At 42.7% G+C, this 57671-nt stretch carries 30 protein-coding genes (1 of these 30 running past the window's edge); 12 read left to right on the plus strand and 18 right to left on the minus strand.

Annotated features, from left to right (window positions below; translation table 11 throughout):
- Positions 1-58: 58 nt before the first annotated feature.
- Positions 59-3184: a putative Ig domain-containing protein gene (locus tag NG798_RS22085; RefSeq protein ID WP_261225872.1), complete on the minus strand. Its 3126-nt coding sequence runs from the start codon at positions 3182-3184 to the stop codon at positions 59-61.
- A gap of 712 nt (positions 3185-3896) precedes the next feature.
- On the opposite strand from NG798_RS22085, the gene cruG reads away from it, so the two are divergent.
- Positions 3897-5102 (plus strand): 2'-O-glycosyltransferase CruG, encoded by a 1206-nt coding sequence (gene cruG / locus NG798_RS22090; protein ID WP_261225873.1) that lies wholly within the window; start codon positions 3897-3899, stop codon positions 5100-5102.
- A 799-nt stretch (positions 5103-5901) separates the two neighbouring features.
- A complete protein-coding gene (locus tag NG798_RS22095; protein ID WP_261225874.1) occupies positions 5902-7794 on the plus strand; it encodes an ATP-binding protein in 1893 nt (630 codons plus the stop codon).
- Here the strand turns inward: NG798_RS22095 and NG798_RS22100 are convergent.
- Positions 7733-11110 carry a PAS domain S-box protein gene (locus tag NG798_RS22100; RefSeq protein WP_261225875.1) on the minus strand — a complete coding sequence of 1126 codons (3378 nt, stop codon included), beginning with the start codon at positions 11108-11110 and terminating at the stop codon, positions 7733-7735. The genes NG798_RS22095 and NG798_RS22100 overlap by 62 nt on opposite strands.
- A 471-nt stretch (positions 11111-11581) precedes the next feature.
- Here NG798_RS22100 and NG798_RS22105 point away from each other — a divergent pair, with 471 nt between their 5' ends.
- From NG798_RS22105 to NG798_RS22120, 4 genes are all read left to right on the plus strand, one after another.
- The gene (locus NG798_RS22105; RefSeq protein ID WP_317619623.1) at positions 11582-12868 is read left to right on the plus strand and encodes an FAD-binding oxidoreductase; all 1287 of its coding nucleotides are present in this window, start codon (positions 11582-11584) and stop codon (positions 12866-12868) included.
- Between the two features lie 44 nt (positions 12869-12912).
- Positions 12913-14286 carry a (Fe-S)-binding protein gene (locus tag NG798_RS22110; RefSeq protein WP_261225876.1) on the plus strand — a complete coding sequence of 458 codons (1374 nt, stop codon included), beginning with the start codon at positions 12913-12915 and terminating at the stop codon, positions 14284-14286.
- A gap of 278 nt (positions 14287-14564) precedes the next feature.
- Entirely contained in the window at positions 14565-15935 is a 1371-nt protein-coding gene (locus NG798_RS22115; RefSeq protein ID WP_261225877.1) for an NAD(P)/FAD-dependent oxidoreductase, read from the plus strand.
- Between the two features lie 139 nt (positions 15936-16074).
- Positions 16075-17310, plus strand: coding sequence for a sodium:proton antiporter (locus tag NG798_RS22120; protein ID WP_261225878.1), 1236 nt, complete (start codon positions 16075-16077; stop codon positions 17308-17310).
- Positions 17311-17456: 146 nt separating this feature from the next.
- Here NG798_RS22120 and NG798_RS22125 read toward each other — a convergent pair whose 3' ends face one another.
- The 6 genes from NG798_RS22125 to NG798_RS22150 all read right to left on the minus strand — a co-directional run bounded on the left by NG798_RS22125 (position 17457) and on the right by NG798_RS22150 (position 26088).
- Positions 17457-17795: a hypothetical protein gene (locus NG798_RS22125; RefSeq protein WP_261225879.1), complete on the minus strand. Its 339-nt coding sequence runs from the start codon at positions 17793-17795 to the stop codon at positions 17457-17459.
- Between the two features lie 205 nt (positions 17796-18000).
- Positions 18001-19101 (minus strand): saccharopine dehydrogenase family protein, encoded by a 1101-nt coding sequence (locus tag NG798_RS22130; protein ID WP_261225880.1) that lies wholly within the window; start codon positions 19099-19101, stop codon positions 18001-18003.
- A 441-nt stretch (positions 19102-19542) separates the two neighbouring features.
- Positions 19543-21234, minus strand: a complete 1692-nt coding sequence (crtO, locus tag NG798_RS22135; protein WP_261225881.1) for a beta-carotene ketolase CrtO — start codon at positions 21232-21234, stop codon at positions 19543-19545.
- A gap of 169 nt (positions 21235-21403) precedes the next feature.
- The gene (locus NG798_RS22140; protein WP_261225882.1) at positions 21404-22783 is read right to left on the minus strand and encodes a cytochrome P450; all 1380 of its coding nucleotides are present in this window, start codon (positions 22781-22783) and stop codon (positions 21404-21406) included.
- Between the two features lie 212 nt (positions 22784-22995).
- Positions 22996-24912, minus strand: coding sequence for a serine/threonine-protein kinase (locus NG798_RS22145; RefSeq protein ID WP_261225883.1), 1917 nt, complete (start codon positions 24910-24912; stop codon positions 22996-22998).
- 246 nt (positions 24913-25158) lie between these two features.
- Positions 25159-26088 carry a hypothetical protein gene (locus tag NG798_RS22150; protein ID WP_261225884.1) on the minus strand — a complete coding sequence of 310 codons (930 nt, stop codon included), beginning with the start codon at positions 26086-26088 and terminating at the stop codon, positions 25159-25161.
- A 724-nt stretch (positions 26089-26812) separates the two neighbouring features.
- On the opposite strand from NG798_RS22150, the gene NG798_RS22155 reads away from it, so the two are divergent.
- Positions 26813-33910: a PAS domain S-box protein gene (locus tag NG798_RS22155; protein WP_261225885.1), complete on the plus strand. Its 7098-nt coding sequence runs from the start codon at positions 26813-26815 to the stop codon at positions 33908-33910.
- Positions 33911-34161: 251 nt separating this feature from the next.
- Here the strand turns inward: NG798_RS22155 and NG798_RS22160 are convergent, their stop codons facing one another.
- From NG798_RS22160 to NG798_RS22180, 5 genes are all read right to left on the minus strand, one after another.
- A complete protein-coding gene (locus NG798_RS22160; RefSeq protein WP_261225886.1) occupies positions 34162-36009 on the minus strand; it encodes an S-layer homology domain-containing protein in 1848 nt (615 codons plus the stop codon).
- Positions 36010-36091: 82 nt separating this feature from the next.
- Positions 36092-37921 carry a CHASE2 domain-containing protein gene (locus tag NG798_RS22165; protein WP_261225887.1) on the minus strand — a complete coding sequence of 610 codons (1830 nt, stop codon included), beginning with the start codon at positions 37919-37921 and terminating at the stop codon, positions 36092-36094.
- A gap of 270 nt (positions 37922-38191) precedes the next feature.
- Positions 38192-39190, minus strand: a complete 999-nt coding sequence (locus NG798_RS22170; protein ID WP_261225888.1) for a hypothetical protein — start codon at positions 39188-39190, stop codon at positions 38192-38194.
- A gap of 66 nt (positions 39191-39256) precedes the next feature.
- On the minus strand, positions 39257-40060 hold the full coding sequence (locus NG798_RS22175; RefSeq protein WP_261225889.1) for a hypothetical protein: 804 nt from the start codon (positions 40058-40060) through the stop codon (positions 39257-39259).
- Between the two features lie 143 nt (positions 40061-40203).
- Complete coding sequence (locus tag NG798_RS22180) at positions 40204-40782, minus strand: hypothetical protein (RefSeq protein ID WP_261225890.1); 579 nt, start codon at positions 40780-40782, stop codon at positions 40204-40206.
- 495 nt (positions 40783-41277) lie between these two features.
- On the opposite strand from NG798_RS22180, the gene NG798_RS22185 reads away from it, so the two are divergent.
- Positions 41278-42159 carry an alpha/beta fold hydrolase gene (locus tag NG798_RS22185; protein WP_261225891.1) on the plus strand — a complete coding sequence of 294 codons (882 nt, stop codon included), beginning with the start codon at positions 41278-41280 and terminating at the stop codon, positions 42157-42159.
- Between the two features lie 168 nt (positions 42160-42327).
- Positions 42328-43197: a M48 family metalloprotease gene (locus NG798_RS22190; protein WP_261225892.1), complete on the plus strand. Its 870-nt coding sequence runs from the start codon at positions 42328-42330 to the stop codon at positions 43195-43197.
- A gap of 142 nt (positions 43198-43339) precedes the next feature.
- Here the strand turns inward: NG798_RS22190 and NG798_RS22195 are convergent, their stop codons facing one another.
- The 3 genes from NG798_RS22195 to NG798_RS22205 are packed head-to-tail and all read right to left on the minus strand — an operon-like array spanning position 43340 to position 52136.
- Complete coding sequence (locus NG798_RS22195) at positions 43340-49003, minus strand: DEAD/DEAH box helicase (protein ID WP_261225893.1); 5664 nt, start codon at positions 49001-49003, stop codon at positions 43340-43342.
- A 3-nt stretch (positions 49004-49006) separates the two neighbouring features.
- Complete coding sequence (locus NG798_RS22200) at positions 49007-49921, minus strand: hypothetical protein (protein ID WP_261225894.1); 915 nt, start codon at positions 49919-49921, stop codon at positions 49007-49009.
- The gene (locus NG798_RS22205) at positions 49914-52136 is read right to left on the minus strand and encodes a hypothetical protein (protein WP_261225895.1); all 2223 of its coding nucleotides are present in this window, start codon (positions 52134-52136) and stop codon (positions 49914-49916) included. Before NG798_RS22205 ends, NG798_RS22200 begins: the two co-directional genes overlap by 8 nt.
- A gap of 199 nt (positions 52137-52335) precedes the next feature.
- Between NG798_RS22205 and coaBC the strand changes: the two genes are divergently transcribed.
- From coaBC to aspS, 3 genes are all read left to right on the plus strand, one after another.
- Complete coding sequence (gene coaBC, locus NG798_RS22210) at positions 52336-53577, plus strand: bifunctional phosphopantothenoylcysteine decarboxylase/phosphopantothenate--cysteine ligase CoaBC (protein WP_261225896.1); 1242 nt, start codon at positions 52336-52338, stop codon at positions 53575-53577.
- Positions 53578-53713: 136 nt separating this feature from the next.
- Positions 53714-54550 (plus strand): pentapeptide repeat-containing protein, encoded by an 837-nt coding sequence (locus NG798_RS22215; RefSeq protein WP_261225897.1) that lies wholly within the window; start codon positions 53714-53716, stop codon positions 54548-54550.
- A gap of 142 nt (positions 54551-54692) precedes the next feature.
- Entirely contained in the window at positions 54693-56480 is a 1788-nt protein-coding gene (aspS, locus tag NG798_RS22220; protein WP_261225898.1) for an aspartate--tRNA ligase, read from the plus strand.
- A 115-nt stretch (positions 56481-56595) separates the two neighbouring features.
- Here aspS and NG798_RS22225 read toward each other — a convergent pair whose 3' ends face one another.
- Together NG798_RS22225 and NG798_RS22230 are read right to left on the minus strand one after the other, a co-directional pair.
- Positions 56596-56808: a hypothetical protein gene (locus NG798_RS22225; protein ID WP_261225899.1), complete on the minus strand. Its 213-nt coding sequence runs from the start codon at positions 56806-56808 to the stop codon at positions 56596-56598.
- Between the two features lie 348 nt (positions 56809-57156).
- Positions 57157-57671, minus strand: partial view of an Rpn family recombination-promoting nuclease/putative transposase gene (locus NG798_RS22230; RefSeq protein WP_261225900.1) — the 3' portion only. Its footprint extends 292 nt past the window's final position; the window shows 515 of its 807 coding nt (coding positions 293-807); its start codon lies beyond the right edge, outside the window — the gene reads right to left on this strand; it ends in the stop codon at positions 57157-57159.

A 57671-nucleotide genomic window follows, 5' to 3' on the forward strand; every position in this document is an offset into this window, starting at 1 on the left:
AACTGGTTATTCAATGGGAACGGAAAATTAAAAACAAAGGTAATGCTGTTTGTCTGGTTTAGCTGCGTAGCAGCTTATCAGCATTGCGAGCACCAACAATTAAATCAGCCAAACCATCACCGTTGACATCGCCTGCACTGCTGACAGAATAGCCGCTATTGTCCAAAGCCGCCTCGCCATTGATGATAAAACCACCACTACCGAGAGAACTTAAATTAATTGCCGTATTGTCTGTTTTGCCAAACACCAGATAAGACTTGCCGGCATCATTATTAGGAGCAGGATCAGCAAGGCGAGCACCAACAATTAAATCAGCCAAACCATCACCGTTGACATCGCCTGCACTGCTGACTGATATGCCGCTCAAGTCCGCCGCCGCCTCACCATTGATCACAAAACCCTTCGCCCCAACTGGCAAATTCGTCCCTGATACAATATTACTTAAATTGACGGCATTAACCGAAGTAATATTTAGACTTGCCGTTGCCGAAGCACTCCCCCCATTTCCATCTGATATGGTGTAAGTAAATGAGGCTGCACCTGTGGCAGTGGGATTAAATTTTATTACCCCATTTGTCAGAGATACAGTGCCGTTTGTGGGGTTTGAAACTCCTGTTACTGTCAAAATATCATTATCGGCATCGGTATCATTTTTCAGTAAACTTGAAGCTTGGATTAAAATTCCTGTGCTCAACAAAACTGTTGCATCTGGCATAGGGTCATCCACAGCCACCGGCGCATCATTAACATGAGCTACAGTAAGATCAAAATTGCTTGATACTGAAGCATTACTGCTATCTGTTGCTGTCACTTTTACACTGATATTGCCGATATTTCCGTTGAGTGGGGTTCCAGAAAATGTCTGTGTAGTGGCATCAAATGTCAACCACGAAGGTAATGCTGTTCCATCGGCAAGTGTGGCAGTGTAAGTTAAAGTATCTCCTGCATCAATATCGCTAAAAGTGCCGGCTGGTATGGCAAAGTTAAATGCTGCATCTTGACTGGCATTTTGATTGCTTATTGATGTGACTGTTGGGGCATCATTAACATTAGCTACAGTAAGATCAAAATTGCTTGATACTGAAGCATTACTGCTATCTGTTGCTGTCACTTTTACAGAAATATTGCCGATATTTCCATTAGCCGGTGTTCCAGAAAATGTCTGTGTAGTGGCATCAAATGTCAACCACGAAGGTAATGCTGTTCCATCGGCAAGTGTGGCAGTGTAAGTTAAAGTATCTCCTGCATCAATATCGCTAAAAGTGCCGGCGGGTATGGCAAAACTAAATGCTGCATCTTGACTGGCATTTTGATTGCTAATATTCCCCGCACCAGGAGAATTATTAACAGCATTAACAGTCAAAATAAAGTCATCAATGATGGCATTTCCAGTCGGATCTGTAGCGGTAATTTTAATTTCTAAAACCCCTGCATTTGCATTAGTTGGTGTGCCACTAAATGTCAGACTCGTAGCATTAAATGTCAACCACGAGGGTAGGGGTGTTCCATCTGCTAAGGTGACTGTATAAGTTAAATTGTCATTTTGCGGATCTTGAAATGTTGTAGCGGGAATGGTGTAATTAAATAAAGTACCGGCTAAAACATCGTTTTTATCGGAGATAGGAGTTGCTACAAATGGCGTTTCTGGTGATGCTGCTGCTATGACTAAATCAAAGTTTTGATTTGCGGTTCCACCTTTACCATCGCTGACACTAACTGTCACAGAAAGTGTGCCGATATCGGTGGCTGCTGGTGTCCCTAAAAATGTCTTAGTTGCTGGATCAAAGGTTAACCAAGATGGCAGGTTATTTCCATTAGTTAGTTTAACGCTATAGCTGAGTGTATCTCCATCACTATCGCTAAAACTGTTCGCTGGAATTTGAAAATTAAAGGCACTTTTTTCTGTTGCTATTTGTGATGTTATTGTTGTCCCAATTGTGGGTGCATTATTTGTTGGTGTGGGTGTGGGTGTGGGATCTGGTGTGGGTGCCGGTGTGGGATCTGGTGTGGGTGCCGGCGTGGGATCTGGTGTCGGCGTGGGATCTGGTGTCGGCGTGGGATCTGGGGTGGGTGCCGGTGTGGGATCTGATGTGGGTGAGGGATCTGGTGTCGGCGCGGGATCTGGGGTGGGTGCCGGTATTGGTGTCGGCCTGGGATCTGGTGTCGGCGTGGGATCTGGGGTGGGTGCCGGTATTGGTGTCGGTGTGGGTGCCGGTATTGGTGTGGGTGCCGGTGTTGGTGCGGGTGTGGGATCTGGTGTGGGTGCCGGTATTGGTGTTGGTGTCGGTGTTGGTGTTGGGTTAGGTGCCGGTGTGGGTGTCGGTGCCGGGGGTAGAGACGTTCCTTCGGAACTTCTGTACGGTGTTAAACCTACAAAATCACTTCGCTCAATTGTAGCCGCTTCTATGCCCCATAAAATTGCTAAATATTGCCCGGAAATCGTTTCTTGAATAATGCTCGATCCAGCATACTCTCCAGTGCCGGCAAAAATCCTTAATTGCTCAAAACTTAATCCACCAATAACTTCTATTTTGTCAGAACCTTTAACAAAATCTGTAATCCAATCGGCATCTTTAATTTGGGCAGCGGCGGTGGATAATATTCCAGAGATATCTTTGACTAAACCAATTACAAAAGTATCATTACCAGTAGCTCCGGTTAGGGTATCTGCCCCTAAGCCGCCAATGAGCCGGTCATCTCCCATATCTCCTGATAAGATATCGTTGTCTGCTCCTCCGTTAAGGGTGTCATTTCCTTTTCCACCAGCTAGGGTATCACTGCCGGTGTTTCCGAAAAGTTGATCCTCCCCTCCATTGCCAAAAATCAAATCATCACCGCTACCACCGATGAGAACGTCTTGCCCGTTACTATCATTATTGCTGCCGTCGGAACATCCACCAAATAAAGTATCGTTGCCAAGCTCACCATTCACTGTATCATTGCCAAGATCACCAGAGGCTTGATCATTTCCAGCGCCTCCCTGCAAGAGGTCGTTGCCCCGTCCCCCCCGTAGAGTATCATTGCCTTGATTGCCAAATACTAGGTCATCGTCTGCATTTCCAAACAGCAGATCGTCATTGCTATAGCCAAGTAAGATATCATTCCCGGCTTCTCCAGTAAGGATGTCTGCTTCTATTGTTCCGATTAAAATATCACTGTTGCGGTTGTCTTGTTGTTGCGACATAAATTTTGGAATCTTAAAATTTAAGATTCTGAGCATTTAAAATGCAGAGCTAAAGCAGCACTAAGCCAAAGTCAAACCTCAACAGATATTAAATTTACCGTTTAATCTTTTAGGTTTACTAAATACTGCCGACTTTTTCTGCCTTTATATATAAAACCAGTCTTTAGGAAGATGACACCAAAAAAACTACGGAATATTCGGCTTTTTGGGGGAGGGGAAGCCTAAAATAAGGTGAAAATACTCTTGACAAAAGCCCTGGAGTAGCCTATAGGATAAAAAATTTCCATCAGAAATAAGCAAACAAAAAGACAAAACAATAATAAACAAACAATTTAATTTTTGAAGAACCGGCAGCGAATAAAGAAGAGAAAAGCAGTTGACATCTATACCCCACCCATGCTATGCTAAAATTGATAAGGAAGAACTATCTTGCATAGAAAAGAAGAGTGCGGTTGCCTCAAGACGACTAGAGAGAGAAAATAAAGAATCAGAACCATACCTCAAAAAACCAAAAAACCTCTCTTGTACCTAGCTGTGATACCTCTGTTGACTTCGGCGTGACAAAAAAGCCCAGCCACCAAAGAAAAAACCATATTGTCAAAATTAAACGAAAACAGCTATCAGTTGGTTTGAAATGATTGTTAGTGTGTCCTCTGTGGCTGACAATTAAATATGAATTAAAGATTTAGTGTGTGTTGTGTTGAGTTATTTTTTGAGTTTTATTTACCACATTCCTTTGAATTTGTCAAGTAATTTTTTCCTAATCGGACTGTTGGTGGTACAGGTGCCGGCAGTTGTGATTTTGCTGTCCCGCTTGGCAAAAGGCCCAAGCCGTAAACCTCCGATAGAACCGCAACCGGCCAGCCCTGAGTTGCTGGGTAAGGTGAGTGTAGTCGTACCCACCCTCAATGAAGCAGAACGCATTGGCCCTTGTTTGGAAGGTTTAACTCGGCAAAGTTATGAAGTGCGGGAAATTTTGGTGGTGGATAGCCGGTCAGAGGATGGAACAAGGGAACTGGTAAAGGCGGCGGCAGAAAATGACCCGCGTTTTCGTTTAATTACGGATGACCCCCTACCGACCGGCTGGGTAGGCCGGCCTTGGGCTCTGCACACCGGCTTTTTGCAAAGTTCTGAGGGTAGCGAGTGGCTTTTAGGCATTGATGCGGATACTCAACCGAGTCCGGGGTTAGTTGCCGGTTTGGTGAAGGCGGCGGAGGCGGAGGGCTATGATTTAGTTTCGCTTTCGCCGAAATTTATCTTGAAATATCCGGGTGAATTGTGGTTACAACCGGCCCTTTTGTTGACCTTAGTTTATCGGTTTGGCCCCACCGGCGCGGGTAATGCCAAAGCCGAAAGGGTAATGGCAAACGGTCAATGTTTTTTATGTCGGCGTTCGGTTTTAAAAACAGTTGAAGGCTACACCAGTGCTCGCAGTTCGTTTTGCGATGATGTTACTTTAGCCCGAAATATTGCCGCTGCTGGCTATAAAGTTGCTTTTTGGGATGGGGCAAAACTGCTAAAAGTGCGGATGTATGATGGTGCTCTGGAAACTTGGCGCGAATGGGGTAGAAGTCTTGATCTTAAAGATGCCTCTCGTGTAAGTCAAATGTGGGGGGATATTTGGTTACTTTTGGCAACTCAGGGTTTACCTTTGCCGGTGGTTTTAGCAACTTTATTGATTACTCATTCGCTGGCGGTGTCTTTCACAGCAGCCGGTGTTTTGTTGGGGCTAAATTTATTTTTGTTGCTGGTTCGGTTTGGGTTAAATTTTGCTGTTAGTCAGTCTTATGATTTTTCTCAGGCTCAGGCCGGTTGGGTTTTTTGGCTTTCTCCTTTTGCTGATCCTTTAGCTGCGATCCGAATTTTGCTTTCTTCGCTAACCAAACCGAAACAATGGCGGGGACGTAGTTATCAATAAACGGGCCGGTGGAGGGGATTTTTTTTTGCTGGCAGGCAAATTGCCTGTCGGTTCGCTTTTTTTGAGAAATAAAACAAGGCTTTTAAAATGTACTTTTGTGGTGGGAAATTAATTTAATTTGATTTAAAGAGTTATTACAAAAAAATTATAAAGATTTCGCGGATTCATCAGAGTGAGAATATATGATCTTATGATGGAGGGAGGCAAGCGTTCTTCAGCGGCGGATTCAAGATTTGCTGTTTTATTTTGGCATCCAGACTCCTCCTCAAGACATAAAGATTTTTTTAGGTCAGTGTGCGCGAGAAAGAGAGCCCGTTTGTTTCTGACATTGGGCTGGCAAGAGATAGCTTTAACCAATTGTAACGAAGCGGTAAAAGCGGGGTTGCAAACTTGCCTGGTACTAATTGCAAAGGCAAAGGCTTACTCATCAGGGCTTTTTGGCGGTTGTGAGGGCAGACTTTCGGCAACTGCTAGAATTGTTTCATAACAACAGTAAAAAATTTTACTTGATAATTGGGATGGCAGAAGCATAAAAACTATGATGGTGAAATGTTATAGAGAAATTGAGATATTGGTGGTGGAAGACAGCAAGAGGGATAGCCTTTTAAGGAAAAAACCGCTCAATTGTCTACAAATCATTAAGAATTTCATGTTTAGTTCGCATCGAAAAAGTGGGCTAGACTTTTGGTGGAGAGAAAGTGAGTATGCTGATTAAGTTATTTTTTCTCTAACTTTTTAGCGATAAAAAGAGATTTTTGTAATAAAGCCCTTAAGCTACCACGCCTTATGAGGAGAATCTATGAAAGTGCTACCAATTAATGTTTTAATTGTCGAAGATAGCCCAAGCGATGCGTTATTGTGGCAGACAATGTTTTCGACGACGGATTCGCAAGGGTGGCGAGTTTTTTGGGTGAAGAGGTTAAAAGAAGCGGTGGATAGTTGCCGGCAGTGTCAATTTGATGTGGTGCTGCTGGATTTATCTTTGCCAGATTCAGACGGATGGGAAACGGTTGCTGAATTTCACAGTGCGGTTCCTGATGTGCCGGTGGTGGTATTGACGGCGGAAGAAAGCGAAGAAGTTGCGATGCAAGCAATGGCAAAGGGAGCACAAGATTATTTGGTAAAAAATCATATTACTTATCACTTGTTGCTAAGAGCACTTCGCTATGCAATTGAGCGGGGGCAAATTATTAAACAATTACGCGATAGTCAGGAGCAATATCGGGTAATTTTTAACGGTTCTTTTCAGTTGATGGCGGTATTGAGCGTGGAAGGAATATGTTTAGATATTAATCAAACGGCGTTAGATTTTTTCAAAAAATCACGACAAGATTTTTTAGGTAAACGAATTTGGGAAACGCAGTTTTGGCGAGAATCTGAAGAAACAAAACAGTTGTTCCAAACAGCAATTTTAACGGCGGCTGAGGGGAAATTATTTCGGGATGAAATTCAGATAAAGGGGATGGAAAACGGGGGGGTGTGGGTGGATTTTTCGCTGAAGCCGGTGGTGGATGAAAAGGGAAAAGTGGTGCTGCTGATTGCCGAAGCGAGAGATATCAGCGACCGCAAAAAAGCAGAAAATGCTTTGCAAGATGCCAAAGAACAATTACAAGCTGTTTTAAATGCTGTGCCGGGAATTGTGGCTTGGGTTGACAGGGATTTGCGATATTTAGGGGTGAACCAAAACTTAGCAAATATTAAAGATTTGCGGGCGGCGGATTTTGTGGGTAAAAAAGTAGGATTTCACAAAAAGGGCTTGGATTTAAGAGATTTTTTGCAGGAGTTTATGGCGAGTTCGGGAATGGCAGCTAGTCGGATTATTGAATTAGAAATTCTGGGAGGGCGTAAAAATTATTTAATAGTGGCGCAGAAATATCAACAAGGCTTGGCTGCGGTTATCGTTGGTATTGATATTACTGAACGAAAAAAAATTGAGGAGGAAATTGTTAAGACTCTGGAAAAAGAACGGGAACTTAATCAATTAAAGTCTGGTTTAATGCGCTTACTCTTCCATGATATTCGCAACCCGATCAGCAAGATTTTGGTGAGTGCTCAGATGTTGCATAAATTTCCAGAAGATTTTGATATAGAAACAAGAAACCAGCAATTTGAACAAATTTATAAATCAATTGGGGAGTTGCTAAATTTATTAGATGAAGTTTTGGTAAGGAGCCAGACTGAGGCTGGCAAACTTCTTTATAAACCGACATCTATGCCCTTACGAAATATTGCTCAAGAATTGGTGAAAAGCATTACGCCTGTCAGAGAAGATACGCCGATTGTTTTTATTTGGGAAGGGGAAGAAGGGCCGGTAGAAATGGATGAATTTTTAGTGCGGCATATTTTAACAAATTTACTACATAATGCCGTCAAATATTCTCCCCAAGGTGGCGAAATTAGCTTTAAATGTAAGCGGGAGGAAAATTTGGTTATTTTTAAGGTGAAAGACCAAGGGATAGGCATTCCCTTAAAAGATCAGGCAGAACTTTTTGAGACATTTCATCGGGCGAGTAATGTTGGCAAAATAAAAGGTACCGGCCTGGGATTATCGATTGTTAAAAAATGCGTTGATTTGCACGGTGGCGAAATAGAGTTAGAAAGTCAAGAAGGAGTAGGAACAACTTTTATAGTTAAACTTCCTTTAAAGAAGTGTACACTTTCGGTTCATAACGCACCGGCAAGCGAACTGTAAAAGTAGTGCCGGTGGCAATTTTACTTTCTACAGAAATTGTGCCGCCGTGTAAATCTACGGCCTTTTTAACAATTGCTAAACCTAAACCTGTCCCTGGAATTTTGCCGACATTACCGGCGCGGTGGAAGGCTTCAAATAACAGAGGCAAATCATCAGCGGGAATGCCAATTCCCTGATCTTGTACCTGAAAAATTACCTCTTGATCGAGATAAGTCAGCATCAAGCGAACTGTCCCCCCTAGAGGAGAATATTTAATGGCATTGGAAAGCAAATTTGTCAAAATATGCCGCAATAATTTGTCATCAAGACAAGGAAGAAAAACCGTTTTGGGAAAATCTTTATATTTTTCCAAAATTCGGCCCGAACTGCTGTAAGATACGGCTGGAAAATTCAGCGCCAGCTTGCAATCTTCTAGCAATTCGCGGCAAAACTCTTCCACATCCAAAGGTGCAGGCTCAAATGCGAGTTTACCGGCTTCGACTTTACCAATCACCAGGACGTTTTCTAACAAATCCGTCATTTGATTTGCGGCGGCTTTAATTCGTTGAAGATAACGGAGTTTTTTCTCTTGTGAAGATTGCTCTCCATAATGTTGTAATAGTTCAACCGACATAACTATGCTGGTGAGAGGATTGCGAAATTCATGGGAAACCATCGAAACAAACCGAGATTTGATTTCATTGAGTTGTTTTTCTGTTTCTAAAGATTGATGTAACTCAACTATAGACTGCTTTCGCTCGGTTACATCTTCAGCAATACCGGCAATGCGATAAACCATCCCCAAGGAATTGCGAATAGGGAAACAGCGATTCCAAATCCAGCGGATAGAATTATCAGGCAAAACAATGCGAAACTCTTGGCAAACCGGCACGCCTTCCGACAAAGGAATACTGATTCCAAATAACTGGGGACGATCTTCGGGATGAACCGCATCAAGCCAAGAAAGCGGCTGCTCATAAACACTGGCACAACTTCTGCGCCAAATTTCCTCATACCCCGGACTCATGTAAATCATCTGTTGTAGATCGGGCGTTGCAATCCAAAAAACCTCACGGATATTTTCTGCCAATTGCCTAAATTTTTCTTCACTAAATTGCAATGCTTCTTCGGATTTTTTGCGAACGCTGATATCTTCTACCATCCCCAAAGCATAGAGCATTTCTCCGTCTTCATTTTGGATTACAGCCGTTGTTAAGTGAACCCAAACAAGTTGGCCGGTTTTAGTAATAAAACGCTTTTCAATTTGATAGCGATCTATTTCTTTGTTTAAAGTCCGATTAATATAAGCCATTTCTCTTAGCTTATCTTCGGGGTAAGTAATATCTGTCAGTGTTAAACCGGTTAATTCTGATTCTGTGTAGCCCACAATTTCAGAAAAAGCAGCGTTAACTTTAAGAAAGCGATAACTCTCTGCCAAAACCAGCACCATTCCCACCGGCGAATCATCAAAAACTCTGCGGAATCTTTCTTCACTTTCGCGCATAGCCGCAAGAGAGCGCTTACGCTCGATACTAAAAGCGATGTGATTGGCAATTGTTTTAGCTTGTAATAACTCGGTTTCGCTGAAGTTATGGGGGCCGGTGTAACCCACCATAAGCTGTCCTAAAACCCGGCCTTGAAACACCAACGGAATAAACGCTACCGAACCAATACCAGCCTCAAGTAAAATCGTTTTTCCCGAAGCAATATTAGACATTCGCAACGTTTCAATATTCGAGATAATCACCGCTTGTTTACTGGCTTGAGAATACCCCGATAAGTAATCTTCAATACCTTTTTCGTGAATTTCTTTAATCCCGCGTGCTGCTTTAAAACAAAGCCTAGTTAAAGGTAAAAAATCGAAAGGATTTTGATTATTAATTAACAAATTATCCGATTTTTTATCTCCAGTTTCCCAAATCAAAATCCCCGAATACTGCGAGCGAAAAGTTTGATAAATAGCATTTAAACCTGCTTCGTAAATTTCTGTGTTAGAAATAGCTCGTCCGATTGCATCGGCTAGATAATAAAGCGCTTGTAATTGATTAAAACGTTGGCGCAGCGCAGTTTGAGCTTGTTTGCGTCGGCTGATTTCACTTTTCAACTGTTCATTAACTCGGCGGAGTTCGCGGATGCGCTGTTCCACATAAACTTCTAATTCTTGGTGAGCAGTTTGAAAAGCCTGCTCTGCTTTTTTAACAGCAGTGATATCGCGGCCAACCGCTTGAAACTCGATAAAACTTTCTTGCTCATCAAATAAAGCCCGAATTGTCCATTCTAATTGCCGAATTGCACCGGCCTCATAGCAATGCTCAAAGGTACAAACAGGATCATCAGGACTTAACCGGCCCAGAGAATTCCAAAGTTTAGTGCATTCTTCTACCACCACACCGGCTAAAAAATTGCGTCCAATTAATTCTTTGCGATCTAAGTTAAAAAACCGAGCATAGGCGCTGTTAACAAAAGTCAGAATACCGCTGCCTAAAAAACGGCAAATCAATTCTGTTTGCTCCTCAACAATTGCCCGATAACGGGCTTCGCTTTTTTGCAGTGATTCTTGGGCATTTTTGGCAAGCGTAATATCACGAGTAACGCCTTCTACAGCAATCAAATTTCCCCTTTCATCATAAATAGGAATCGGGCGAATTTCTGTCCAAATAATGCTGCCATTTTTGTGAATCCAACGCAAAACTAAAAAATCACTCATGGGCTGACGATTCACCCATTCATTAAAAACATCTCTGTCATCTGGATGGACAATTTTACTCCCCAAATTAGGGTCAGCATAATGCTCTTCAGCGCTGTAACCAGTGATCGTCAGGGCGGCGGGGCTGACATATTCAAAACCGCGAGGAGGAGTCAGCCGGTATCGGTAAATAATATCAGGCAAGTTTTCTGCAAGACGGAGATAGCGGGCTTGAGTTTCTTGTAAAAGTAATTCGGTTTGCTGCTGTTGGGATCGCTGCTTTTTTTCTTCCAGGGCGTCGCTGACGGCTTTGCCAAGCCGACTGATGTTGTTTTTGAGCACATAGTCAGCGCAGCCTTGCTTAAGACACTCCACAGCAATTTCTTCGCTTTGGCTGTGAGTGACGACAATCAAAGGGATATCTTGGTGTTGTTGGCGTAATATTTGCAAGGCTTGGGCGGCACCCAATTGGGCTTGCTGGTAGTTGCTAAGGATGATATCGGGGTTGCTGTGGAGGGCTGCTAGGAAGTCTGGCTGGTTATCCACCCGCTGCCAGTCGAGAAAAAAGCCAAACTGACGCAGTTGTTGGAGGGTGATTTCTGCGTCGGTGGGGGAGTCCTCTATGATCAGAAGGCGGATAGATGGAGACATAGGCTTGCTAAAACAAAACCGCGATCAAAGGCGGAAGATCGGGATGGTAAGAGGGTGAATGAAGGCGACATCGTTCTATTTTTGCGCTTTCTAAATTAGCGGGAAAATAGCAAATGGATATTGTCTGAGGCAGATGGTAGGGTATCCTACCTCCGGCATTCCCAGCGCTTTGTCAGCTTCAATTTTCACCCTGCGTGTTTATTCGAGTGGGATTTTAATGTAATCAAATCATTTTTTTAGTTTAATGCCTATTTTATTTAGTTTGCGGTTGGGCTGAGCGAACTACCGACAGCCGCAGTGCCTATTGAACCGGCGTCCCCTTGCCCCTAACTCTCGAAGCGAAAACTTTTTTTCGTTTCCCCTATGAGGGCTGGAGGTTAAGGGTGTGAAGTTTCTCTCGATTCAAGATGGGGGCTGCCGGTTTAAAATGCTCTAAAGACAAATAGGATTTTGGGGATCGCTTTGGCCATTGTGCAGCAACTAGAAACAATTGTGGGTTCGGCTGGCATTTATTCTTATCCAAATTTGCCGGCATCTTGGAAAGGGCGTATCGCAGAAACCGTCACCCCTGAAACTGAAATTGATTGCCTTGTCTGCCCCCAAAGCAGCGCTGAATTGGCGCAGGTGATGGCTTTGGCTTACCGCCAGAATTGGCGGGTTTTGTGTGCCGGTGCTGGAAGCAAACTGCACTGGGGGGGTTTGCCCGAAGGGGTGAATTTGGTTGTCAGCACGACAAAACTCAATCGCTTAATTGATCACGCCGCCGGCGATATGACGGTTACGGCAGAATCAGGGATGAAATTCAGCGATTTACAAGCGATTTTAGCTCAAAAAGGTCAATTTTTGCCCCTGGATGTGCCCTATAGTCAGGAAGCTACTCTGGGCGGTATTGTGGCCACCGCTATCACCGGATCGCTGCGTCACCGTTACGGCGGTGTTCGTGATTTGTTGATTGGTTTGTCTTTTGTCCGATCTGATGGCGAAATTGCAAAGGCCGGTGGTCGGGTTGTTAAAAATGTGGCCGGTTATGATTTGATGAAACTTTTCACCGGCTCTCATGGCACATTAGGGGTAATTTGTCAAGTAACTTTTCGAGTTTATCCGCTGCCGGATGCGTCGCAAACAGTTTTGCTGACAGGAGAAAAAGCGGCAATTGCTGAGGCTGCTAAAATTTTGATGGCATCAGCGCTTACTCCAACGGCAATGGATGTGCTCTCACCGGTTATTGTCTCACAATTGAATGGCGCTGATGGGATGGGGTTGTTAGTGCGTTTTCAAAGTGTTGCAGAGAGTGTGCGCCAACAATCTGACCGGCTTTTGGAAGTGGGAAAAATGTTAAGTTTAAAAGGCCATACCCTGACAGATGACAGTGACTTATGGCAACAGTTAAAAAATTTGATGTGGAATTCTGAGCGCGGGGATCAAATTCTTTGCAAAATAGGAGTAAGACCGAGTAATGCTGTTGAGGCTTTGGCTGGGTTTGATAGTTTGAATGGTAGCGGTGTAATTCATGCCGCTAGTGGGTTAGGAGTTTTGCGCCTTGAGGAAAATAGCGCCGTTGAAAAAGTAGAAAAGTTGCGAAAAATTTGTGAAGAAAAGGGGGGATTTTTGACGATTTTGCAGGGTGGGGTTTCCTTAAAACAAAAATGTGATGTCTGGGGATATAAAGGCAATGCTTTGGAGGTTATGAGAAAAATAAAAACCCAGTTTGATGAGAGAAATATATTATCGGCGGGCCGGTTTGTTGGTGGGATTTAGGTTAGGGCATTGGTAGAAATCAAGACAGGAAACCAGTAAAAAGTATGACGATTTCTGATGAATTAAAGTGGACGAATGTGCAAGCTTTGGTGGAGGCCGGTGCAGAGGAAATTGGGCCGGCTTTTGATGCCAAACATCCACCCGATCCAAAGTTAATAGATACCTGTGTACATTGTGGATTTTGTTTATCTACTTGTCCGAGTTATCGGGTAATTGGTAAAGAAATGGATTCTCCGAGGGGTCGCATTTATTTGATGGATGCGATTAATGAGAAAGAGGCCGGTTTAGATGAAGCGACAGTGCCTCATTTTGACTCGTGTTTAGGGTGTTTGGCTTGTGTTTCTACTTGTCCTTCTGGGGTGCAGTATGATAAATTGATTGCTGCAACTCGTCCGCAGGTAGAAAGGAATTTTGAGCGGTCATTACCGGATCGATTAATTCGGAGTTTGATTTTTAATTTGTTTCCTTATCCGGGCCGGTTGCGTCCTTTATTAGCGCCGCTTTTTGTTTATCAAAAATTAGGCTTACAAAAGCTGGTTCGCAGTACAGGAATTTTGCCAAAGATTTCGCCGAGATTGGCTGCAATGGAGTCTATTTTGCCGCGAATTTCTGTTGAATCTTTCCGCGATGATTTGCCGCAAATTATTCCGGCGCAGGGGGAAAAGCGTTATCGTGTGGGGATGATTTTAGGCTGTGTTCAACGGTTGTTTTTTTCGCCGGTGAATGAGGCGACAGCGAGAGTTTTGACGGCCAATGGTTGTGAAGTTGTGATTCCAAAATCTCAGGGTTGTTGTGCAGCATTGCCGGCCCACCAAGGACAAGAAGAACAAGCGCAATCTTTGGCAAGACAAATGATTGATAGTTTTGCAGGAATGGAGTTAGATGCGATTATTATTAATGCGGCGGGTTGCGGTCATACTTTGAAGGAATACGGGCATATTTTGCAGGATGATTTGGCTTATCGAGAAAAAGCCGAAGCGTTTTCAAATAATGTAAAAGATGTGCATGAATTTTTGGCAGAGGTGGGTTTAACGGCAAAATTAAATCCAATTTTTGATAAAGATTTGAAGATTGTTTATCAGGATGCTTGCCATTTGTTGCACGGTCAAAAAATTAGTTTGCAACCGCGTAAACTGTTGCGAGAAATTCCGGGGGTGACGTTGAAAGAGCCGGTGGATGCGGCTTTGTGTTGTGGCAGTGCGGGGGTTTATAATATGCTTCAGCCGGAGGTGGCGGATGAGTTAGGTCAGCAAAAAGTTGAGAATTTGCTGAATACTGGGGCGGAGTTAATTGCTTCTGCTAATCCGGGGTGTTCTTTGCAAATTAAAAAGCATTTACAATTGCAAGGAAAGGATGTTTTGCTGTTACATCCGGTGGAATTGTTGGATTATTCAATTCGCGGTGTTAAATTTTCCTAGAGTGATGCTCTGTCCAGCATTGTAGGGGCCGGTGGACAGAGCATTTAGCTATTTTCTCCTATCATATTTTTAAAAAAAAGTCAAGGTCAATAAGTAATCTCAGCCGGCAGACATAACAAAAAAAGCCGGTATCTGTAGTTACTGCCAGACTTTTATTTTTGTGTGTAAAATTTTGTAAACTAGGGAGGGGCGATTGGGGATTGGTGAGGCAAAAAACCACCAAAACCAAAACAATTAGCTATTCCCGACGATCCATAAACAAAACTACAGGAGTGATTATGAGCTTAGAAGCAGTAAAAGAGAAACAAGTGCCTCATGTTGTGATTGTGGGAGGCGGGTTTGGCGGTTTGTATGCGGCGCAAGCATTGAGAAAGGCTGAGGTGAAAGTAACACTGATTGATAGAAGAAACTTCCATTTATTCCAACCTTTGCTTTATCAAGTCGCCACCGGCAGTTTATCACCGGCAGATATTTCTTCACCGCTGCGAGCAATTTTAAACCACAGCAAAAATACGCAAATTTTGCTGGGAGAAGTGAAAGATATTGATACTGAAGAGCAAAAAATTTTCTTAGCAACAGGAGATGAAATTGCCTACGATTATTTAATTGTTGCCACCGGCGTCAGTCATCATTATTTTGGAAAAGATGAATGGGCGACAAAAGCGCCTGGGTTAAAAACTGTTGAAGATGCGATAGAAATGCGGCGAAAGATTTTCTTAGCATTTGAAGCGGCGGAAAAAGAAAATGACCCAGAAAAACGTCGTGCTTGGTTAAATTTTGTCGTGGTTGGTGGTGGGCCGACTGGGGTAGAATTAGCTGGGGCTTTGGCAGAATTGGCGCACTATACGTTAAAAAATGATTTTGCCAGCATTGATACTACAGAAGCGCAAATTTTGTTAATTGAAGGTGTAGATCGGGTGTTACCTCCTTACCCGCAAGATTTATCAGAAAAAGCCAAGAAATCTTTGGAAGAATTGGGGGTAACGGTGAAAACTCGCACGATGGTGACAAATATTGAAGATGGAATTGTGACGGTAAAGTGCGAGGATAAAGAGGAGAAAATTGAGACAAAAACAGTTTTGTGGGCAGCAGGGGTGAAGGCTTCGGCAATGGGACAAGCAATTGCTAAAGCTACCGGATCTGAGTTAGATCGGGTGGGGCGTGTGGTGGTGGAACCAGATTTGAGTGTTAAAGGATTTGCTAATATTTTTGTAATCGGAGATTTGGCGAATTTTGCTCATCAAGGTGATGGTAAACCGATTCCAGGTGTGGCGCCGGTGGCGATGCAGGAAGGGCAATATGTGGCGCAATTAATTAAGAAAAAATTGGCCGGCAAAAGTGTTGAACCTTTCCGCTATGTGGACTATGGTAGTTTGGCGGTGATTGGGCGTCATGCGGCGGTTGTGGATTTGGGTTTTGTGAAGTTTTCGGGATTTTTGGCTTGGCTGGCTTGGGTGTTTGTTCATATTTATTATCTGATTGAGTTTGATAATAAATTGGTGGTGATGATTCAGTGGGGGTGGAATTATTTTACTCGCAAACGCGGGGCAAGGTTGATTACAAATCCTTATTTGCGTACGACGCCGGCGGGGGATGGTAATAGTTTGAATGGGATGCAGGCACAGAAAAAAGAGCCGGTAGAGGTATAAATTTAGGGTGGGCTATGCCCACCTTTACGCCGTTTCTATGACTTTGGCTAGAGGTTTAATTACCTCCGCAAGGCGGATTAACATCTAGCTGACTAAACAGTAGATTTAAAGAACAAACTCATCTAAAAAGTGGTTCTTTATGGTGGATAAGTATATCCTCTATCTGCTGGTTATTGGCTTGGTTTTGCTGTTAGCAACGCTTGGTTCTGGCTGGATTGCCCGATTACCGCTTTCTTACTCACTAATTTACCTGATTATTGGCATAATTTTAGGGCCGTATGGAGCGGGTTTGATTACACTGCGACCGGATGCAGAATTTCTGGAAAGAGTGACGGAATTTGTTGTTATTGTTTCGGTTTTTAGCTGCGGTTTAAAAATGAGTCGTCCGCTGACATGGGGGGCTTGGAATTCAACGGGCCGGTTGATTGGTTTTTTAATGCCGATTTCAATTTTTGGGGTGGCGGCGATTGCTTATTGGTTTCTGGGTTTCAATTGGGGTGCTGCGGTTTTATTAGGCGGAATTTTAGCGCCAACTGACCCGGTTTTGGCTTCGGAGGTGCAACTTTCTCATATGGAAGATCGAGATGAGTTGCGGTTTGGTTTGACTTCCGAAGGCGGTTTAAATGATGCTTTAGCTTTTCCGTTTGTGTATTTTGGGTTGTATTCGTTAAAAGATCATAATTGGGAAAATTGGTTGAAATATTGGGTGCTTGTTGATGTAATTTGGGCAATTGTTGCCGGTATTGGCATGGGAATTATTGTGGCTTATGTGGTGGTTAAGGCAGATAAACAATTGCAAAAAAGAAGGCCGGTTGATTATTTGATGGAAGATTTTATCGCCCTTAGTACAATTTTGCTGACTTATGCGTTGACGGAAGTGGTTAATGGTTATGGTTTTGTGGCTGTTTTTGTGGCAGGGATTATGATCCAGCGGAGTTATCGCAATCCAGAAAAGCCGCTTTCTCAATTACATTTTATAGAACGCATTGAAAAGCTGATGGAGGTTGGGCTGATTTTGCTTTTGGGTTCGATGTTGCGAGTGGAACCGATGCTAAAATTTGCGGTTCCTACGCTTTTAATTGCACTACCTCTGCTGTTTGTGATTCGACCGATTGGTGCTTGGTTAAGTACAATTGGGGGTTCTTGGTCTCCAAAAACTCGCTTTCTTTTTGGCTGGTTTGGTATTCGGGGAGTGGGTAGTTTGTATTATTTAACCTATGCTTTTGGTCATGGGTTACAAGGATTTTTGGGAGAAAAAATTGGCTGGATTATTTATTCAACGGTGGTGATTTCTGTGGTATTACATGGCATTAGTGCAACGCCATTGATGAAGTCTTATCAAGAAGCACCGGAGGCAGGGTTATTGAAAACTTAACCGCTTAGCTGTTTTCTCTATCATCTATAACGGTTTTGACAGCAAACTTAGTTCTAAAAACCCGGTTCCTAAAAGAAACCGGGTTTTTATGTAGGGGCTGGGCGGTGATATTTGGCTCGGTATTTTAACCTAACGTCGTGATATTTTTACTCTTTGCCGGTGACTTTTTCTACTAATTCTTCGGCTTGTTCAATTAAACCGGGATCGGGGTTTTCTTCTTTGTATTCTTTTAAATTCTCTTCGTAAGTTTTTTCGATGCTTTCCAGGCTTTGTGCTTCTTTCACGGCTTCTTCGTAAGCATCGGCGCGACGTGCTGCTTCAGCAGGATTGACTTTTTCTTGGGCCGGCTTTTGATTAAATAATGATGCGGCGTGGGCCGGCATTTCAAACACAAACAAACCCGATAAACTAATTAAACTCAACAAGCACACAACTAAAACGCTTTTGCGTAGGGTTTCTGCGATTGCTAAAACACTTGTTTGCATTGAATTTGACTCCTTTGTTTTGCTTTAATAATTCTTATCCTAACTGCCAAGCTCTACAAAGTTGTCTATCTGCGGGTAGATTAAAAGGAAGATGTTTAATTACAAATTGTTACAGCTTTCAAGCATAGCGCCTTTCCCCCCTCGCCGCACAAAAGGAGGGGGGGTAATAGTGGCTATTTTGTTATGTTTAATGTGCTGTATTTTGTTAGAGCCACTGTTCTTGCACCGGCATTTGACGAGATGCCATCAGGTGTTCAAATAAATCGGTCGCTAAGGCTTGTTCTTGGGGCCAAACTCCGGGTTTTTGGAGTTTTCCTTTTAAGATTAATTCTGCAATCGCACCAGTGCCAATGCCGGTGGCTACGGCTGCACTGTTATGCACCACTGTTGAGCAAAAAGTCGTCGGTTTTCCATCTTTAATTCCGTTAACTTCTGAACGCACAGCGACGCCGGTACCAACCATTGTATCGGTGACTTTTGTCATGTTGTAAGAAACATGAGATAAAAACTCCACCACTGCTGAATTTTTTACCCAACTTTGCGGCCACAAATTGGCTACAAACCAAGTGAGATGATTATAAAGATCCGGCGCCGTGCCAAATTTTGTAATTACCGTTTTTGCTTGGGGGAATGTGTCAGGTAAGGTAAAGGCTTCTGGCATATCAAACCAATAAACGCCGGTTTTGCCGTAGGGTGCTGGAAACTCTATGGTTTCCCGGCCTGTGTAGGGTTTAACTTGTTTCCAGTTGCCATTTTCTAACACATCAAAGGGATTTTGTAAACCTAAAAATGTGGTTCGCATCACCGTTAAACCGGCCCCCCCAGAACTCCCGACTACATAACTTAAATGGATGCGTTCTGCTTCGTCTAATTTTTCCACACCTTGCCGCACCATACTGTTAGAAATACCAGGAAAAATCCCTGTATTGATAACAGCAGTAATGTCCGCCTTTTTTGCAGTCTCTTTGAGTTCTAATGCCCGACTTGTAAACCCGCGACTGTCGCTGACATCAACATAATTAACGCCTTCATCTATACAAGTTTTGAGCACGTTTGCATCGCGGTATTGAAACGGGCCGGCGCAATGTACCACCACTTTACAGCCCTTAATAGCATTTCTTACGGCTTCATGGTCGGTTAAATTCAAGGCCAAATACTGCACACCGGGGGCCGGCATGGGGTTATTTGCGGCAGCGGGATCGCGTCCAGTAATAGTGATTTTTGCATCGGTAAAGTTGGCGAGGTCTTTGGCAACGCTGCTCCCTATTCTGCCTCTCCCGCCAATAATTAAAACTTTTTCACTCATTTTTCTAACAGGGGTAACTATAAACCCAGAAAAACATATTAGGGATCAATTTTGCATCTATAGAAAGGCAGAATTATTTAAAAATATTTGAAAATAAGATTTTTCTTATTTGGCCTCAAGCCAAAAACGGCATAAGTAATAGTGCTTAGTAAAACTCATAAACAAGAGTTTATCCATCAGCTATTGGCGCACTTTCGAGAGATATAGATAATAACTGGCTTTTCTTTTAATCCTTAAAATTTTCGGCTAACTCAGATAACCTTAACTGCCTTGATGGTTATATCTGCCCTCATTTTTTATACTGGCTTTAAAGCTGATTTTTTCCCTCTATATCTGCTATGAATACCTGTGCTTTTTTAAGACTTTACAGAATACTTATTCCAGCAAAAAAAAGTTTTTAACTAAAAACGAGGGGTGCATTTTCACACCCCTCAGCAATAATTAAGAAATTCGGAACACAGATTTAGCCGTAGCCTTCAGAGAATTGGCTGCATCAGTTAAAGTTTGCGTAATTGGGTGCTGAGTTTGTAAGAAAACTCGCGCACAATTGCGTCCTGGCATTCCAGAAATTGAGCCGCCCGGATGCGTACCGGCGCCGGTTAAATACAACCCTTCAATGGGAGTTTTATAATTAGCCAACTCCGGCAGAGGACGGAAAAACACCATCTGATCCAAAGTCATATCAATGTGATAGTGATTGCCCCGCAAAAAGCCGGTGCGTTCCGACAATTCCGGCGGACTTTCCACACGACGAGCAATGATGGAATTCTTGATATTAGGCGCATAATCGGCAATTTTATCAACGCAACGATCCGCCACTTTATTCTTTAATTCATCAGTCCAGCCGGTGCCTTTCATTCCCGTACCATCCGCCCCTGCAATTTGATACGGTGCAAAAAATTCCACCCACAAAGTATGCTTTCCTTCCGGTGCCATCGTCGGATCAAGCATGGTTGGCATCACGACATAAAGCGACGGATCATCAGGAATTTTACCGACTGTTGGATCGCTGTGGGCGACTTCAACTTGATTCACAGAATCGGCAATCAAAAATGAGCCAATTAAAAACTCATCTTGGTGATTATGATGGTCAAAATGCAGCGGTTCTGAGAGCGCCAAATCAATCTTCATAATGCTCTCATTATTATTGACAATACGGCGTTCTACCCGTTCGCGTAAATTGGAATCCGCAGCATGAACGGCATCTTCATCAACCAAATGTAAAAACACGCGCTGGGCATCAATATTAGAAATCACGCCTTTTTTCGCACGATATTCTTGCCCACCTTTTACCCGAACACCAACCGCACGCCCGTCATCAACTAAAATCTTTTCTACTGCTTGATCGGTGAGAATTTTTCCGCCTTCAGCTTGCACCAAATTAACCAAAGCAGCGGTTAAAGCACCCGTTCCGCCACGCGGTCTTGCCATGCCCGGATTATGACGCATTGCCATCATAATTGCCCCCACAGAAATCGTTTTTTGTGAAGGCGGTGCACCTAATTCTGAGGCAAGTCTTGCCAGAGGTGCTTTGAGGAATTCTTCATCAAACCACTCTTCTAAAATATCGCGGGGACTTGTAAACATCGTGCGAACAAAATCTAGGGTTTTATCTGGCCCGCCAATTACAGAAAGTAAATCTTGCAGTTTGGCCGCATCATAGTTGCCGGCCATATCAATTACAGATTTCGGTGGGGCATTAAATATTGGAATCATTGCTCCAATTACTCGCTGCCAAAAATCAGTAAATTCTTTATATTTTTTGGCATCACGTTCGTTGTAGCGAGCAATTTCAGCACAAGTTTTTTCCAGGGAACGGTGGGCTAAAAAATACTTGCCGTCGGGATGAGGACAAAACACAACGGGGTCACAATAAAGATATTTTAAGCCGTATTTTTTTAACTCTAATTCTTCGACAACCGGCCCCAAGTGAATAAATTCATGGTCGATAGCGCAAAGGTTAAATTTAAACCCAGGCGCTTCCTCTGGCATAGCTTCCTCGGTTGTGGCTGCACCACCGGGAATCGAACGTTTTTCTAATAGCAAAACGCTGTATCCTGCTTTCAGTAAGTAAGCGGCACAGGTTAACCCGTTGTGACCGGCACCGATAATTACTACGTCGTAGGTTTCCATTCACAAAACTCCTAGATTACGAATTGCGTTAATCTTACAAAACTTTACAATTTACCAGGCTCTACCACCCGATAGAGATTGTGGTAGAGCCGGCAATACAAAAGTTAGAGAAACCCTTTCTTACTCAGTTAAAACGTAGGGAGCGCTCCCTTGGAAATAAAGCTAACGGTTACAAACTCCCCGCCAGTTGCAATTCTGCTAAGGGACGCCGGCGTTCATTTTTCACCACCATTTCCACACCACCGGCCGGCGCAAGCGTCACACCGCGACGTACCGGACGCACCGGCTGATTATTCGCCAAACCTAACTGCCAACGCGATACAATCGTTGCCAAAATTAACTTCATTTCAAACTGTGCCAAAGCTAACCCTAAACAACGCCGGTTTCCGCCTCCAAACGGCAAAAACTCATAGGGAGAAAATTGCCTTTCCAAAAATCGCTCTGGTTTAAATAAATGTGGTTCAGGATAAAGCTCTGGTCGGTGGTGAACTAAATAAATACAACCAAACAAAACGGTTCCAGGGTCAAACTCATACCCCATCAACTTAAAGGGTGATTTAACAATGCGAGGAAATGTTAACATTGCCACAGGATAAATACGCAGAGTCTCCGAACAAACCGCGCTCAAATATGGTAATTTAAAAATAGCCGTTGGGTCTGGATTTTCCCCCAAAGCGTCTATTTCTTGGCGTAACTTTTCTTCGACTTCGGGGTGCCGGTGTATCCAATAAAGAGCCCAAGAAAGTGCCGTTGCTGTTGTTTCGTGACCCGCCGCCAAAAGCGTCATCAATTCATCGCATAATTCTTCATTGTTCATGCCTTCTCCAGCCTCATCACGCGCCTGCAACAACAGCGTTAAAACATCATTGCGCTGGCTATCTAAATTTTGGCGGCGTTCCTCAATCTCGGCCTCTAGGAATTCATCTAACTCGCGCCGTTTTCGCAACCAATGACCCCAAGGACTCCAGGAGCCCAAATCTTTTTGTAAAAAGTCAAAAAACAACAAACTCGAACGCAAAGGCGACCCCAGCAAATCGAGAATTTCTCCTAAAAGTTTCTGAATTTTATAGTAACGTTCCCCTTCATTTAAACCGAAAACTGCGTGTAAAATTACGCCCATCGTCACTTCTTGCATTACATCCCGAACCGAAAAAGATTCGCCTATTTTCCACCGGCCTGTTGCTTGATTGGTAACATCACAAATCACCTGACTGTAATGGCGCATTCTTTCTCCGTGAAACGGCGGCATTAAAAGCTGACGTTCGCGCCGGTGTTTTTCTCCATCCATTAAAAAGAGGGACTTATCCCCCACCAAAGGCCGCAAAATTTCATTACCGCGACCGGTATCAAATTGCTTTGGATCGGCTGTAAATAACTCTTGAATACCCTGCGGATGATTAATAAATACGAAAGGGCTGACATTGCTAACTTGAGTTGTAAAAATGTCGGGATAACGCGAGGCAGCGTTATTCATATAAGCCAGCGGATCACCTACCCACTGTATTTTTTGGATAAAGGAAGGCGTTTCAATCCTATTAGGTAATTTCATTGCGGGGTAGAAGTAATATTTTTTGTCTCCACTATTCTAATAGTTTTCCCAATTACCAGCTTATAAAAAAGTAGGGACACCGTTGCTGGTGCCCCTACCTTTTGTAAACTCTCACAACACACTCCACCCCAGAAGCCGGAATCAAATCATGCAAGATTTATTTAAAATAAATATGAATTTCAGACCGGCTTTGTCGTTATACAAGATTAACTTCAAGTGGTCAGGAAAACCGCACCCGGATTAATTTCTTGCATAAAATCGCCCGGATTCAAACCAAGGGCCATATCGCCTAAAGGCGGCAAAGCAGCCCTGGGAGATCCCGACCGTTGAGCCGCAGGAGCCACCGGCACACCAGAGCGACTTTTGCCTTTACCGCGCAATCTTTTCGCAAAATCAACCCGCTTAGCTTGAGCAGTCGTGTAAGCCTTCGTATCCTTGGGAACTTGTTTAAGCGTTTTAATCGCCCCGTTATAATCTTTGACCTGCGCTCGCTTATAAGCTTGTTGAAGCAAACGCTGTCCAATCACCTCATTTTTAATTTGCTGCTTTTGACTATATTCATCAATTTTGACTTTAATTTTGGCATAATTTGGCAGCCCTTTAGGAATTTGAGAAAGTGCCTTTATTGCCCCTGTAAAATCTTTAGCCTTAGCTTTTTCACTTGAAACCTTAATTAACTTGTTAATTTCTGGGGCGAGGGCAGTTGTGGCTTGTTTAACCATTGGCTCAACTTTTTTGTGCCAAGTGGGAAGCGCCGGCAACTTATCTGCTTCTGCCAATACATCTCGCCAGCGTTTTTCTGAACTAGCTTTTTTTACTTTGGCAACTTGTTGGTTTGCCAAATTCAAAGTTTTTTCCCACTCAATCGAGGCATCTTTGGCTTGATAATAAGCCGCACTGTAGCGAGGAACTTCTGTGGCTAATTTAATTGCTCCTTTGAGATCGCCGGCCTTATACTCTTGCGTTGCTTTTGCAAACGTATCTAAACCAGGATCAACCGGCGCCGCCAGCAACAAATTATACATCCCAAAGGCCAGGGCCACCGCATTTGCCCCCATCCCAGCCACAAGTCCCGCTGTCACGAGCAAGCAGCCACCAGAAGAGCGAGTTTTAGCTTTTTGGGGGCTGTCTGACTTAACGCTCTTGCTGCGATCTAAGGGCGAGTGCTCGGCCTTCGCTTCTACGGGGCTACTGGGGGGGAGAAGTTGATCTGCCTTTTCTTCTACGGAGCTACTGACGGGCAGAGATTCATTACTTAACCATAAATCCCGCGTCAAATCTTCAACATCTAACAGCACTTCTGAAGGCAAATCGGCTGGTTGATTTTGTTGCTCTTGACGAGTAAAAAATGACCAGAGATTTTCCAAGACTTGGTTATCAAAATAAAATTTTAATTCTTCCTCGCTTATGCCGGTTTGGGCCCGCATTCCAATCAAAGCCAAAGCATAAATATCTGTTTTGGCAGAAGGTTGATAAAGCGAGTCAAAACTAAAAGGTAAATAAGGATTTTTGTCAATCGGTTGTAAGGCAGAAGTGGATGCTAAATTATTTTCTTCGGGTGTCCAAGCTGAATTTTCTTCTAAGAGAAAATGGCTAAACGGTGGCAGCCAAACATCTTTACTAAGGGCAAAGCCTGTGACAATTAACTTGCCATCAGAAAGCCGGCGGATAATTTTTTCGGGTTTAAGATCGCCATGAAGCACTCCCAAACTGTGAGCATATTGCAAGACTCCCATGAGGTCTTGGAGCATTGCCGTTACGTCGTTTTGGCTCCAAGGTTGGCCGGTTATGAGTTCAGCAGATAAGGGTTGACCTTCGGTAAATTCTTCCACCCAATAGAAGCTTTTTCCTTGATAAAAACTTGCTAATAAAGTGGGTATTTGTTGGTGGAGGCCAAGGAGTCTGAGGGTTTCGCCAAACTGTGCCAGAACTTCACCTGCTTCTGACCAATTGTTGAGGTAAGTTTCAGGAATTGGGATTTCTTTAACAATACATTTAGGATGGCCGGTTTCGGCTGTATCGAGCGCTAAATAAGTAGTCGGAACTGAGGGAGGTTCCAAGACGCTGATTACTTTATAACGCCCGTCTAATAACGTGCCTAACAAAGGCTTTAACATTAATTTTGTCATAGAACAACTTTCCACAGCCGCTCTTAATAAATCGCTAATTAGGGTTGAGTTTTTCGGGGGATGAGGGATTGGGATTTACCACTCCCCAAAAAAACAGGTAAAACAATGAGGGGTGCAAAGTGAATGCACCCCTGTTCTGCCGATTGTGGTTGCCGGTGGGGAGGCTTTTGGCCTTTCCCAGCGCTAACAAAGTGTTTAAGAGCTTGAGTTTTTTCTCAGCCAGTAAGACAGAACTATCAATTACTTTCAGCCTCCCAATTGCGTTTTCGGGAGAGAAAATACAAGTGGCTGAGTGGAAATTTCTTGAGGAATGTCGCCTGGATTGAGAGTTGCAGACGCCGATGCGTGGAGAGCGACTTGAGGAAATGTGTTACCAGCGGCAATTAATTGGCGCTGTTTTTGACTATACTCAGCGACTTTAGCGGGTACTTTTGTATAGGCAATGGTATCTTTAGGAATTTGTTTCAGCGAGCCGATGGCCGCGTCAAAATCTTTTGCTGATGCTTTGTTGTAGGCAGTTTGCAAGAGTTTATGGGCTTGGACTTCACGCGAAAGTTTTTGTTGTGCGGTTGGATCAGCTTTGGTAACTGTATTGGTGGCGCTTTGGTGGTTGAGAGTCTGTGCTTGTTCGTAAGAAGGTTGTAATTTGTTGTCTGCTTGGGCGTGCAATTGAGGCCCAGATAATTGTGCTGTCTCACTTATGGGCGATTGAGGAGAGGCGTACATTAGATAGCCGCCGATGGTGAGAGCGAGGAAATTAACAGCCACACCGGCACTGATGGCAGCGCGGGGAGAAATTTGAACTTCCTCGTTTTCGGTGACTGGTGCTAAGACGGTGGGAGGGCTGGCCGGTGGGGCCGGTTCGACATTTTCTTGAGGTGCACTGGAAGCGCGGAAAAAGCTTAATCGACCGCAACCATCATCTTTGAGATAGTGAAAAACGCGACGATTGCCTGTGGTGGTTTGCTGCTGCCAAATTAATTCAGGTGTGTTTTGGTGGGGAGGGAAAACAGACGGTTGGGGGCTGAGCGACTCGACGGTTCCCATGACAACCGATACCTCCATTGATTGGTTTTCTTGGAGGTGACAATTTTGGCCGGCCAAAATGCCGGTTTCCACCCTCACAAAGTGATTATCCTGTTTTTTGTTCAGGCGTTGAGTCATTTTGTATTCCATAAACGGTATCTTTCCTCTAATTGGGGTAGTAAAAATCACCGCACTCTTAAAATAATGTCGGTCTAAGGACTTTGAGGCGATTTCTGACAAAAACATCTAGGCTACACTCTACCGTAACCTCAACCGATTATCGGGAGAGGGGCTTGACCCACATCTTCAGTGTGCCGCTCTCGCCGTCTTGGCTCTAGGCTTTTTTACAATTTGTTAAAAAGCTAGGAGGGTAATAAATGAATTACAATCTATTTAAAAAATAAGCCGATTTTATTTCAGGGTTTTGTCAGCAACTTTTGAGAATATCCACATCAGTGAGCAGGCCAGCAGCGGCCTATTCTAGTGATGGGGCTTTCTTCTTCACAGCTTCCAACAAAATTATCACTGGGCATTTTTGGCAAAAAAGTTATAAAGAAATAAGTTCTGCTCTGATGGAAATATTTCGGCTTATTATTTCTTTATAAAACCTTTAATGACAAACAAGCAAGCGAACTGTAAATGAAACTACAAACCACCAACCTAAGTGATTAAGGCCACAAAAATTTACAGCCATGCTTTAAACTTGAGTTAACCCCTTGAAGGTAGAGGCCGGCTAAACGAATAAAAGTTTTTATTGGCTAGTCTGGATGTTTTGAGCAAGAGCATTTAGCTGCAAGCATAAAAACAAAGTTTAGCGAGGCTAATTTTTAAAGTCAATTTTTTTTCAAAATTCACCGCTTTTTTAAATACTGCAATGACAAATAACAATCCCGCCCATATTTTAATTGTCGATGACAGTCCAAGCAATTTACGGTTTTTATCAAAAATTTTAACTGATCAAGGATATAGCGTGCAAAGAGCGATCTCAGGAAACGTAGCTCTTAATGCGGTAAAAGCTAAGTTGCCAGACATCATTTTACTGGATATTCTTATGCCGGAAATGAACGGCTATGAAGTGTGTCAATTTTTAAAATCGCAACCAGAAACCAGCAACATTCCCGTTATTTTTATTAGCGCCCTTCAAGAAATAAGCGCTCAAATTCAAGCCTTTGAAGCGGGGGGTGTAGATTATATTACAAAACCGTTTCACATTGATGAAGTTCTTATCCGTGTTGAAAATCAATTACGCTTGCAATTTTTGCAAAAACAACTCAGTGAACAAAACGCCAGACTGCAACAGGAAATTCAAGAACGCCGGCGCGTTGAAATTGAATTAAGCAACCGAGAAAAGCTCAATCAATCGATTTTAAACTGCGCGCCGGTGGGAATTTGCTTGACCGATGAAAACGGCTATTTTGTGCAAGTAAACCCCGCCTATTGCGAATTGTATGGATTTACAGCAGAAGAATTAATTGGTCAACCTTTTACGATTCATTTTCCCGATTCTGATACCTCAGAAATTTCGTTTATATTGCAAGAATATAAAAATTTTATTTGCACAAGCACTGAAAATCAAACCGGCAAATATTGTGTTTCTCGCAAAGAGGGAACGCAATTGATAGTGGACATTACTCGCAGTGTGTTTCAACAAGAAGACGGACAAATTTTTGCTGTAACTTCCGTTAAAGACATCACCGAACGCCACAGAGCAGAACAAGAGAAAAATCGCTTAGTGCTTTCGTTGCAAAAAAGCAAAGCTTCCTTAGCAGCCGCCCAAAGAGTTGCCCATATAGGAAGCTGGGAATATGACCTAAACACAGGCAAAATTACTTGGTCAGAAGAACTGTTTCATATCTTTGGGCTAGAGGCAAATCACCGGGAACTAAGCTACCCAGAAGTGGTTAATTTAATTCATCCAGAAGACCAGAAATTTTTTCAAGAAACTGTTAAACGCGCTCTGGAAAATCCCAACTTATACGAACTAGAATTCCGCATTTGTTGTCCAGACGGTCAACTTCGGTATGTAGAAGGAAAAGGAGAACCAGTCATCCGTCAGGGAATGGTGATTCAGTTGTTTGGAACTGCAATGGACATCACCCATCGCAAACAAGTGGAACTGCAACTGCAAAAACAATTTTACCGCAGTAACCTGCTGCGCCATATCACAGAAAAAATCCGCTCTGAACTAGAAACAAAGAAGATTTTTGAAATAGCGGCAACTCAACTGGGGCAAGCTTTTCGAGCAAGTCGATGTTTAATTCACACTTATATTTTGCAGCCAATTCCAAAAATTACTCTGGTGGCAGAATATGTGGTAAATGGCTATGAATCGCTCTCAAATTTTGATTTTCCTATCAGCGACTCCCACATACAAAAGTTATTAATGCTTGATAAAGCTAGAGCTTCAAATGATGTTTATAAAGACCCTTTGTTAGAAAAAAAACTTTCAATTTTTCGGCAATTTAGAATCAAATCTATGTTAGCAGTTCGCACTTCCTATAAAGGAAAAGCTAACGGAATAATAGCGTTTCATCAATGTGACGAATACCGAGTATGGACAGAGGAAGAAATTGAATTTTTAGAAGCCATTGCAGCCCAATTAGGAATCGCCATCGCTCAGGCAAAATTACTAGACAAAGAACAACAAGCGCGCGAGGAACTTGACCGGCAAAACTTACAACTCCAGCAAGAAATTAACATCCGTGCTGTTACCGAAAACGCCCTGATTCAAAGCGAAAGCAAATATCGTGCCTTGGTGGAATCTTCCCAGGATATTATTTGGTCAGTAGATTCTGAAGGTCGATATACTTTTATTAACCCAGCAGTTCAACAAATTTACGGCTACGAACCGGCAGAAATGATTGGGCATTTAATGACAGAATTTTTGCCCTCAGAACAAATCGCCAAAGAAGAAAATATTTTAGAACGCCTCTTGCAGGGCGAATCAATTTTTCATTATGAAACCACCCACCTTACCAAAGACGGAAAAGCGATTTATCTGCTGTTAAATGCTCTGCCATTAAAAAACGAGCAGGGAAAAATTATTTCGATCATCGGCACAAATAGTGATATCACCGAACGCAAACAAAGAGAAGAAGCCCTAAAATTAATTGTCGAAGGAACAGCATCTACCACCGGCGATGCTTTTATGCGTTCCTGCGTGCGGTATTTAGCAGAAGTTTTGCAAGTAAAATATGCCTTCATTGCCCAACTGGTAAACGCTGATAAAAATACAGTCCATATCCTTTCTTTCTGGCAAGGAGAAACCTGGGGCGCAAATATGCTTTCTGATTCTTCGTCAACCCCCTGCTATGAAGTTTTACAAGGAAAACCTCATTTTTGTTCTCATTCGCTGCAATCTTTGTATCCAAAAAGTGAAGAATTAGGCATATTTAATGCCGAGAGCTATTGGGGAGTTCCCTTATTTGATTTTCAAGGAAAAGTCAGCGGTGTTTTGGCAGTGATGGATACAAAACCGATGACTTATGATGGGGGAGCCGAATCTATTTTAAAAATTTTTGCAGCCCGTGCCGGTGCAGAAATTGAACGCAAACGAGTTGAAGAAGAATTGATCGAAAGCCAAAAACGCCTCAGTACCCTTGTCACCACCAATGCAGACGGTTTAATTGTGGTTGATAATCTGGGAATTGTCCAATTTATCAACCCAGCCGGTGAAAAAATATTAGGTCGTAAAGTTTCGGAAATGCTGGGTCAATTATTTGGAATTGCTACTCACCCAAACAAAACGACTGTTATAGACATTCCTCACCGTACTGGCGAAATTATCACCGTTGAAATGCAGGTTGTTGATATTGTCTGGAGAAGCGAAAATGCCTATCTGGTTTCCCTCAGAGATATTAGCGAACGTAAACAAGCGGAAAATGAAATTCGCTTGTTACTTGAAACCACCCAAGCTATCAGCAGGTGTGAGGATATTAGCAGCGCTCTTGCTGTTATTTTACGTTTAATTTGCATTACAATTAGTTGGGATGTAGCGGAAGCCTGGATACCCTCAAGCAATGACAGCGTTTTAGAATACAGTCCGGGTTGGTATCGCTACGAAGCCAGCTTTCAAGAATTCCAGCGCCACCATGAAAACATGGCGTTTGCACCAGGCGAAGGGCTACCTGGTCGCGTTTGGCTTTCTCAAAAACCCGAATGGATAGAAGATATTAATAATAGCGAAATAACCGTTTATTTGGCATCAGAAATTAGCGCCCAATTAGGATTAAAAGCTTGCTTTGGTGTGCCAATTATTGCCAGTGATAGCGTTATTGCTGTCTTGGTATTTTTCAAACGAGCAAAAACTAAAGAAACACCCCGGTTGCTGGAATTAGTCAACGCTGTTGCCACACAATTAAGTTCTTTAATTCAGCGCAAAAAAGCCGAACAAGCCTTGCGAGAAAGTGAACGCCGTTTCCGAGCCATTTTTAACTCTACCTTCCAATTTATCGGCTTGCTAACAACCGATGGCATTTTATTAGAAGCCAACCAAAGTTTGTTGAACTTTGCGGGGGTTACAGAAAAAGAAGTCGTGGGATTACCTTTTTGGCAAACGCCTTTTTGGAAAATTTCAGACTCGGCACGCGCCACCGTTCAACAAGCTATTCATCGCGCTGCATTCGGGGAATTTGTGCGTTATGAAGTCGAACTCACTGGTGCCGGGGAAAGTGCGCTCACGATTGACTTTTCTCTGAAACCTATTTTTGACGAAGAAACCGGCCAAGTTGTGATGCTTATTCCCGAAGGACGCGACATTACCATTGCCAAATCTTTACAAAAAGAATTAACTCTGCGCGAACAACAACTCGATGCCTTTTTCTCCTCGGCACCGGTGGGTTTAGCATTTTTTGATAGCCAATTACGCTATGTCAAAATTAATGATTTACTTGCTCAACTTCACGGAGCGCCAATAACTGATCATATCGGCAAAACTCCAGCCGAAATCATCCCCAGACTTGCCTTGACAGTTGAATCAAACTGTCGAAAAATTCTCGACACCGGCACCCCTTTAATCAACCTCGAACTATCCACAGAAAACCCCTCTTTGCCCGGTTCTTTCCGAGACTGGATTATTAGTTATTTTCCGATTCCAGGGGAAGGTGAGCAACTTTATGGAGTGGGTGCCGTTGTCATGGAAATTACCGACCGTAAACGAGTCGAAGCTGCCTTTCGCTCTGCCACAGAACGCTTACAGCACTTGCTTGGCACCAGTCCGGGGATTATTTTTAGCTGTCAGCCTTCCCCAGAACAAACCACAACTTTTATTAGTGAAAATGTTACGGAGGTTTTGGGATATGAAGCAGGGGAATTTTTGGCAGATCCTCATTTTTGGGTAAAGCATATTCACCCCCAAGATAGAAAACGCATTGTTGCCGAGTTGCCTCAACTTTTTGAAAATTACTCTCAGTCCCACGAATACCGTTTTCTGCACAAAGACGGGGGCTATCGCTGGTTATATGTTCAACTTCGGCTTGTTTCCACCTTGGCTACTAATAACCCCCAGGAAATCGTTGGTTATGCAGTCGATATCACCGAGCGCAAACGTGCCGAAGATGCCCTCAGCCAAAGTGAAGCCACCAACCGCGCTTTATTAAATGCGATTCCTGATATGATGTTTCGCAGTAAAGTCGATGGCACTTTTGTTGATTTCAAACCGGCTAAACACATCAAAACTCTCCTTTCTCCCGATAATTTTTTGGGAAGTAATATTCAGCAAGTGCTCCCAGCAAAATTAAGTGAGCGGATTTTAAACGCTTATGAACAAACGCTGTCAACCGGCAAGGTTCAAGTTTTAGAATATCAATTAGAAATAGGCTCAGAAGTTTGTGATTATGAAGCTCGCATTGTTCCTTGTGGGAACGATGAAGTTATCTCAATGGTGCGCGATATCTCAGAGCGCAAACGTTCCGAAAAAGCCTTGCGAGAAAGTGCAGAACGGGAGCGCGCCGTTGCGCGAGTGATTGAACGAATGCGGCAGACGCTTGATTTTGAAACGATTTTTAGCTCCACCACTCAAGAATTACAACAAGCGCTGAGTTGTGATCGCGTTGTGGTTTATCGTTTTAATTCTGACTGGACTGGGGAGTTTGTTGCTGAGTCGGTTGCCCAGGGCTGGTGCCAATTAAAACAAGAACAGTACAGCGATTCTCTCTTAATGGCTAATGCTGTAAACGGCGCAAATTGCCCGATAAAAAGTATGAAAAGTGAAGCAGATATTCAAGATAATTCTTTCCAAAGCTGCCCGGAAAGATTCTATAAACATCTTGAATCTTTCCGGTCGGTTTCTGATATTTATCATGCCGATTTTGAGGAGTGTTATATCCAGCTTTTAGAACGATTCCAAGCCAGAGCTTATATTATTGTTCCGATTTTCTGCGGCAGTAAACTTTGGGGCTTGCTGGCAAGTTATCAAAATTCGGGGCCCCGCAATTGGGCAAGCCCAGAAATTAATATGGTTGTTCAAATTGGCGCTCAATTGGGTGTGGCTTTACAGCAGGCACAATTATTTGACCAAACTCAAAAACAATCCGCAGCTTTGCAACAAGCTCTGTTTGCTGCGGATGCGGCAAATCGCGCTAAAAGTGAATTTTTGGCTTCGATGAGCCACGAGTTAAGAACGCCGCTCAATGCAATTTTAGGCTTTACTCAAGTGATGAGCCGAGATGTATCTTTGAACCGGCAACAGCAGGAAAATTTGGGCATTATTAATCGGGCCGGTGAACATTTGCTAAATTTGATTAATGATATTTTAGAAATGTCAAAAATTGAGGCCGGTCGCACCACGCTCAATATCACAGGTTTTGACTTGCTCCGCTTCCTAAAAACTCAGGAAGAAATGCTTTATTTAAAAGCCCAATCCAAACAAATAAAGTTAATTGTTGAAATTGACCCAGAAGTTCCCCAATATATCCGAACTGATGAAAGCAAATTGCGGCAGGTTTTACTCAATATTTTGGGAAATGCCATTAAATTTACCGAAAAAGGTGCTGTGACATTGCGCGTCAAAACAAACCCCTCTCATCTCTCTGATTCTTCGCTTCCGCTTAGTTTTGAAATAGAAGACACCGGCCCCGGAATTGCCCCAGAAGAAATCAATCTTCTTTTTGAGGCTTTTGGACAAACGGAAGTAGGCCGAAAATCACAACAAGGCACGGGATTGGGTTTACCCATCAGTCGTAAATATGTTCAGCTTTTAGGCGGAGATATCCGCGTCAGCAGTACCGTAGGAAAAGGTAGCTGTTTTAGTTTTGAGATTCCTATTTCTAAAGCAAATGCGGGTGAAATTAAAGCCGATATATCGCCGCGTAAAGTTATGGGTTTGGCTCCAAATCAGCCCGAATATCGTATCTTAGTGGTGGATGATTTACCCGAAAGCCGCCGGTTATTATTAACGTTGTTTAAATCTCTGGGTTTTCAAGTCCAACAAGCTGAAAATGGTCAGGAAGCTGTGGCTTTGTGGCAAAATTGGCAACCCCATTTAATTTGGATGGATATGCGGATGCCGATCATGGATGGTTATCAAGCAACAAAACAAATTAAAGCCGATCCAAAAGGCAAAGAAACGGTGATTATTGCCCTCACTGCAAGCGCTTTTGAAGAAGACCGCAAAATGGTTTTAGAAGCCGGTTGTGATGACTTTATTCGCAAGCCTTTTCAACAAGATGTTTTACTAGAAAAAATCAGCCAGCATCTCAAAGTTTCTTATATTTACGAAGAATCTCCGCCCCCAAATTCCGACAGCCACACGCCACCTAAAACCATCACGCCGGAGGATATCAAGCATTATTTATCCCAAATGCCGGTAGAGTGGATTGAACAAGTTTATCGCGCTTCCTGCCAAGGTAGTGATGATATCATTTTTGAATTACTTGCGGAGGTTACTCCCGAATTATCTGATTTAAAAAACACTTTTGCTGATTTAGCTGATAACTTCCAATTTGAAAAGATTATGCAGTTAATCACGGGGTGATTTTTTGGTTTTTTCCTTTGTTTCGGATAGCCGCTACTACTGCCTAAAAAAGGGGGGAAACAGAAGAGGTTTTTAAGTTTCTCCCCCCCATAAGAACAGATTTTTAAGATTTTAACTCTTTCTTTGCAGAGCGCAGGGAAGATGCTGGATGCCCCGTGAGGAGGGTTTTTTTAAACCGCAGATTAACGCAGATTAACGCAGATGAATGGGATAATCTTTGCAGTTGTGTGAGGAGTTTAATGGAGGCTGAATTATTCCATCATGGCTTGATAAAGAAATGCAGCTACATCCGCTCTTGTCGCCATCTGTGAAGGATTAAAAATATTCGCATTGTCTGCATTAACCACCATTCTCCTTTCTGTCGCCGCCGCCACTGCATTGCGAGATTCGGCGGGAATTGAAGCGCTATCACTATACACTTTTAATACTGTATCGGCTGAATTTTTTGGAGAAAATTTTAAGCCATTTGCTAAAACAACTACCGCATCCAGCCGGTCTAATTTCTTTTCGGGATTAAATGTTTCACCTTCAAAAAATCCCATTTCATAGGCTTCTCGAATTGCCGCCGATGCCCAATGATTGGCCGGCACATCTTGAAAAACCATCGCTTTTCTGACTTTTGGTAAATTAAATGCTCGCCGAATCATTGCCGCGAATTCTGCTCTCGTCACCGGCTCGTTTGGCCGGAAATTTCCATCCATAAATCCCTGCAAAATTTCCCGCGCTGCCAACTCGGAAATATAATTTTTTGCCCAATGAGTTGCCGGCACATCGGGGAAGCTTACTTGTATTCCCTCACTCACTCCCTTTTCTCGATAATTTGCCATAAACTCGCTGACATCGTAATAGGTTGAAGCGCTATTTTCTGGCACATTCACTATCTGATAAATTTTCCCCGGTTCTGCTCGCAAAGCCGGTGCTATCCCCGTTCCATATAACGCTACTGTTCGATTCATTACCGAAAAAGCTCCACTACTAAAGGCCGGTGGATACACACTATTTGCACTCGGTGGCGGCAATTCTCCTACCTGATAACCACTGATATTAATATTTGGCAACCGGCTTAAAAATGTCACCCGTTCCCCTCCATTTTGCGGCACAGTGAGTTCAGTAAAATAATCCCCAAGGCGGCGATTATCATCCAATTTTCCATCCCCATTTGCATCAATTCCATACAACGTTCTTACCACTCCAGAAATTGCCGTATTCTCAGGCAAAACTAAATTTACAGCAATTGTTTCTGCCGGCAATTCAAACTCACTATAGCCAATTGGCCGATTTTCTAAATCATATAAGCGCACCACAATTCGATCTCCCGCCGATAACCCTTTCATAAAATTTGCCCGTGCATTCGGTTTATAGCGAAAATCGCCCATAAATCTTTCCCTTAAATATCCCTCTCCCCTTTTTGCCTTCAAAGAAAGACGCACAATCACATCCGAACCTGTGGCACCCGTTCGCAAAATTGCTAAACTAAATTGATTCTTTCCTGGTAAATTTAAAACTTCAGGCATCGGCGTGGCTGTCTGGTTAGCCGCTTGTAAAGCTGTTTCTCTAACATTACTATTAGAATTTAAATTTTGCGTTTGTTGGCTATTTCCTCGCCCAGCAATTGAGCCAAAGCTTTCTAACGTTTCCAGTTGAATTTGTTGGTCTTTTACATTATTTCCACCATCATACCGAACTTGTACCAAAGCTTTAATATCCACCCCGCTTAAATCCACATTTCCACCCAGCGCTTGTCTAAGTTGAGCGATAGGAATAATTTCTGGATCTAAACTAATATCCCCCGTCGTATTAGCGATCAATCTTGCCCCAGTGCTGGTATAAACCGGCACCCAATTATTCTCTTTTTGAGCAAATAACTGATACACAACATTCGCATAAGAAGTTACAGGTTTTTTGCGAATCTTCAACTGTACCGTCAGCGCCACCGGTTCCGAATTCCGGTTCAGCAACGGTTCCATACTCACCGTCATATCCCAACCTTGAATTTCTGCCAATAGCAAGGGAGGCTCAGCCAAACTTGTCGCCAAACTAGGAATTCCCCAAAGCGAAATCGGCAAAAATGCAGCCGCTAGGGGTAATATTTTCCACAATTTTAAGCAGTTGTTTTTCCGGATCTGTTTTCTAAAGGTTTTCATAGTTGTATTTAGTTCACAGCAAAGTAATCTATCAATTTTAGCCGGCCCCGGCCTCAGTGGCATTCACTTCTCCCACAATCGTATAAACCGTTGTTTCATCCGCCTTCCCACGCAATTGAATTGCCCCAACTTCCTCAGCCAAATAGCGGTCGCTAACATAACTATAAGTGCGGTCAGTCAGCAAAATTTTAAATTGTTTATCTGCCGTTAAATTTTTCGTCATTGCTTCCAGTCGCGCCGCCACATTAACGGTATCTCCCACCACCGAATAACTTAAACGTTCTGCACCTCCCACTGTTCCCGCCACCACCGTGCCGGTGTGAATACCAATTCCAAATTTAATCACCGGTTTTCCTTCTTCTTCAAAGCGTTTGTTAAGCTCTTTTAATCGTTCGTGCATCGCCATACTTGCAGCAATAGCAGCCGTTGCATCGCCTTTAATATTTTCCACCTGACCTTGAGGAAAAGGAATACCAAACACCGCCATAATTGCATCCCCAATATATTTATCAATTACGCCGCCATGTTCCATAATACAGCGAGCCATTACATCAAAATATTGATTGAGCCAGTTCAGCAAATCTCGCGGTTTCATGTTTTCTGAAATACTCGTAAAACTACGAATATCCATAAACAGCACTGTAGCCGTTAACTCTTGAGCTTCCAGTTCCCCATTTTCAAAAATTTCGTCTTTGCGCTCCCAAATAACCTCTGCCATTTCTGGGGCAACGTGCTGGGCAAATAAACTCATTAATTGTTGTTTTTCGTATTGTTCTCTAACCTGTACAAATAGCAACGTTAATAAAATTGTCGCCACCGGCGCCGCCACCGGAAACCACAAGTTTCCCCAACAAAAAGCCGCAAAAACAATCGTAAACCAAGCCGGCGGTAACATTAAACCAATAAAAATCCGTTCTTTAAGTTTGCGCTCAAATAAAAACCAACTTGTCACCGGCCCCGCCATCAGTAAAATCAATAAATCAAACCAATGATCCGAAGGTTTTAATAACCTTTGATTAAGCAAATTATCGATAACAGCCGCATAAAGATAAACGCCAGATGTGGGCGGTTTTTGATTGAGGGGAGTTCGCATTTCATCCATGCCGGTTGCAGTTGCCCCTACCAAAACCAACTTGCCGGTTAAGTCGGGATTGATTCTACCTTCGGCAATATCTGCAAAAGAATAAGTAGTTAAATATTCTGTTTTACTCGGCCAGTTTATCCAAATATTTTGATATTTTTCAGCTTTTCTCGCTGCGGGTATTCCTACTGTTTTGCCCGGATTATTAGCATTATAAACTTGCAACATTGCTGCCGATAACCCCGGAATACTGATTTGTGGTGTATTCACCCAAATTGTTGAATTCCGACTAATTCCATCTTCATCGGGTTGATGCAAAATATGACCAACTCCTGCTGCCGCAGAAGCTAATTTCGGCAAAACTTGTAAGCTTTTCCCTTGTTTATCCCACGCTCTTGCTAAGACTGAACGATTATTTGCTGCCAGTGCTGAAGCCAGTTCCTCATCATTTGCACTGGGTGCGATCCACAAAATATCAAATCCAATCGCCGCCGGTGGAGTTTTTTCTAAAGCTTGTAAAAGTTGAGCATACCGAGTTCTTGGCCAGGGAAATTGTCCATATTCTTGTAAACTCGCCTGATCAATAGCAATAACCGCTATTCTCTCATCCCATTTTAACTGAGGACGCAGTTGATAAAAAGTATTATAAGCTAAATTTTCTGGCTGTTTCCAGTATCCTAACCCTGCAATACTGACCGAAACAACAGCCGCCATTGCACCCGGAAGCCAGGGATAGTTGCCTGTTAAAAAACTTTGAATTCGTTGCAAGCCTGTTTTGACTACCATAAGACAATTTTTGATTTTAGATGCCCAGATTTTTGATAAAAAATTGGAAATTTCCCAATAAAAACCAATTTAAGAAAATAATCCATCTGCGTTTATCTGCGGTTAAAAAAACTCAAACAGAAAAACACACCCTCACAATCAAATCTAGTATAACAAAGTAAGTTTTTGAACAAACAAAACGCTATAAGTTCGCCGTTTACCTGGTTTCTTACAACCTCTAGGTCAAGAATTTTTGTCTTTGTTTCTTTTTTAAAGGTTCCTAAATTTTGTTTAAAGCACGGCAATTTCGTAAGCGGTTTCTCGGACTTCTGGCCCGCGAACCACAAATCTAAGCCGGCGATTTAAAGGACGCTCAACAATAGCCGTAAAGTTGCCTTCGGCATCGGTTTGGATTGCTTGACCATTGATAAAGACAATATCCAGCGGATCAATTTTTCCCACAACGCGAACGGCTTTTGCCGCGAATCTCCTGACGCTGAGGACTTCTAATTTAGCGCGTGGGGGAATAATTTGCGGTGCAGTGGGTGCGGAACCTGGGGTAATGACAACATATTGGCCGCTACTCACCGGCACCCGCCGGCCTTGACTAATGACATCCACGCTTCCTTGAATGGAGGAAACACCGGTTTTGCCATCCGGGCCAACACTAACACCAAAGGCGGTACCTTGAACACCGGCCACACCAGCAGGCGTTTCAATATCCACCGGATAATTACCATTTGCATTTTGTTGAGCCAGCAAAAGTTTTTGGCCGGTTTGTAGCGGTGCATTTACAGATATGTCGGTTTGCTGCATGGATGTAACTACACCAGCCCCTACCCTTTGTTTATCTAGGTTGCCAACAGCCGTACCCACTGACAAGCGCACTTGTCCCCTACTCACAAATAATGAAGTTCTGCCGGTGGAGAGGGTTCTGATCGTCAGGGCTGTATTTTCGGAAATTTCCACAGACCCCAGTTCGGGGATATATAAGCGCACGCTGGAGTTATTAGCGGTCAGCAGTTGAGATTCACCGGCCCCCAAGCGTTGATTTAAGGTAACAGGTGTTTGCGTTGGCCCGTAAGTAACAATGCCTTCGATGTCTTCCACCACCGCAGAAAGGCCGGTTTCGCGTTGATTTTGGCTGAGTTGAGAAATGCCGATTTTTTCTTTAACTAACTCGCTCTTGGCGCTTGCACTCAAGGCCAAATCAAAAGAAAATAAAGCCGAGATAGCACAACTTAAAATAGCAATTTTTTTTGAAAATATGCCTTGAGTGAACGATGTCATAAATTAACCTAGGAACTCACAACAAATACTATCACTCGCTTAGGTTTTCCATATTGGCTGTGGGGGTCAGGATTCAGTAAAATTCCTAATGGTCTGGGCTACCGGCTGTTGGATTTTAATTAATTTACCTTTAGCGGGTTGCTCAATTAAAAGCGGTTTTGCACCTTCTGTTAAAAGAGGTTTTGTGGTATCTAAAGCTTGCAGGCCATCTAAAATTGCTTCGCGTACTACCGGCTCGGTTTCTGTTGACATCATCAAGCGGAAGCAATCGACAACTGCTTGCCGGTCAGTTTGATCACCTGCTTGGTATTTTAATTTTCGCGTCAATTGTTGGACAGCAATCAAGCGTTTAAGCGGGTCTGCATTGGTTAAATTCATTACCAATTCGTTGAGTTCAGCTTCTTGTTGACCGGCTTTTGTGCCCACCAATTGCCACACCAAAAGCACCAGCACAGCCATTGTGCCCAACCCTTGTAAAATTGCCCCGGTTGCCAAAACTGGGTTTGACGACTCTGCCCAAATGGCCAAAGCCAAGTAACTGCTGAGTGCTGCGAGTCCGCCGCTGGTGACGGTGGTAGCAATGAGTCGGTTTTGGCCGGTGAAAAGTTGACGCAGTTCTGCGGTAGGGATTTCCCACTCGCTTTCTTGGAGTAGGTAAACCAAGGTCATCACGAACACACCGCTGCCGGTGGCCACCATCAGCCGCCAGTTGCAAATCACCATCGCCACTACAACACTCACCACTAACAATGAGCCTCCCGACCGCCTGTAGCGTCGAGAGTGTCGCTTAAGTGTTTTCAGTGGTAGTTTTGGTGACAAGTCTGGAATTTGGTTTAGGAGTTGCTGCCACCGAGATAACGCTTTTGCCACGTTTGGTTACCTATTGAGTTGCGAGCGATTGAGCTTTGGTCGGCTTTTCCTGCTATTGCAGGCGAATCGTACCTTGATATCTTAAATTATTTGTTCGCAACTCGTGCAGAATCTCATTTTTTTGCAAGTTTCTCTCCAGGCTGCTAAAAGCTGAAGGTGAAGTCATCAACGGTTAAGTGCCCGTCAAAGGTTAAGAAGTTGACGCGGTGAATGTTTTCCGCTCTCAAGCTTAACAGGTAGTTTGGCCTGATCGCCGATTCCGAGCCGGCCAGATTTGCCCCCGACATTTCCGCATGGCCCACCGGCTTGTCGTCTTGGTCATAGGCGGCGAGGACTGCTTTGCGGGAACTGGTTACAAGCCCGCTGACACACCGCACCGGCTTTGAGAAGATTGCCTCTAAGTATCCGCTTTTTGGTGCGCCGATTAAGACAATGTTGCCTGAATGAGGGGGAAAGGCTGGGTTGGAAGGGCTAATCGCCATCGTGTTTGCAAAAAGAACTCCGCAGTGTTGAAATTGTTTCTCTACCATTTCAAAACACTTCAACTCCTCTAAATTTAATCGCACGCTGAGTCCTTTTTCTACCCGCAGTTTTTCTTTTAAATGGTTTTTTCCCCGCCAAGGCGCTGCGAGTATAGCTGATGCCGATGCCCTTTCTTTGTCTATTTTTTCCAATTCGATATCTTTTCTGCTGTTTGGTTGATATCTGTAATGCTCTGCCATAATACTCCCCTGATTTTTTTTCATTGTTGTTACTTTTTTAGTTTTTTTAGTCTCTACAAGTATAATTTTTTCACTTCTACGCAAATGAAATAATGCAAGGTTAAAACAAAGTTTATTTGAGTTGGGGTTGATTTTCCTCCTTTGCCGAAAATCCTGATAGTTCGCTTTGGGTGTTAGGGGGGTGAGGGGTAAAACCCCTCATCTCATTATCAATGATTGACGAGAAGTTGTGAGCCCATGTTCGGTGCGACATCCCACTGCGTAGGGCAACATGAGCTTTTACGGGGCTTTATTTATGCCATCAGGAGACACCGCCGGTATGCCAGAAGGTTTGGCCAAATCTTTACAAAACCGCCTTGGCGTTTATAATTCCTTTAAAATAAAGAAAACTTGCGGCAGTTAAACAAGAGTCGGCAATCCATGCCAGGATTTTGCTGACAGCGCCGGTGAAAAGCAATCTACAATTTATAAATTTAAAGTTGTGTGAGGTTTGTTATGTTAATCCCCCTAGGGTTTGAGCAGCAATCAATAGTTACGTCCCTCGGCAGAATGGTTTATTATACCGGCACAAAAGAATTGTGGGGGACATCCCAAACAAAAAGCTTAGTATTTTTTCATGGGTTTGGGGGAGGTTCTTCTGCCTATGAATGGTCAAAAGTCTATCCGGCTTTTGCAGCAGATTACCGAATTTTGGCCCCCGATTTAATTGGCTGGGGACGTTCTGAACATCCAGCCCGGAATTATCAGGCGGCGGATTATATCACAACTTTGATCGAATTTCTGGAAAAAACTTGCAATGAGCCGGTAGCGGTGGTTGCTTCATCGTTGACGGCAGCCTTAACAATTCGGGCTGCTATTACTCGTCCAGACTTGTTTAAATGTTTGATTTTAACAACGCCGGCGGGATTATCAGATTTTGGGCAAAATTATGGCAATAGTCTCTTTGCCCAAGTTATCAAAACCCCAATTTTAGATAAGTTTATCTATAGTGCCGGTGTGGCAACGGCTGGGGGAATTCAAAGTTTTTTAGAAAATCGCCAATTTGCCAATCCTGACCTAATTTATCAAGAAATTGTAGAGGCTTATTTAGAATCGGCAAATCAGCCAAATGCGGAATATGCAGCGCTTTCTTTTGTGCGGGGTGATTTATGTTTTGATTTGTCGTTATATATCCCGCAACTAACCATTCCAACGGCGATTATTTGGGGACAAAAATCAGAATTTACAAGTCCTGAAACCGGCAAACGTTTAGCAAGTCTGAACCCCGGAGTGATTCGCTATTTTGAAGAATTACAAGATGTAGGTTTAACGCCGCAATTAGAATTACCGGGGATTACTGCCGGTTTGATTTCGCGTTTTTTGAAGTTGCTTTGTTGATTTGTTATTGGTCATTTGTCATTGGTCATTGGGCATTCGTGATGTGAAATAAACGATGAACAATGAACCAATGAGGTGAGCAAAACCGTACTGGCAAAGTTTAGTTTTCTGGTATGAGGTCAACAAAACCAGCCGGTACAATAAAAAGAAGGATCAGGAGAAAATGTTATGAATCAATTTAAAACAGTTGCTTTATTAAGTTTGCTGAGTGCGTTGCTGATTACGGTTTGTTATTGGGTAATTGGCGGTACTGGCGGCGCGATTATTGGGGTTATTTTGGCGGCGGTGACGAATTTGGGTTCTTGGTATTATTCGGATAAAATTGCTTTGGCGGCTTATGGCGCCCAGCCGGTGAGCTTTGAGCAAGCCCCCGGATTATATAATATGGTGCGCCGGCTTACAGAAAGGGCCGGTTTACCGATGCCTGGGGTTTATATTGTTCCCACTCAAAATGCTAATGCTTTTGCCACCGGCAGAGATCCTGAACACGCAGCAGTTGCAGTGACAGAAGGCATTTTAAATATTTTGCCAGATGATGAACTTGAGGCAGTAATTGCTCACGAATTAAGCCATATTTATAACCGGGATACGCTAACTCAAGCGGTGGCGGCGACGGTGGCGGGTGCGATTTCGTTTTTGGCGCAAATTGCGAGTTATAGTATGTGGTTTATGGGGGGTTCGCGGGATGAGCGAAATGGCCCTAATCCGATAGCGTTATTGTTGACAGTTGTGTTGGCGCCGGTGGCGGCGTCGGTGATACAGTTGGCGATTTCGCGGACGCGGGAGTTTGAAGCGGATGCGGGGGCTGCTAAACTAACAGGAAATCCTCGTGCTTTGGCTCGTGCTTTGCAGCGTTTGGATGCGAATGCAAGACAAATTCCAATGCAGGGTAATCCGGCGTTTGAACCGCTTTTAATTATGAATGGGTTTTCTGGGGGTCAAATGTTGGCCGGTTTGTTTTCTACTCATCCTTCTACTGAGGCGCGAATTGAGAATTTGTTGCGCTTAGAGAAGGAGTTGACGGGGGGTAGGGTTTAGGTTTGTAGATTTTGTTGTGCAATTGAGTAGAAAAATGATTTGATGAGTTTTTTGGGTGCAATTTTAGACAAAAATTAGGGTTGCCGGTGGGGTGGTAAAACACCCCTGTTTTTATTTTTAGCGGTTTTTGAGTGGGCCAAATTCAGAGGAGTTGGTAACACCAACTTGGACGTCTTAGCATATTGAAAGTATCAAGATATCGGGGGTTTTCACCGGCTGCAATAATAGCTTTTTCTAATAAACCTTTCGGGTTTTCTTGGTTCCATAAGGGATGTACGATAATTACGTTTTGGGAACCTAGTTTAAATCCGGGGAGTTTGTCAAAAAGTTGGGGTGAGCAATCTTTAAAAGATTCACAAAAATTATCCCGTAGGAAGATGGCATTTCCTGGCCATTTTTCAAGGTATGGTAAAGAGAAATCATTGTCTAAACCGCACAAGAAATTTTTATCGGCTAAGATTTTGAGCAAGGAAAGTCCTAGGCGCCAATCGAGCAATCCGTGATAGTTCATGTTGCGATATTGTTGCAGGCAATCGTAACAGGATGAGTGGCAATTATCGCGGTGTTTTTTTGAGATTAAGTCACTGGCAAAGCTATTTTCTGCTTTGAGTATTTTGTTGAGGAGAATATCTTGCCAATTCCTATAAAGCCATTCGGTGAAACCGGAGCCGTTGGGGAGCCGGTCATTAATGACTATTTCTCCTATTTGGCCTAGGTTGGTGTCATTTATTTGTCTTAATCCACTGATTTCAAATTCTTCGGGATCGATGTCTAATTCTTCAGCAGCGACGGAGCGAATAATGAAAGCGGCTGAATAAAAAGCTGCTTTGATAGCGGAATTGTTAGCCAGAGGATCGAGGCATAATCCTGATGGTAATTCACTGGGTTGAATTCTCAGAATGTTGGTAGTTTTTGGGGCGATAATAGCGATTGCTTCAGGACTGTCGGTTTCGCTAAATTTCCATTTTTCTTGTTTTTTATCATTTTCTTGAAATTCCTCGGCAATCCACTGATGTTTGAGTTCTACTTGATTTTTCTTTCTGCTGACAGCGGTTCCTAAATTGCCTTTAAATAACTCACCGCGATTATCATTGACTCGATAAACTCTCCCCTCTCGCCCAAAAGCAGTGAAGGTATTTGCGGTGGTTTGTTTTTCAAAATTTTCGGTTTGAGATTCGGCAACGCTTGCGGTGCTGGTGAGGACAATTTCTTGGTCTACTTTGGCATCTTCTCCCCAATCAAATTTAGTGCGGAATCCTTTGGGAACTGCCCACTGGAAAACTCGAAAACCTGGCTGATTTTTTGTATTTTTTGACTGTTTTTCTGCTTGACAATTCGGACATTTTTTAGGATCTTTTCCTTGAAATAGCTCAGATTCAGTATCTTTTGTAATCGTATATTGACAACGACTGCATCTCAACATCCACCGCCGTTCAGAAAGGGGGTCATCACTAGCCGGGATAAGTGTATGTTTCCACAATAAAGGAGCCGTAAAACCAATGGCGGTATAAATTCGTTTGTCTTTAGTTTTTTGGCAGCCTGGGGCAAATTCTGTGACCGACAAATCTAAATCGCGGTCGATGGTAGAAAATTCTTTTTTCCTTTTGTTGACATTGTGGTAAAGTACCCGCTGTCTGGAGGGCATTCCGTACATGGGTAAGATACCTCCTTCTGCTAAACGTTCGGCTAATCCTACCCCGCCTAATTCGGAATTATTGGCACAATATTCGATTTTTTGAAATAGTTTTTTTCGGCTATATTCAATCAGTTTTTCTGGAATAATTTCTGGAACAGCGGCAAGAATTCCTTTAACAATTTCCTCAACTTGTGGGGAAGTTTCTAACCACTTTCGGACTTGATCACGGCGGTTATTTTTATTTTGAATCCAATCTTCGGTTGTGCCAAATTCGCCATGACTATCAGGTGGAATGGGGCTATCGTACCAGCGGACACTGGCCTCGAAGAATGCCCGTCGTAAACATTCTTTTGCTAATAATCTTTGGGCAATATCAAGCTGTGACATGGAAAGGAAGGGAACGGGCGGTTTATCCCCCGTAATTTTTTCTGGATGCTTATAGTAATGTTCATCGTGGCTACGCCCCCGACAAAGGGTTAAGGCGATGGCAAAAGCTTGACCCCGACGACCGGCTCGCCCCGCTCTTTGTTGATAATTAAAGCGCATCGGCGGCATATTTGCCATGACAACGGCTTGCAAACTTCCGATATCAATTCCGACTTCCATTGTGGTAGTAACGCTGAGAAGATCGATAGTATCTACTTGCTGATAAAAATTTCGTTCTTGGTTCTTCTTATTAATAATTACATTGCGAAAATGTCGCTGTCTTTCTGCTTGATTATCGGTTTGGCCGGTTAATTCTTCGCAGTGAAGTCGTAGGGGTAGCCGATTTTGGGAAGCTCCTGTGCCAAAGTAATTGTGGTTGTAGATATCTTGACAAGTTTTGTTAGGGTTTTCGGGTAATTCTTTTTGACACTGTATAGACGTACAAATTCCGCCAGCTTTATGCAAATGCGGACGTCGGCAAGATGGGCACTCCCAGACAGGATCGCTGGCTATTGCAACTCGTACAGAAAGATGTAAAGGATCGAGTATGAAGTGCGGATGATTTTGACAAATTGCTGATTTTATGGCATCTAAAACTTTGTGCTTTGGAACGTTATTATGCTTGGCACATTTTTCGACATAATGACGAAATTTAGCTCTGGCATCTTGCCAACTATTCCAATCATTAAGGGGGAATTCTTGGGGTTTTTGAGGATATCGGTATAGCTCTCCCATAATTCGCAGACATCCATTGCAAATTTCCTCAAAAATAGAAGGTTCAATTTCACATTCTAAGGCTCGCTTATTCAGGGGTTCTGTTGGTAAATTAAGGCAAACATAGCCTAAACCTGATGCTTCAAAACCAAAATAAAGCCTGCTGAATAAAGTATCACAAACTTCGGATTTGACTTTAGCTCTGAGGACGTTTTCTCTGGCGTTTTCACCGCCAGAAGATAGCCCTTCTTTCCAACCGGCATTTTCATCATAAAAGTCAAAAAGCTTAGTCCAGTGATGATAGTCACCATCATAGAAATATTCTTGATAATCAACATCATTCCCGCCAGGGTTAACGCCTAAATTTTTCAAACGTTGAATTAATAAACCCGCTTTGTAGCGCTCCCCCTCAGACTCTCCCTCAAACAAAAATCGTATCGGAATTGTACGAGTTTTACCTTTTTGGCGTATATTATCAAGTCGTTTCTGGGCCTTATCTCGACGCTTTTGTAGCGGTTCTAAGTCTTCTGGATCTAGTCCTTCTGGGATTGGACGTTTGGAATATTTGAGGGCGTCTTGCAATTCTGTAACATCCTTTGGGTTGCGTTGTTTATAATGTTTTGATTCTTCTCGAATAGCATCCCCGTGAGTTTCGATATCTTCTAATAAATACCAATGACCAAGGCTTGCTAATTTTAATTCATCAAAAATTACTTCGCGCACTAAATCAGTATAGTGAGAACGTTCAATGCCATTAGAAATAGAAGCAGCATCTTCTCGACTATCAGAAAAAACAACAAGTTTGCGAGATTCCCGATTGCCATCTAGCTGATAAAACAATTCCTTAGAGAGCAATTGACTGACTTTAGAAAAGCCGGTGCGGAAGCTGCGGATGGGTGATTTTCGATTGATTCTTTTGCTATAGTCAGCAGCACAGCAGGGACAAATAGAAGGTAAAGCTTTTCCCTCTTCTTGCTTGTTTTTATGGAGTTCAAAAATATAGCCTTCTATCAATTCATTTTTAGATTTATGAGCCGTGCGCTGGACAATCGCACTTCGGGGGTCTAACCATGCTTTTTTCCAGTCTTTTGTCTCTTCGTTAATATTTGAGAACGGCCAAAATATGCCAAATTCTTTGTAGGTTCGGCGTTCTACTAATTTACTAGCTTGCTTATCTGGTATTCCTTCGATTTCCGGTTCGGTTGGTAACAGTTCCCAGCCTTTATTATCCTGTTTTTGCAGCCTATTGCCCGCCAAAAATACTGTCCTACACTGTTCACAGTAAAGCAGTTCTAAAACGCGATAATTTTCCCAGTGAATGGGGGGATTTTCTGCAAATAGCCTTTCTACCGGCGGGCTATTTTGACTATTATCTGGATCTGTAGGTTTAAGCGCCCCCCAAAGCCCCTCAATATTGCGAAAAAACCAATGTAATCTAAAGGCGGGTAGAGCTTTTTCACAATCCCATAAACCGCGAGCAATGAGTAATCCTTGGGCGGCTAATTTGAGATGTTTTTCTTCTAAATTATCTCCAAAAACTCCAGAGGCAAAGGGTTTTATTCCCAGCTTAATTAAATTTTCGTTTGAAGTTAGCAACGGCACAGCACGGGTGTTGCCGTTATTATCAGTACAGGCGTTGAGCATTCGGGCAACAATTACCGAGTATTGTGTTTCCAAAATATCTCGACACTTTTGATATTCTGGCGTTTCTTTAATATTTGGCGGGGAAATTTTAGAGACGTTTACTAAGTCGATAAATGGCTGAATTTCAATAATTTTGTCCGATTCTAGGGGGGGAATTGCTTCAGGTTCTCCGGGGATAATTTGCTCAGCATTCCAGTTTGTACCAAAAAAGTCTGAGAGAAATTCGAGACTATCATCATCTTTTTCTAAGGATGCACTGGAGGCGAGAATTCGTAATTTAGGACTATCGGGGGAAAGTTCTAAACGTTGCAACAATAATCGCAATAAATAGGCTACTTCTGTCCCAGAAGTTCCCCGGTAAAGGTGCAATTCATCTACGATTAAGTGAAACACGCTGTCTGGTTTTTTTAACCATTCCTTTGTTTTCTCAAAAATGGGTGCATCAATTTCTCGCATCAGCATAATACTGAGCATAGAATAATTGGTGATTAAAATATCAGGAGGTGCGTCTTGCATATCCCACCGGCAACGCATTTCTGCTCCATCCAAACGGGGGAAAAAGAATCTTACATCATCGTCATTTTTTTGCTGGGGGTACTCTTCAACTTTTTGGGCTGATTCGTCCATTTCCTGCATTTTTTTGACAAGTTCATCTATCTTATCTTTGTTTGGTTTCCCATTTCGTTCATATTCATGTCCCGGTACAGGTGTAACGCCGTTGTATCTCCCGAAATAAATGCGATTGTTTTTTCTATTATTTTTAAACCAATCTCTTGCTTTTTCAGAATCTAAGGCGCGGCGAAGTCTGGTAAGCTGGTCTTCAACAAGGGCATTCATGGGATATAAAATTAATGCTCTCACCGCCGCTTCTCTTTGTTCATGTTTTCTTTGAGAAACGCGCTGAGGCTGGGCATTTTTCCACCAATTATTTAGATCAGGGGGTTGGGGATTTGCAGCCGGCCAATTTTGAGATTCTTGGGTTAAATAAGCAAATAATGGTAAGAGGAAAGATTCAGTTTTACCAGAGCCGGTGCCGGCGGTGACTACCACATTTTGGCCGGCTAATGCTTTGCGAAGCATTTCAACTTGATGCTGGTATAATTGGAAGCCTCCCACTAACCCACAAGCTGCTAATTCTTTAAACTGTTTTAAAGTTGATTCATCTAATTTAGAAAGATCCAATTTATCTAATTCTTGGATAGTTTTGCCATATTTTTTATAAGTCGGTAAAGGTTCAATCCAAGGCTCTTGACAAAAAACACTAGGTTCTTTGAGCCGGTTTTCTCGCTCTTGCTCAAGATCAATAAATTGTGTCCCAAAAGCTGTTTTAATATAAAGCAAGAAATTTTCGCGTATTTTATCAAAAGCGCCTACTGGATCGTACATATTTCAGTCCTCTAAAGGGGATAAAATTAAAGTTTGACCGAGTTTATCAGCGGTGGTTTTTGCTATTTTTGGTGGAATATCCCGAAATACGTTAAACCCTTCTATATTTTCCGCTATATACCCCGAACAAAGCGTTAAAGCTCTTTCTAAAAGTCGGGGAAGTTTTGCCCCTAGGGGGATTTCAATTTTATGCTGCTTTTCATTGTACCTCATAACATTAATATTTTCTGTTTTCAGAATAGCATACCGCCCCCAATTTCGCTCAACTTTTGCTGACTTCCCAGTTTCCCACAGGTAATAAATTCTTTGCTCACTGTTTGGATGTTTATACTCCCTCAAACGCATTTTGCTATTGGGGTTAACTGAAGAGTAAAACTTGCAATCAGCGGGGTCAAATGTTCGGCTTTCCCAGTTTAATTCTAATTCTTCAGACCATTGAATAGTTGCTAAATATTCTTCAAGGCTACCAGAAAAATTTAACAACAACTGAGCCGAAGGAGTTTCGCTAAAATGAATCCCCAATAAGTTAGCAATTTGTTGTAATTCTCCCACAGTTTCGGTGTGAATACAGATACGATCCGGTGTCCCTATTGGCCCGCCTTGTTCAGTTTTTTTGCAGGTAATATGAGAACTCACATCACGACAAGTCTCCTCTAATTTTTGAAAAGTCTGGGGTGTTCGCGCCCCGGATAAAATGGCTTGAGGAGGGTCGAGATAAGGTAATCTTACTAACACTGGGGGAGCGACATAAACCCTTTTTTTTATGAAATCAAACTCACAATGACCCAAAGACTCCAAAGCGGTCACTACTTGCTTATCACAGTCGCCCTCATAAAGACATTTAAAGAATTTTTTAAACTCTTCCCAGGCGCTCTGCTTTTTGACGGAAAGAACGTAAAGCAATTCATCACTATCCATTGATATTTTCAGCCTTTTTTAGATATATTTTCCATAAATCTTTATTCGACTGCGGTAAGGTACGTTTTTTACATCCTAATAATGTCTCTTTCCATTCTTTCATTTTTTTTGTATTCTTTTTCGACGCGGATAAAATGGGTTCTACATTCCTCGAACCTCCGCAAAATATCGCTTTATCAAAATCAGGGCCGGTATAAATTGCCCAAATAGGAACCCAATCTTTCGGTTTTACCGGCCCTTTGGCAACTTGTCCAACTTCCCTACCCAAATATATAATTTTTTGTCCTTTTTGGGCCGGTAGTAAAGGTCTTTCCTTGAGTAAAGGCGCTTCATTATCATCCTCTATAATACCAGATGAATCCCCCTCCCCATTATATAGAGATAAATCAATAGTCTGGCAAAAATTATCGGCATTCTCCTCAATCCTAACCTCATTTTTTTTATCTTCAAAAACCCTATCCACATCCTGCACCAAAGCTCCCAGAACACGCGGAGAATTCCTATCTAAATTTTCGCTATAAATCCCAAAACGATTAGAATAATTTTCGGCTATTTCCTCTGGCCACTCAAAAGTATTTTCTAACCACAGAGAACACCTATCAATTACTTGCTCATTGCAGCGGGCTTCAATGAAAAGTTTTTCACCGGCGGGAACATTATCCGGCAGTACATACATTCCTTGAGAGCCAGTTAAACGCACTTCATTACAATACACCTCTATTGATTCATCTCCACCTTCTAAACGCACTTTTGGGCGTGCAAAATCAAAAAACTGATGCTCTCTGTTTATCTTAATTCCCTCATGCAAACATAGTTTGACATCAGGAGGAAATTGCAGGTAATCTTTAACAAGATCATTATTATAAGCCCCCTCAAAGGAAAACATAAACCATCCTTCAGGCAAACCTTTGCTAACTTTTATGGGTAGAAACCCCTGACAAGCATCAGATTTACCCCATTTCTCAATTAAGTGATAAAGTTGCTTTTGAACTATTAAATAAAACGGCTCACCTTTTTTAGGAAGTTTCTTGTTCTCAACGAAATACGGTAGCCCAAATTCTGAGCCATCTAAAAACACCCGTATCTCAGAAGCAGCTAACTTAAAACTCCACTGAGCATCCTCAGAAATTAAGCGGAAATCTTTTAACCAATCAAACCTCAAAGCCTCAAGAAATTTGCCTTGTGATTCAATGGGAAACGACCAGCATTTAATATCTCTTTCACAAAAAAACTCATCTGAATTTAAACGTAAAACTAACCCTTCTTTGGGCAATTCATGCTGAGTTTGGCAACGCACTGTCATTGTTACCCGTTCTGCCGGCCTGTCTAGTTGACAACACAATCTTAGACTACCATTAACCCTACTTTTTTCTGGGTTGAAAACTGAATAATCTTTAGGGGTATATTTGATAATTGTGCTTTTTTGGTGTGGCTTTTTAATCTCTTTTATTTTTTGCTTGTTAACGGTCGATAATTTCTGCCAATACGCGAATTCATCCTTAATTATATTGATGAGGGATTCGCGTAAGTCTTTATTTTTTCCTAATTTCAATAATTCAGAAGTCCGGCGGCGCAGCTTTTTAAAACGTTCGTTGTACTTAATTATTTTCTCAATTTCAAAATCACGCAACTTTAAATGTCTAAAAATATCGTGTAGACTTTTCCGTTCAGCCTCGCTTAACAGACATTGAAAAAAAGGGAAGTCGACGTAACTTTGGCGGCCATTCTTTGGTTGTTTAAATATTTTTAAAACACCCAATTTGCCTTTTTGGGTGTGGCCAGACCAATTTTCTAAATCTTCCCATAATTTCCCCATATCCTTAAATCGAACATATTGCTTATTTCGATCATCGCCTAACAATTGTGCTAAGTGTGGATAATAAGCATCTTTCCTTAATTCTTCCTCTTCATCGCTAGTCGCAGCCAACACAAATAACGCTAAATAAGCAATGTACAACGGATAACCCTGTTTTTGTCCTCTAAGGGGGTCTTTCCAATATTCCAGCGTCTTTAAAGCTTTATCGCATACGTCCTTACCTCCCACTCCAATGGGGCCGATTTTCACCGCCTCTATGAAGTCTTGCCACCCTACGTTTTCATCGGTTCCTAACTCATCTAGCAACTTTTTTGTTACATACAAATAAACAGGCTTATCCTTGTTTTCATGCTTGAAAAAATACTCAGCGATTTTCTTGTTCCAAGATTTGTAATCCATTAGCTTTTGTCTGATGCAGTACCCCTGTAGACTTTCCCAAGACAATCAGATCCTCTGATATTCTCACCACCCTTGTCATCCGTAAAAATACTGGATTTAAAATTATTGAATTTAGGCATTGACCATCATTTTATACGTCATAGAAAAAACAAGGCAGTTTTAAGTTATAATGTAATCTTTAAATTTTAAAGAAAGGAAAATGAAAAATTGGGATTTTACACCACCACCGGCTTCGGAGTTAGGCGACCATGATGTACCCCTGGATGGGTATTATTTGAAAGGTAAACGCATTGCGCTTTTAATTTGTGGTGGTATTGCTGCAATAAAAGCACCGATGATTGCTCGCGCTTTGCGGAAATATGGCGGGGATGTGGTGGCTTTTACATCGAAAGAAGCTTTGCGTTATACGACTGTTGATGCACTTGAGTGGAGTACGACAAATCGCGTTATTACAAAGCTTACTTCTGCGGCAGAACATCTCAGCGATAGTGCGCCGTTTGATGCTTATTTAGTTGCACCGGCTACCTATAATACCATCAATAAAATGGCGTTGGGAATTGCCGATGGTGTGATTACTTCGGCTTTGGGTTCGGCAATTGGTAGGATGGAAGAAGGGAAAACTAAAATTTTAGTTGTGCCAACAATGCACGGCAGTTTACACAATTCTATTTTGATTGAATCTTTAAAAAAATTAGACAAAATGGGGGTGAAAATTGTACCGCCAAGACAAGATTATGGTAAGGACAATATCCCTTCAGGAATTGAAATTGTCGCCGAAGTTTCCCGCGCTGTCAGTGATTCACCCTTAAAAGATGTAGCGGTTTTAGTAACTGGTGGGCCCACGCCGGTTAAAATTGACAATGTTCGAGTAATCACAAATAAATTCACCGGCCAATTAGGTATAGAGATCGCCTCCGAACTGTATTTTAAAGGCGCGGATGTTACATTAATTCACGGCTATAGTGGCTATCAAATTCCCAGTTATTTACCTCATAAAATTGCTAACACTTATGAGGAATATTTGGCGAGTGTAATGGAAGAATTAGCGCAAAAATCTTATCAATTTGGCATATTTACAGCAGCGGTAGCCGACTATAAACCTGAAACGGTATTGCCTGGTAAAACTCCCAGCGGTGGCGCTTTGAACCAAATTAACTTAATACCAACTTTAAAAGTAATTGAACAAGTGAGAGAAAAATTTCCAGATTTATTTATGATTACCTTTAAATACCAAGAAGGAATAAGCCATGAAGAATTGATGGCAATTGCCCAGACGAGATTACAGCGATATAATGCAGTGGTAGCTAATCGTGGCGAAGAAAAAGGGCCAAATGGAGAGCAGATTGCTTATTTGGTAACAGAACATAATGAAGTAATTAGCTGGATGGGGAAAAAAGAAATCGCTAGAGGCTTGGTTAGTTATATGGAGGGAATTTTCTAGGAGGTTTAGAAGTTTTTTAGCCCAGAAAAATCAGAGAATTTTTATAGAATTTAATTACAACAAAAAACTCATAATCCAACAATCAACCTATCTGCGTTTATCTGCGGTTAAAAATAAAAACCCCGGCATAAAAAAAATGAAAACCCATATAACCCACATCCTAATAATAGGAATACTAACAAGTTGTACCCCGGCACTGCAAACACCAACGCAAAAACTTATAAAAACAAAAGAATGCACCGGCTGCAACCTCCGAGAAGCTAAACTAGAATCAGCACAACTAGCCGGCGTTAACCTCAATAGCGCCGACTTAGCAAATGCAAATTTAGCCAATGCAAATTTGGCCGGGGTGCAATTAAAAAATGCTGACTTATTTAATGCCAATCTAGCAAATGCTAATCTCGAAGGCGCTGTTTTAACCAATGCTTTTTTAACCCAAACAAACCTCACCGGTGCCAATCTTAAACAAGCTAACCTCGAAGAAGCAAGTTTAAGGTCTGCTAATTTAGAAAATGCTAATCTCGCCGGCGCTCAGTTAGGATATGCTAACCTCAGCGGTTCTCAGTTAAATTCTGCTGACTTGAGTAATGCGGCTTTGAGTAATGCTATTTTAAATAATGCTAATCTGAGTAAAGCGAATCTCAAATCAGCAACCCTCAGTGACTCAATCTTGCGTCAAGCAGACTTCACCGGCGCCAACCTCGAAGGAGTGTTTCTGGAAAATGCTAACTTGATGAGAGCAAACTTTGAGGGTGCCAATCTCAGCACAACTAACCTCCGCTATGCCAACCTGGTAGAAGCAAACCTAAAAAGTGCTAATCTCCGGGGTGCCGATCTCAGCAACGCTAACCTCACCGGCGCTAATCTCGAACAAGCAGATTTAACCGACGCAACGCTTACCGGCACAATCTTACCACCGGAAGCACCCCCATCAGAAGAAAGCATCCCCACCGACAATATCGAGAACTTCTGAACTTAGGTGAAACAACTTCGCCTCTATGCTGGATAATGAGAAAGCTTAGGGCCGGTTATTCTGGACAAATTGTTTCAGAGCAAAAAATCTTAACCGCGCTCAGTGTCCCCCTTATTGAAGTATAAATTTTAAATTCCGACCTATGCGTACCCACTATTGCGGCCAACTCCGACAGCAACATCTTGGAGAAACAGTCACCCTTTACGGATGGGTAGACCGTCGCCGCGATCATGGGGGCGTGATATTCTTGGATCTGCGTGACCGCACCGGCATTGTGCAAATCGTCAGCGACCCTCAGCGCACCCCCGAATTTTATCATCTAGCCGAAAAACTCCGTAACGAGTACGTTGTTCAAATCACCGGTCGAGTCTCGCAGCGTCCCGAAGATTCTCTTAATCCGAAATTACCCACCGGCGAAATCGAAATTTACGCCGATCAAATAGAATTACTAAATACTGTCAGAAAACAGTTACCCTTCCAAGTTTCCACCGCCGAAACTGAACAAGTCCGCGAAGAATTACGCCTCAAATATCGCTATCTGGACTTGCGCCGTGAACGCATGATGAAAAACTTACAATTGCGTCACGAAGTTATTAAAGCTATTCGCAGATTTTTGGAAGATCAACAAGGTTTTATTGAAGTTGAAACGCCGGTTTTAACTCGTTCAACTCCCGAAGGTGCCCGCGATTATTTGGTTCCTTCTCGTGTTAATCCGGGTGAATGGTTTGCTTTACCGCAATCTCCTCAACTTTTTAAACAATTACTCATGGTGTCCGGTTTAGACCGATATTATCAAATTGCTCGCTGTTTCCGCGATGAAGATTTGCGAGCCGACCGGCAACCTGAATTTACTCAGCTAGATATGGAAATGAGTTTCATGTCGATGGAGGAAATTCTGCAATTAAATGAGGAATTGGTAGCACATATTTTTAAGTCTGTCAAGGGTGTAGAAATTCCGCGTCCGTTCCCGCGTTTGACTTATGCGGAAGCAATGGATCGCTATGGTAGTGATAAGCCTGATACCCGGTTTGGGTTAGAATTGGTGGATGTTTCTGATGTGGTAAAAGACATCGGTTTTAAGGTGTTTTCCGGTGCAGTTGCGGCGGGGGGAATTGTCAAAATTTTACCAATTCCTGAAGGCAATGCGGCAATTTCTAATGTGCGAATTAAACCAGGTGGAGACTTGTTTAATGAAGCTGCAAGTGCCGGTGCTAAGGGTTTAGCTTATATCCGTGTGCGCGATGATGGCGAAATTGATACGATTGGTGCAATTAAGGATAATTTAAGCGAAGAACAAAAGCAGGAAATTTTGAAGCGAACAGGGGCACAGGCCGGTCATTTGTTGCTGTTTGGTGCGGGGCCGGTGGATATGGTAAATAAGACGTTGGATCGTCTGCGGCAAGTAATTGGCCGGGAATTAAATTTAATTGATCCTGAGAAGATTAATTTGCTTTGGGTGACAGATTTTCCGATGTTTGAATGGAATGCTGATGAGAAGCGTTTGGAAGCGCTACATCATCCGTTTACGGCACCAAAACCAGAAGATATAGACGATTTGAAAACAGCCAAAGCACAGGCTTATGATTTGGTGTTGAATGGTTATGAAATTGGCGGCGGTTCTCGGCGGATTTATCAGCGGGAAGTGCAAGAAAGAGTGTTTGAAACCATTGGGTTATCAAGCGAGGAAGCTTATAACAAATTTGGCTTTTTGCTGGATGCGTTTGAGTATGGAACGCCGCCGCATGGTGGTATTGCTTATGGCGTAGACCGGCTGGTGATGTTGTTAGCTGGGGAAGAGTCGATACGGGATGTGATTGCTTTTCCGAAGACGCAACAAGCGCGTTGTTTGCTGACAAGTGCGCCGGCGGGAGTTGATGCAAAACAGCTTAAAGAGTTGCAGGTTGCTTCGACTTATAAACCAAAGGCGTAAGAGTTAGAAAGCCGGCAAAGTGTGAGAAACACGCCGGCTTTTTTGTTGAGATAATCACAAAGTTTTGGGTTTTGATGGGGGGTTAATTAAACATTGAATGAGGCAAAAATTTAGGTTAGTGGACTAAACATTGTTGCTTAGTTTGGGTGGCTTCTCTTTTGACGTGGCCGGCTGTCACGGCGTTTTGTAAAGTTACGAGTGCATCGAGATCGTCGATGTTACAGTGGACGTGGAAGAGATGTTTGATTTGCTGTTCGGTGTCGAGGCTGAGGTAGCCGGTTTTCATTACTTGGCGGACAAGTTTGCGAATCATGTTTACTCGTGTCATGGCTCAATCTTTTGAAACACCCTGTCCTGCTAGTATGGCTGTTGTCTGGGGTGTTGTGCGTGATGCTGGTGTGCTAAGGGTTGTGATTGTTTGGTTTTGAGGCCGGTGATGTTGATCACGTTTGGGCCGGTGTTTGGGTTTAGTTTGGGTATTTGATATTAAAGTTTTTTGTGATAAGTTGTACAAAAATTGATTTTTTCTCGTTGTAGGGTTAAATAAAAAACACCCAACTTCATTTTTAGAAGCCGGTTTTGTTTGATAGAAAAAGAAAAATCGCTTTTTAGTTTAGAGTCTGTTATTAAGCAATTTATATGTAGGCTGGGTTAATTAACCCAACCTATGAAACTATTACTCCGACTGCGATTGAGCCGCTTGTTGAACTTGCTCAATACTCAACTGTAATGCCTGTGCGACTTGTTCAGCACTCAATCCTAATGCCAGCAAGCGGGGGATAGCTTCGAGTTTAGCTCGGCGCTCTCCTTCCTCTAATCCTTCCTCTAAACCTTCAAGTTTGATATCCTGGTAAAGTCTGGTTTGCTTAAACTCATCTAACCCTAACATAGTTCGCAACTCCTCTCGACTCAAATTTGACAACTTATAGAGCAATATCGTCTCTATTAATTCTAGTAGCTTTTCGGACAAAGCCGCATCTTCTACTTCCTGACGCGAAGGAGCAATTAATTCTTTCCCTCGCTCAACAGCCGTTTCTTCCCTATCAACAATTAACCGGATAATCGCCAAACTTAACGAATTTTCTGCCTCTAATTCATCCAAATAAACCCGCTGCACTTGCAGACAACTGAGCAGCAATTCATAGGGAATGGTATCATCAGTTTCGATAGTGCGCGTCGGATAAATTACCA

Origin of the sequence: Ancylothrix sp. D3o (assembly GCF_025370775.1) — a bacterium.
Lineage (GTDB): Bacteria > Cyanobacteriota > Cyanobacteriia > Cyanobacteriales > Oscillatoriaceae > Ancylothrix.

Coding starts and splice junctions, on each gene's coding strand:
- NG798_RS22085 (WP_261225872.1), bottom strand. CDS start 3,184: ATGTCGCAACAACAAGACAACCGCAACAGTGATATTTTAATCGGAACA.
- NG798_RS22095 (WP_261225874.1), top strand. CDS start 5,902: ATGAAAGTGCTACCAATTAATGTTTTAATTGTCGAAGATAGCCCAAGC.
- NG798_RS22100 (WP_261225875.1), bottom strand. CDS start 11,110: ATGTCTCCATCTATCCGCCTTCTGATCATAGAGGACTCCCCCACCGAC.
- NG798_RS22110 (WP_261225876.1), top strand. CDS start 12,913: ATGACGATTTCTGATGAATTAAAGTGGACGAATGTGCAAGCTTTGGTG.
- NG798_RS22115 (WP_261225877.1), top strand. CDS start 14,565: ATGAGCTTAGAAGCAGTAAAAGAGAAACAAGTGCCTCATGTTGTGATT.
- NG798_RS22120 (WP_261225878.1), top strand. CDS start 16,075: ATGGTGGATAAGTATATCCTCTATCTGCTGGTTATTGGCTTGGTTTTG.
- NG798_RS22125 (WP_261225879.1), bottom strand. CDS start 17,795: ATGCAAACAAGTGTTTTAGCAATCGCAGAAACCCTACGCAAAAGCGTT.
- NG798_RS22130 (WP_261225880.1), bottom strand. CDS start 19,101: ATGAGTGAAAAAGTTTTAATTATTGGCGGGAGAGGCAGAATAGGGAGC.
- crtO (WP_261225881.1), bottom strand. CDS start 21,234: ATGGAAACCTACGACGTAGTAATTATCGGTGCCGGTCACAACGGGTTA.
- NG798_RS22140 (WP_261225882.1), bottom strand. CDS start 22,783: ATGAAATTACCTAATAGGATTGAAACGCCTTCCTTTATCCAAAAAATA.
- NG798_RS22145 (WP_261225883.1), bottom strand. CDS start 24,912: ATGACAAAATTAATGTTAAAGCCTTTGTTAGGCACGTTATTAGACGGG.
- NG798_RS22150 (WP_261225884.1), bottom strand. CDS start 26,088: ATGGAATACAAAATGACTCAACGCCTGAACAAAAAACAGGATAATCAC.
- NG798_RS22155 (WP_261225885.1), top strand. CDS start 26,813: ATGACAAATAACAATCCCGCCCATATTTTAATTGTCGATGACAGTCCA.
- NG798_RS22165 (WP_261225887.1), bottom strand. CDS start 37,921: ATGGTAGTCAAAACAGGCTTGCAACGAATTCAAAGTTTTTTAACAGGC.
- NG798_RS22170 (WP_261225888.1), bottom strand. CDS start 39,190: ATGACATCGTTCACTCAAGGCATATTTTCAAAAAAAATTGCTATTTTA.
- NG798_RS22180 (WP_261225890.1), bottom strand. CDS start 40,782: ATGGCAGAGCATTACAGATATCAACCAAACAGCAGAAAAGATATCGAA.
- NG798_RS22185 (WP_261225891.1), top strand. CDS start 41,278: ATGTTAATCCCCCTAGGGTTTGAGCAGCAATCAATAGTTACGTCCCTC.
- NG798_RS22190 (WP_261225892.1), top strand. CDS start 42,328: ATGAATCAATTTAAAACAGTTGCTTTATTAAGTTTGCTGAGTGCGTTG.
- NG798_RS22195 (WP_261225893.1), bottom strand. CDS start 49,003: ATGTACGATCCAGTAGGCGCTTTTGATAAAATACGCGAAAATTTCTTG.
- NG798_RS22200 (WP_261225894.1), bottom strand. CDS start 49,921: ATGGATAGTGATGAATTGCTTTACGTTCTTTCCGTCAAAAAGCAGAGC.
- NG798_RS22205 (WP_261225895.1), bottom strand. CDS start 52,136: ATGGATTACAAATCTTGGAACAAGAAAATCGCTGAGTATTTTTTCAAG.
- coaBC (WP_261225896.1), top strand. CDS start 52,336: ATGAAAAATTGGGATTTTACACCACCACCGGCTTCGGAGTTAGGCGAC.
- NG798_RS22215 (WP_261225897.1), top strand. CDS start 53,714: ATGAAAACCCATATAACCCACATCCTAATAATAGGAATACTAACAAGT.
- aspS (WP_261225898.1), top strand. CDS start 54,693: ATGCGTACCCACTATTGCGGCCAACTCCGACAGCAACATCTTGGAGAA.
- NG798_RS22225 (WP_261225899.1), bottom strand. CDS start 56,808: ATGACACGAGTAAACATGATTCGCAAACTTGTCCGCCAAGTAATGAAA.